Source organism: Pelosinus propionicus DSM 13327, from assembly GCF_900114615.1.
Lineage (GTDB): Bacteria > Bacillota > Negativicutes > DSM-13327 > DSM-13327 > Pelosinus > Pelosinus propionicus.
On sequence record NZ_FOTS01000020.1, the window covers coordinates 1 to 57,671 of the forward strand.

The 57,671-nt window shown below is 37.8% G+C and carries 55 protein-coding genes and 2 riboswitches (1 of these 57 running past the window's edge); of the genes, 8 read left to right on the forward strand and 47 right to left on the reverse strand.

Translation table 11 applies throughout. The features are described from left to right. Nucleotides 1-179: 179 nt before the first annotated feature. The 15 genes from hprK to BMZ99_RS12230 all read right to left on the reverse strand — a co-directional run bounded on the left by hprK (nt 180) and on the right by BMZ99_RS12230 (nt 13,658). Nucleotides 180-1,121, reverse strand: a complete 942-nt coding sequence (gene hprK / locus BMZ99_RS12160; RefSeq protein ID WP_090937394.1) for an HPr(Ser) kinase/phosphatase — start codon at nt 1,119-1,121, stop codon at nt 180-182. A 38-nt stretch (nt 1,122-1,159) separates the two neighbouring features. Further along, nucleotides 1,160-2,446 carry an adenylosuccinate synthase gene (locus tag BMZ99_RS12165; protein WP_090937397.1) on the reverse strand — a complete coding sequence of 429 codons (1,287 nt, stop codon included), beginning with the start codon at nt 2,444-2,446 and terminating at the stop codon, nt 1,160-1,162. Nucleotides 2,447-2,876: 430 nt separating this feature from the next. After that, a complete protein-coding gene (dnaB, locus tag BMZ99_RS12170; RefSeq protein ID WP_090937400.1) occupies nt 2,877-4,211 on the reverse strand; it encodes a replicative DNA helicase in 1,335 nt (444 codons plus the stop codon). Between the two features lie 24 nt (nt 4,212-4,235). After that, nucleotides 4,236-6,164, reverse strand: a complete 1,929-nt coding sequence (gene lonC, locus BMZ99_RS12175) for a Lon family ATP-dependent protease (protein ID WP_090937403.1) — start codon at nt 6,162-6,164, stop codon at nt 4,236-4,238. A gap of 62 nt (nt 6,165-6,226) precedes the next feature. Beyond that, nucleotides 6,227-6,673 carry a 50S ribosomal protein L9 gene (rplI, locus tag BMZ99_RS12180; RefSeq protein ID WP_090937406.1) on the reverse strand — a complete coding sequence of 149 codons (447 nt, stop codon included), beginning with the start codon at nt 6,671-6,673 and terminating at the stop codon, nt 6,227-6,229. After that, nucleotides 6,645-8,651: a DHH family phosphoesterase gene (locus BMZ99_RS12185; RefSeq protein WP_090937409.1), complete on the reverse strand. Its 2,007-nt coding sequence runs from the start codon at nt 8,649-8,651 to the stop codon at nt 6,645-6,647. The genes rplI and BMZ99_RS12185 overlap by 29 nt, the downstream gene beginning before the upstream one ends. Nucleotides 8,652-8,688: 37 nt before the next feature. Further along, nucleotides 8,689-9,651, reverse strand: coding sequence for a YybS family protein (locus tag BMZ99_RS12190; protein WP_090937412.1), 963 nt, complete (start codon nt 9,649-9,651; stop codon nt 8,689-8,691). A 4-nt stretch (nt 9,652-9,655) separates the two neighbouring features. Then, nucleotides 9,656-9,973: a MazG-like family protein gene (locus tag BMZ99_RS12195; protein ID WP_245754944.1), complete on the reverse strand. Its 318-nt coding sequence runs from the start codon at nt 9,971-9,973 to the stop codon at nt 9,656-9,658. A 149-nt stretch (nt 9,974-10,122) separates the two neighbouring features. Further along, nucleotides 10,123-10,353 carry a 30S ribosomal protein S18 gene (gene rpsR / locus BMZ99_RS12200; protein ID WP_007936039.1) on the reverse strand — a complete coding sequence of 77 codons (231 nt, stop codon included), beginning with the start codon at nt 10,351-10,353 and terminating at the stop codon, nt 10,123-10,125. Nucleotides 10,354-10,368: 15 nt separating this feature from the next. Continuing rightward, nucleotides 10,369-10,779 (reverse strand): single-stranded DNA-binding protein, encoded by a 411-nt coding sequence (locus BMZ99_RS12205; RefSeq protein ID WP_090937414.1) that lies wholly within the window; start codon nt 10,777-10,779, stop codon nt 10,369-10,371. A 19-nt stretch (nt 10,780-10,798) separates the two neighbouring features. Then, on the reverse strand, nt 10,799-11,083 hold the full coding sequence (gene rpsF / locus BMZ99_RS12210; protein ID WP_090937417.1) for a 30S ribosomal protein S6: 285 nt from the start codon (nt 11,081-11,083) through the stop codon (nt 10,799-10,801). Nucleotides 11,084-11,241: 158 nt separating this feature from the next. Continuing rightward, the gene (gene ychF, locus BMZ99_RS12215; protein WP_007936045.1) at nt 11,242-12,348 is read right to left on the reverse strand and encodes a redox-regulated ATPase YchF; all 1,107 of its coding nucleotides are present in this window, start codon (nt 12,346-12,348) and stop codon (nt 11,242-11,244) included. Nucleotides 12,349-12,429: 81 nt separating this feature from the next. Then, entirely contained in the window at nt 12,430-12,618 is a 189-nt protein-coding gene (locus tag BMZ99_RS12220) for a hypothetical protein (protein ID WP_090937420.1), read from the reverse strand. After that, the gene (locus BMZ99_RS12225) at nt 12,615-12,827 is read right to left on the reverse strand and encodes a DUF951 domain-containing protein (protein ID WP_090937423.1); all 213 of its coding nucleotides are present in this window, start codon (nt 12,825-12,827) and stop codon (nt 12,615-12,617) included. The genes BMZ99_RS12220 and BMZ99_RS12225 overlap by 4 nt, the downstream gene beginning before the upstream one ends. Before the next feature lie 12 nt (nt 12,828-12,839). Further along, entirely contained in the window at nt 12,840-13,658 is an 819-nt protein-coding gene (locus tag BMZ99_RS12230; RefSeq protein ID WP_090937425.1) for a mechanosensitive ion channel family protein, read from the reverse strand. 189 nt (nt 13,659-13,847) lie between these two features. On the opposite strand from BMZ99_RS12230, the gene BMZ99_RS12235 reads away from it, so the two are divergent. After that, a complete protein-coding gene (locus BMZ99_RS12235) occupies nt 13,848-14,591 on the forward strand; it encodes a hypothetical protein (RefSeq protein WP_090937428.1) in 744 nt (247 codons plus the stop codon). Nucleotides 14,592-14,624: 33 nt separating this feature from the next. On the opposite strand, the gene BMZ99_RS12240 is transcribed toward BMZ99_RS12235, so the two are convergent. From BMZ99_RS12240 to BMZ99_RS12305, 14 genes are all read right to left on the reverse strand, one after another. Continuing rightward, nucleotides 14,625-15,530, reverse strand: a complete 906-nt coding sequence (locus BMZ99_RS12240; protein ID WP_090937431.1) for a cation diffusion facilitator family transporter — start codon at nt 15,528-15,530, stop codon at nt 14,625-14,627. Between the two features lie 174 nt (nt 15,531-15,704). Then, nucleotides 15,705-15,786, reverse strand: a riboswitch (NiCo riboswitch). Between the two features lie 77 nt (nt 15,787-15,863). After that, complete coding sequence (locus tag BMZ99_RS12245) at nt 15,864-16,511, reverse strand: CBS domain-containing protein (RefSeq protein ID WP_090937435.1); 648 nt, start codon at nt 16,509-16,511, stop codon at nt 15,864-15,866. 140 nt (nt 16,512-16,651) lie between these two features. Further along, on the reverse strand, nt 16,652-17,356 hold the full coding sequence (locus BMZ99_RS12250; RefSeq protein WP_007936062.1) for an ABC transporter ATP-binding protein: 705 nt from the start codon (nt 17,354-17,356) through the stop codon (nt 16,652-16,654). Beyond that, entirely contained in the window at nt 17,356-18,123 is a 768-nt protein-coding gene (locus BMZ99_RS12255; protein ID WP_090937439.1) for an ABC transporter ATP-binding protein, read from the reverse strand. Before BMZ99_RS12255 ends, BMZ99_RS12250 begins: the two co-directional genes overlap by 1 nt. Next, nucleotides 18,101-19,060, reverse strand: coding sequence for a branched-chain amino acid ABC transporter permease (locus BMZ99_RS12260; protein WP_090937442.1), 960 nt, complete (start codon nt 19,058-19,060; stop codon nt 18,101-18,103). The genes BMZ99_RS12255 and BMZ99_RS12260 overlap by 23 nt, the downstream gene beginning before the upstream one ends. Before the next feature lie 14 nt (nt 19,061-19,074). Next, a complete protein-coding gene (locus BMZ99_RS12265) occupies nt 19,075-19,968 on the reverse strand; it encodes a branched-chain amino acid ABC transporter permease (protein ID WP_090937445.1) in 894 nt (297 codons plus the stop codon). Between the two features lie 847 nt (nt 19,969-20,815). After that, nucleotides 20,816-21,982: an ABC transporter substrate-binding protein gene (locus BMZ99_RS12270; protein WP_090937448.1), complete on the reverse strand. Its 1,167-nt coding sequence runs from the start codon at nt 21,980-21,982 to the stop codon at nt 20,816-20,818. A gap of 357 nt (nt 21,983-22,339) precedes the next feature. After that, complete coding sequence (locus BMZ99_RS12275; RefSeq protein WP_090937451.1) at nt 22,340-23,512, reverse strand: ABC transporter substrate-binding protein; 1,173 nt, start codon at nt 23,510-23,512, stop codon at nt 22,340-22,342. Nucleotides 23,513-23,873: 361 nt separating this feature from the next. Then, complete coding sequence (locus BMZ99_RS12280; RefSeq protein ID WP_090937453.1) at nt 23,874-25,046, reverse strand: ABC transporter substrate-binding protein; 1,173 nt, start codon at nt 25,044-25,046, stop codon at nt 23,874-23,876. Nucleotides 25,047-25,405: 359 nt separating this feature from the next. After that, a complete protein-coding gene (locus BMZ99_RS12285; RefSeq protein WP_245754945.1) occupies nt 25,406-26,269 on the reverse strand; it encodes a carbon-nitrogen hydrolase family protein in 864 nt (287 codons plus the stop codon). A gap of 45 nt (nt 26,270-26,314) precedes the next feature. After that, nucleotides 26,315-27,394, reverse strand: coding sequence for a GGDEF domain-containing protein (locus BMZ99_RS12290; protein WP_090937459.1), 1,080 nt, complete (start codon nt 27,392-27,394; stop codon nt 26,315-26,317). Nucleotides 27,395-27,793: 399 nt separating this feature from the next. Beyond that, nucleotides 27,794-30,100, reverse strand: coding sequence for an FAD-dependent oxidoreductase (locus BMZ99_RS12295; protein WP_090937462.1), 2,307 nt, complete (start codon nt 30,098-30,100; stop codon nt 27,794-27,796). A gap of 12 nt (nt 30,101-30,112) precedes the next feature. After that, the gene (locus BMZ99_RS12300; RefSeq protein WP_090937465.1) at nt 30,113-31,747 is read right to left on the reverse strand and encodes a glutamate synthase-related protein; all 1,635 of its coding nucleotides are present in this window, start codon (nt 31,745-31,747) and stop codon (nt 30,113-30,115) included. Next, nucleotides 31,735-32,841, reverse strand: a complete 1,107-nt coding sequence (locus tag BMZ99_RS12305) for a class II glutamine amidotransferase domain-containing protein (protein WP_090937467.1) — start codon at nt 32,839-32,841, stop codon at nt 31,735-31,737. The genes BMZ99_RS12300 and BMZ99_RS12305 overlap by 13 nt, the downstream gene beginning before the upstream one ends. A 761-nt stretch (nt 32,842-33,602) precedes the next feature. On the opposite strand from BMZ99_RS12305, the gene yyaC reads away from it, so the two are divergent. After that, nucleotides 33,603-34,178 (forward strand): spore protease YyaC, encoded by a 576-nt coding sequence (gene yyaC, locus BMZ99_RS12310; RefSeq protein WP_090937470.1) that lies wholly within the window; start codon nt 33,603-33,605, stop codon nt 34,176-34,178. A gap of 132 nt (nt 34,179-34,310) precedes the next feature. Here yyaC and BMZ99_RS12315 read toward each other — a convergent pair whose 3' ends face one another. From BMZ99_RS12315 to BMZ99_RS12355, 9 genes are all read right to left on the reverse strand, one after another. Beyond that, a complete protein-coding gene (locus BMZ99_RS12315; protein WP_090937473.1) occupies nt 34,311-34,541 on the reverse strand; it encodes a YkuS family protein in 231 nt (76 codons plus the stop codon). Between the two features lie 95 nt (nt 34,542-34,636). After that, the gene (locus tag BMZ99_RS12320; protein ID WP_090937476.1) at nt 34,637-35,284 is read right to left on the reverse strand and encodes an L-fuculose-phosphate aldolase; all 648 of its coding nucleotides are present in this window, start codon (nt 35,282-35,284) and stop codon (nt 34,637-34,639) included. A gap of 216 nt (nt 35,285-35,500) precedes the next feature. Continuing rightward, complete coding sequence (locus BMZ99_RS12325; RefSeq protein WP_090937479.1) at nt 35,501-35,899, reverse strand: bactofilin family protein; 399 nt, start codon at nt 35,897-35,899, stop codon at nt 35,501-35,503. Nucleotides 35,900-35,954: 55 nt separating this feature from the next. After that, complete coding sequence (locus BMZ99_RS12330; RefSeq protein WP_090937484.1) at nt 35,955-36,878, reverse strand: M23 family metallopeptidase; 924 nt, start codon at nt 36,876-36,878, stop codon at nt 35,955-35,957. Nucleotides 36,879-36,965: 87 nt separating this feature from the next. Continuing rightward, the gene (locus BMZ99_RS12335; RefSeq protein ID WP_090937487.1) at nt 36,966-37,478 is read right to left on the reverse strand and encodes a DUF4446 family protein; all 513 of its coding nucleotides are present in this window, start codon (nt 37,476-37,478) and stop codon (nt 36,966-36,968) included. A 41-nt stretch (nt 37,479-37,519) separates the two neighbouring features. Further along, on the reverse strand, nt 37,520-38,191 hold the full coding sequence (locus tag BMZ99_RS12340; protein WP_090937490.1) for a DUF554 domain-containing protein: 672 nt from the start codon (nt 38,189-38,191) through the stop codon (nt 37,520-37,522). Nucleotides 38,192-38,458: 267 nt separating this feature from the next. Continuing rightward, the gene (hydF, locus tag BMZ99_RS12345; protein WP_090937493.1) at nt 38,459-39,688 is read right to left on the reverse strand and encodes a [FeFe] hydrogenase H-cluster maturation GTPase HydF; all 1,230 of its coding nucleotides are present in this window, start codon (nt 39,686-39,688) and stop codon (nt 38,459-38,461) included. Between the two features lie 112 nt (nt 39,689-39,800). Further along, complete coding sequence (locus tag BMZ99_RS12350; RefSeq protein WP_090937496.1) at nt 39,801-40,712, reverse strand: ParB/RepB/Spo0J family partition protein; 912 nt, start codon at nt 40,710-40,712, stop codon at nt 39,801-39,803. Beyond that, nucleotides 40,702-41,472 (reverse strand): ParA family protein, encoded by a 771-nt coding sequence (locus BMZ99_RS12355; RefSeq protein WP_090937499.1) that lies wholly within the window; start codon nt 41,470-41,472, stop codon nt 40,702-40,704. Before BMZ99_RS12355 ends, BMZ99_RS12350 begins: the two co-directional genes overlap by 11 nt. A gap of 266 nt (nt 41,473-41,738) precedes the next feature. Beyond that, nucleotides 41,739-41,842: riboswitch (SAM riboswitch) on the forward strand. A gap of 107 nt (nt 41,843-41,949) precedes the next feature. Here BMZ99_RS12355 and metF point away from each other — a divergent pair. The 4 genes from metF (at nt 41,950) to BMZ99_RS12375 (ending at nt 47,386) form a co-directional block, all read left to right on the forward strand. After that, a complete protein-coding gene (metF, locus tag BMZ99_RS12360) occupies nt 41,950-42,816 on the forward strand; it encodes a methylenetetrahydrofolate reductase [NAD(P)H] (protein WP_090937501.1) in 867 nt (288 codons plus the stop codon). Nucleotides 42,817-42,859: 43 nt separating this feature from the next. Further along, complete coding sequence (locus BMZ99_RS12365; RefSeq protein WP_090937504.1) at nt 42,860-43,540, forward strand: methionine synthase; 681 nt, start codon at nt 42,860-42,862, stop codon at nt 43,538-43,540. A 4-nt stretch (nt 43,541-43,544) separates the two neighbouring features. Next, the gene (locus BMZ99_RS12370; RefSeq protein ID WP_090937507.1) at nt 43,545-45,932 is read left to right on the forward strand and encodes a homocysteine S-methyltransferase family protein; all 2,388 of its coding nucleotides are present in this window, start codon (nt 43,545-43,547) and stop codon (nt 45,930-45,932) included. A gap of 176 nt (nt 45,933-46,108) precedes the next feature. Next, nucleotides 46,109-47,386, forward strand: coding sequence for an ankyrin repeat domain-containing protein (locus BMZ99_RS12375; RefSeq protein WP_090937510.1), 1,278 nt, complete (start codon nt 46,109-46,111; stop codon nt 47,384-47,386). Between the two features lie 61 nt (nt 47,387-47,447). Here the strand turns inward: BMZ99_RS12375 and noc are convergent, their stop codons facing one another. From noc to rpmH, 9 genes are all read right to left on the reverse strand, one after another. Further along, the gene (gene noc / locus BMZ99_RS12380; protein WP_090937513.1) at nt 47,448-48,383 is read right to left on the reverse strand and encodes a nucleoid occlusion protein; all 936 of its coding nucleotides are present in this window, start codon (nt 48,381-48,383) and stop codon (nt 47,448-47,450) included. Between the two features lie 83 nt (nt 48,384-48,466). After that, nucleotides 48,467-49,183 (reverse strand): 16S rRNA (guanine(527)-N(7))-methyltransferase RsmG, encoded by a 717-nt coding sequence (rsmG, locus tag BMZ99_RS12385; RefSeq protein WP_090937515.1) that lies wholly within the window; start codon nt 49,181-49,183, stop codon nt 48,467-48,469. Continuing rightward, on the reverse strand, nt 49,170-51,059 hold the full coding sequence (mnmG, locus tag BMZ99_RS12390) for a tRNA uridine-5-carboxymethylaminomethyl(34) synthesis enzyme MnmG (protein WP_090937518.1): 1,890 nt from the start codon (nt 51,057-51,059) through the stop codon (nt 49,170-49,172). Before mnmG ends, rsmG begins: the two co-directional genes overlap by 14 nt. A 14-nt stretch (nt 51,060-51,073) precedes the next feature. After that, on the reverse strand, nt 51,074-52,459 hold the full coding sequence (gene mnmE, locus BMZ99_RS12395) for a tRNA uridine-5-carboxymethylaminomethyl(34) synthesis GTPase MnmE (RefSeq protein WP_090937521.1): 1,386 nt from the start codon (nt 52,457-52,459) through the stop codon (nt 51,074-51,076). Between the two features lie 203 nt (nt 52,460-52,662). Beyond that, nucleotides 52,663-53,286, reverse strand: a complete 624-nt coding sequence (gene jag / locus BMZ99_RS12400) for an RNA-binding cell elongation regulator Jag/EloR (protein ID WP_090937524.1) — start codon at nt 53,284-53,286, stop codon at nt 52,663-52,665. A gap of 17 nt (nt 53,287-53,303) precedes the next feature. Then, nucleotides 53,304-53,942, reverse strand: a complete 639-nt coding sequence (locus BMZ99_RS12405; protein WP_090937526.1) for a YidC/Oxa1 family membrane protein insertase — start codon at nt 53,940-53,942, stop codon at nt 53,304-53,306. Between the two features lie 47 nt (nt 53,943-53,989). Further along, a complete protein-coding gene (gene yidD, locus BMZ99_RS12410) occupies nt 53,990-54,196 on the reverse strand; it encodes a membrane protein insertion efficiency factor YidD (protein WP_090937529.1) in 207 nt (68 codons plus the stop codon). A 10-nt stretch (nt 54,197-54,206) separates the two neighbouring features. Beyond that, the gene (rnpA, locus tag BMZ99_RS12415; RefSeq protein WP_090937531.1) at nt 54,207-54,557 is read right to left on the reverse strand and encodes a ribonuclease P protein component; all 351 of its coding nucleotides are present in this window, start codon (nt 54,555-54,557) and stop codon (nt 54,207-54,209) included. 47 nt (nt 54,558-54,604) lie between these two features. Continuing rightward, the gene (rpmH, locus tag BMZ99_RS12420) at nt 54,605-54,739 is read right to left on the reverse strand and encodes a 50S ribosomal protein L34 (RefSeq protein WP_007936133.1); all 135 of its coding nucleotides are present in this window, start codon (nt 54,737-54,739) and stop codon (nt 54,605-54,607) included. Between the two features lie 642 nt (nt 54,740-55,381). Here rpmH and dnaA point away from each other — a divergent pair. Both dnaA and dnaN read left to right on the forward strand, forming a co-directional pair. Beyond that, nucleotides 55,382-56,878: a chromosomal replication initiator protein DnaA gene (gene dnaA / locus BMZ99_RS12425; RefSeq protein WP_090937534.1), complete on the forward strand. Its 1,497-nt coding sequence runs from the start codon at nt 55,382-55,384 to the stop codon at nt 56,876-56,878. A 319-nt stretch (nt 56,879-57,197) separates the two neighbouring features. Further along, nucleotides 57,198-57,671: the start of a DNA polymerase III subunit beta gene (dnaN, locus tag BMZ99_RS12430; RefSeq protein ID WP_090937537.1), read on the forward strand. 636 nt of this gene lie beyond the right edge of the window; 474 of the gene's 1,110 nt are visible here — the first part of the coding sequence; the start codon lies at nt 57,198-57,200; its stop codon lies beyond the right edge, outside the window.

Genomic DNA, 57,671 nt, shown 5'->3' on the forward strand with positions numbered 1-57,671 from the left:
CACCCGCGGCTCGAACGCGGGACACCCTGATTAAAAGTCAGGTGCTCTACCAACTGAGCTAGTGGATCATCTCGCTCTCACAAGATATGATTATATAGGAATATTGGATTACTGTCAACTTCTTTTTATTGTTAAATTCATCTATTACGTCAAATAGACTATATTTTCGACAAATCATATCATACTATTACGTCATCTGAAGTGTCTCCTAAACAAAACTTTCTCTGTTTTTCAATAAAATCTTCCACAGCATTATATCCAGATCGATTGAGTCGGTAATTCATTGCTGCTACTTCAATAATATTGGATAAATTCCGCCCAGGACGTACAGGAATAGTTTTACAAGGTAATCCTACGCCTAGAATATTATAATGTTCCTCATCAAGACCTAGACGATCATAGGCTTTAGTTTGATCCCATTCTTCTAACTGAATGACAAGATGAATTTTTTGATTCGGTCTAACAGCGCCAATACCAAACAGCGCCTTAACATTTAAAATTCCAAGTCCCCTAACTTCCATAACATGACGCAATACTTCTGGCGCGGTCCCCGTCAATACATTCTCTTCTGTACATGTAACTTCTACAGCATCATCTGCTACCAGACGGTGCCCTCTTTTAATCAGATCAAGGGCCGTTTCGCTTTTTCCAATTCCACTTTCTCCAATAATCAGCGTTCCTACACCGTGCACATCTACTAGAACTGCATGAAGAGTCGTACTTGGCGCGAGTTTATGCTCTAGATAATTAGTAAGCTGAGCAATAAAACGAGTCGTAGCTAAACGGGTGCGAAAAACTGGCAATTGACGGCTCGCCGCCAATTGCAGCCATCGTTCGGGCAGAACAATATTGCGTGTGATCACTAGACAGGGAAAATGCAAGGAGATAAATGACAGCCACCGCTCAGTTGCCAAATCTTCACTTAGAGTATTTAGAAATGCTGATTCTGCTGTTCCAATTACCTGAATGCGCTGTTCATCAAAATGCTGTAAATAACCAGCTAAAGCTAGTCCCGGACGATTAATATCAGATACTTCTACTGGAACGTCTAGATTACAATTTTCATCAACGACAGTAAGACAAAAAGAATCAACAATTTCTTTCAACAACAAGGCTGCCATTTATATATCACCTACACGTAAATTATTCTCTTGTCATATTATCCAAAAATCTCATGCATTACAATCGTCTGATCTCGACCAGGACCAACTGATACAATACCAAGCTTAATATCAGCGACCTCACTTAAGCGCTCTAAATAACGACGTGCATTCAAAGGCAGATCAGCATAATTACGGACACCAGTCGTATCACTTTGCCAGCCTGGCAGTTCCTCATAGATAGGTTCTACCTCAGCCAACACCTTTAAACTGGCAGGAAACTCTTCTAATAACTGACCTTTATATTTATAGCCAACACATAACTTCACTGCTTCTAGTTCATCTAGAATATCCAAACGAGTGATCGCCATATAATCAATTCCACTTAATCGACCAGCATATCCTACTACGCTAGCATCCAGCCAACCACAACGGCGAGGGCGACCAGTAACCGTCCCATACTCATGACCTCTGTCTCTAATATGATTGCCAACTTCATCAAATAATTCTGTAGGAAATGGCCCTTCCCCTACACGAGTCGTATAAGCTTTTACTACACCAATTACTTTATCAATTTTAGTAGGTCCAATACCTGCACCTACGCATACTCCACCAGCAATTGGATTGGATGAGGTAACATATGGATAGGTTCCATGATCCAAATCCAATAAAGTTGCCTGAGCACCTTCAAACAATACCTTTTGACCATTTTTTAATGCTTTATTTATAGCTGTCGATGTATCGCAGACATAAGCACGTAATTCATCTGCATAACCTAAATACTCTTTTTTCACGGTTTCATAGTCAAAGCCATCTAGACCATATACATCTTTTAACAAATGATTTTTAGCTTCTATGTTGCGTTTTAATTTATCTGAGAACTCTTCCTCATCCATTAAGTCTACAATACGAATTCCACATCTAGAGTTTTTATCCATATAGCATGGACCAATCCCTCTTTTTGTTGTTCCTATCTTATGATCACCACGATAAGTTTCTTCTGCTTCGTCTAATAAACGATGATATGGCATAATAACATGAGCTCTATTAGAAATCTTTAGGCCCGAAGTATCAATGCCCTGCTCCTGCATTCCTTTTATTTCCTTAAGTATGACGCCTGGATCAACCACTACACCATTACCAACCACACAAGTTTTGCCTTTATATAAAATTCCTGATGGCAATAGCTGCAACTTAAATTGTTTTCCCTCTACTACCACTGTATGACCTGCGTTATTGCCACCTTGATAACGAGCAACAACATCTGCTTTTTCTGCTAAATAATCTACAATCTTTCCTTTTCCTTCATCGCCCCACTGAGTTCCCATTACTACTACTGCTGGCATAACATTCACCCTTCCCATCTTTTTAGAATACTTTTCCCAAAGACTTTTATCTCTTCTTTAAACCTTTGGTACTATTTTACTTCAAAAATCTATTTCTATTTATAAACAAGCCAATGTAATTAACCAGTTATCAACAAACTGTGGATAACTTTGTTAATAAGTTGTTTATAATTAGGTATGCTTATTTTATCCCCAGACTGCAATATTCACTCGTACTTCGATACTTAGATATTTTCTTTATTTAAAGTCTAGATTTTTTCCCTCGTATAGCATAGCACTAAGTGCTAAAAGTGTCAATCCTTTTTCGAATGTTTTTTATTTTTATCCTTTCATTGTTCGGGTTTTGTTCAAAAAATACTCTTACTTCTTAGCAAAATGATACTTTTTCTATAAAATCTCATAAAAATAGAGGAGATAACATCTACCTCCTCTATCCTGGCAATTTTGATAAATCGCTAAACTTCGTAAATTGTTTGTGAAAAAATAATTGAACGGTATCTACCGGACCATTACGATGTTTGGCAATAATAACTTCCGTAATATTTTTCTGCTCACTATCAGGATTATAATAGTCATCCCGATAAAGAAAAGCAACAATATCGGCATCCTGCTCTAGGGAACCAGATTCCCTAAGATCGCTCAGCATCGGTTTTTTTACCTGTCTGGACTCTACGCTGCGACTTAACTGCGATAAAGCAATAACAGGTACATTAATCTCCCTGGCTAACGCCTTTAGAGAACGGGATATTTCAGAGATCTCCTGCTGGCGATTCTCACTCCCTTTGCCCTTGCCGCTGCCTTGCATAAGCTGTAGATAATCAATAATAATCAAACTCAAGTTATGTTCGATCTTTAGCCGTCTTGCCTTGGAGCGCATTTCCATTACGGTAATCCCTGCTGTATCATCGATAAAAATAGGGGCTGCAGACAATCGATCTGCACCACTGACAAGTTTCGTCCAATCTTTCGCTTCTAGCTCGCCAATTCGCAAACGCTGAGAATCAATGGCAGATTCTGCACATAGCATACGTTGAACTAATTGCTCTTTAGACATTTCAAGACTGAAAAAAGCCACTGCCTTTTTCTCAGCTATTCCGATATGCTGGGCAATATTTAGCACAAACGCTGTTTTCCCCATACTAGGACGAGCTGCAATTAAAATTAGATCAGAAGGCTGCAAACCTGAAGTCAGCTTATCTAAGTCTTTAAATCCAGTAGATAGACCGGTGATACTTCCTTTTGAAGCATATAACTGTTCGATCTTATTAAATGCATCAAAAATGATACTCTTAATGGGAGTAAACTCTCCTCCCATTTTTCGACTGGATACAGATAATATCGCTTTTTCAGCGCTATCTAAAATAGTGGATACTTCTTCGCTGCCTTCATACCCCATGCCGGCAATATTGGTAGCAGCATTAATCAATTGGCGCAGCAGCGCTTTTTCTTCTACAATCCTTGCATGATACAAAACATTAGCGGCAGTGGGCACGCTATTAGCCAGGGAGGTTACATAAGCAATCCCGCCCGCAGCTTCCAATTTATCTTCCTTACGCAGAAACTCGATCACAGTAACCATATCCACTGCATCATTTTTATTGAAAAGTTCCAGCATAGCATTATAGATCAGGCGATGAGCCTCGCGATAGCAATCTTCCGGCCGCAACAATTCAGCAACTTTGGAAATTGCCTCACGCTCGATCAGCATGGCCCCAAGTACTGCCTGCTCAGCTTCCATACTCTGTGGTGGTATTCTATCTAACAATCAACTTGCCTCCTCCCCATTTAGCTATGCACTTTTTTGCTCTGTATCACATAGTAGGATAGCTAACGCTTCTTCTACACTATCTACAGGACAAATTTCTAAGCCTAAATGCCCTTGGGGAATATCCTTTTCATTTTCTTTTGGAATAATCATAGTCGTAATACCTGCTTGTTTGGCACCATAGGCTTTCTCAAAGACACCACCAACAGCTTTTACTTTACCTTGAATGGAAATTTCACCTGTCACTGCAACATCCTGGCGAATGGCCCGCTGGGTAATAGCGGAAATTATAGCAGCTAAAATGCCTGTGCCAGCGGAAGGACCATCGATACGCCCTCCGCCAATAATATTAATGTGAATGTCATAGTTATTTAAATCTTCACCTGTTATCTTTCTAACTACAGCCGCAGCATTAAAAACCGAATCTTTAGCCATACTGCCCGCTGTATCGTTGAAACGTATACGCCCTTTACCTTTTTCTCCTGCTGCAAAGGATACAGCTTCAATCTCTAATACAGAACCAAGATAACCAGCAACACCTAGACCAAATACTTTTCCGACTTCACCAATGTTTGCTGCTTTAAGATTTACAAAAGGAGTGAGACGGCTAACCTGTACTACTTTATATACATCCTCATGAGTAATGACTACCTTTTCCTGATCATTGGAGCGATATAAAGCAATGCCAAAGGCATCAGATAAAATATTAACGGCCTTACGACCTTCAATAGTATATTCACTAATCAAAGCAGCTACATCTGATTCTAAAGCCACACCTAATTTCACTGCTGCATTATAAACAATTTCTTCTATATGTTTTGGGGTCAAAGGTTCAAAGTAAATTTCGGCACAACGTGACCGTATCGCAGGATTAATTTCAGAGGCCTCTCTTGTTGTCGCACCAATCAAAATAAAATCAGCAGGTGCACCATCTTCAAAAAGCTTTTTAATATACTTGGGAACATTCGGATCAGAAGGATCATAATAGGCAGATTCAAAAGATACCCGTTTGTCTTCTAGTACCTTTAGAAGCTTATTCTGCAGCATTGCATCCATTTCACCAATCTCATCAATAAATAAAATACCACCATGGGCATCTGTTGCTAAACCCGGTTTTGGCTCTGGTACACCTGTCTCAGCTAAATCTCGCCGCGCTCCTTGGTAAATCGGATCATGCACAGAACCCAACAAAGGATTCGTCATTCCTCGGGAATCCCACCGCAATGTGGTTCCATCCACTTCTATAAATGGAGCCTCTTGGGCAAAGGGGGTAAATTTAAGCGCCTTCGCCGCTTCTAGCACCAAACGAGCAGCAGTTGTTTTACCAACCCCTGGCGGACCATAGAGAATCAGATGCTGCGGATAAGGTGATGCCAATTTAGAACGAAGAGCTTCTACGGCCCTTTCTTGTCCTACAATTTCACTTAAGTTTCCTGGACGCGTAATCTCCATAGCTGACTTGGTCAGTTTTTTCTGCTCTAACACTTCCAGCATAGCATATTTCTTTAAAGTTTGAGGATTCTCAACATTATTTTCTTCTTCTTTAAGAACCTGCATCTTTATTTCTCTTACATATTCTTGATGGCGTTCTTCCATCTTTTCATTAATCTTCTTTTCTAACCGATCTTCCAGCGACCGACGAGCCATTAAACTAGCTATCTCTTCTTCAATCGTAACCAAGATATCCGGTACCTCTTCCAATGCAGGTACTTTTTCCATTGTTGGATCTTCAAATACCAGTTTTTGCAAAGCTAATACTCGTTCCCCTGCGTTTTCAGAATTCATTAAAGATAAGGCATCCAGTTTGACTGCTTTTAGCACCACTTTATCCGGGCCGAAAATACCTGCGTACATATCATATAAGGCAGTTATTTGATGCTTAAGCTGCTCATTAGCCCTTACACCTCTCGGCAACGGCCGTCTAGGAATAAATTTGTTAAAAAAGTTTTTCATATCATAGTCCTTTCTATATCCCAGCTAGGGGACGGCAAAAGCATACATCACCAATGCTTTTGCTATTTAGCAATAATGTGTACCTGTATCTTTGCACTAATTTCAGGGTGCAACTTTATGGATACAGGGTATGTACCTAATACTTTAATTGCATCTTTTAAATCAATCTTACGTTTATCCATTTCGATTTTATGTTGGGCTAGCAATGCATCAGCAATATCTTTACTAGCAACAGAACCGAACAATTTACCGCCTTCGCCCATCTTCACACCAATGGTGACTTCGACTTTTGACATTTGGGCCGCTAACAAATTTGCTTCATCCAGTGCTCTTTGCTGCTTACGTTCTTCTGATGCCTTTTGCTGGCTTGCTTGATTGACATTAGAAGCGGTTGCAGGAATCGCTAACTTCTGAGCCAATAAGTAATTGCGCGCGTATCCTTCTGAAACCTCTATAATATCGCCTTTTTTGCCTAATTTTTTAACCTCTTGCTGTAGAATTACCTTCATTTTCCGCACTCTCCTCTATGTATTTTGCGCTCAGTTCTATCACTTGGCGCTTTACTTCTTCCATTGTTCCTTTTTTAACCTGCGCACCAGCTACTGTCTGATGTCCGCCACCGCCCAATTCTTCCATAATGACTTGTACATTGAAAGCTCCATTGGAACGTGCGCTGACACCAATTCCGCCATCTTCTAGAAAAAATAAGACAAAGCTGATTTGTACTCCTTCAACTCCTAAAAGCATGTCAGCAACTTGCGCTGCTACAATTTGTGCATTTTTTATATTATCGGGACATCCTGCCACGACTACTCCACCTGGCAACATAATTGCCTGATTTAAGATTTCAGCCCGTGACTTCACCGTCTCAAAATCTAAGCGGAACATTTGACGAACCAAGGCCGGATCAGCTCCCGACCGCCTTAAATAAGCTGCAGCGTCAAAAGTACGCACTCCACTTTGTACCGAAAACTGTTTTGTATCCACAACGATACCAGCATACAAAGCCGTCGCATCCATTTTATTAAACTCTAAGTAATCGTCAAAGTACATTAAAAGCTCCGTAACTAATTCACAAGTAGAAGATGCCGATGGCTCAAGATATACTAACAGCGGATTTGCAATAAATTTCTCTGAGCGTCGATGATGATCAATAACAACCACTCGATCAACTCGATTTAATAATTCTGGCGCTGCGGATAATTCAGGATGGTGAACATCTACCACAAACAATAACGTTTGTGGAGTGATCAAAGGCACCGCCTGAGCTGACGTGATAAATAAATCCTGATATTCTTCATAGTCAACTAATAGCTCTTGCAATTTGCTTAATGAAACCCCTGGCTGGCTAACAACAATGTGCAATTTTTTCCCTAAATGGCGAGCCATAATTCCTACACCAATAGCAGCACCTAAGCTGTCAAAATCTTCATTGGTATGACCCATCACCAGAACCACATCGGCATCGTCGATAATTTCCCGTAATGCCTGGGCTACAATTCGCGCCTTTACTCTTGTATTTTTTTCTACAGCCTTGGCTTTACCTCCGTAAAACTGAAGTTTGCCCCCTACGTGAACTGCGACCTGATCACCGCCTCGACCTAATGCTAAGTCCAATCCGGCTTGAGCTCGTTCTCCTAATATAGCTACAGAATCTTCATCAGCTGCAACTCCCATACTGAGTGTTACAGGAATTTTATTGCCAATATGAATGGCACGTACGCGATCTAGTATGTCAAATTTTTCTTGTAGACATTTATTTAAGTTCTGACGATTAAATACCGCAAGATACATATCATCTGCATATTTCTTTAATACAGCCTCGTTCTCTGCCACCCACTCTGCTAGAAGCTTATTGACTTCTGCGACAACAGACGTTCGCTGTCCTTCACTTAGTCCTTGCAGCACATCATCATAATTATCAATCTGGATGTAAACCATAACTGGTACAGAGTTTACGCATTCAGCTCTTACTTTTTCACTGGCAGTAATGTCATTAAGATAAGCAATTGTTAATTCTTCATGTTCCATTGCATGGGTTACAGGTTCATGAATCACATCATAATATTTTTCCTCAGTAGAGAATACTTCCCGACCAGATTTCCCCCATACCTTATCCAAAGGAAATTCAGGACAAATATCCATAATCGACTGCCCAATCTCAACTTCATCACCAAACCAGTCAATAAGAACATCATTATGCCAATACAACTTCCCCTCTTTATCAATAATCATCATTACCAAAGGTAAGCTCTTTAACGCATAAGATGCTCCTTCTTCAATACAATTACTCATGGTATATAAATAGCTATCTAATGCTTTTTGCCGTTCTTTATGGCGTTCACGGCCATATAAATACAAAGAACACAGCAAAATTGCCCCTAATACGGCTACATAAGGATTATAAAAAACAATTACCACTAATAAAGCTGTGGCAACAGCAAGATAAATTCTGGTATCAAACCAAAAAGACGGACCTTGCGGCATAAACAACTCCTCCTTGAAGGCTAGTCTCAATCCTATTTTAATCTTTGAATTGAGCCCCTCGCAAACGTCGGTAATCCATAACCATATCAATTGCACCCGCAACTATCAAGATTTGCGCAAAGAAACCATTTGTCAATATCAAGAACAGTATAAGTCCTTTAACCATTTTTGACAAATTGTATTTATCGGCAAAGTAGTTAAATAACGCCAACCCTTGCACTAAAATAAGAGTACTCGTGATCACTTGCAGATTCATTCCAACCTGAGTCAACAACGTAATCTCCCTGCTATTGCCCCAGTAGATCATTACTAAAGATAATGCAAAAAGATATACGATATGGTACGGCAGGGACCATTCTTTAAATGCTGGGAAATTAGGAACCGTATGACCAAGCTTTCGCAATACTGTTTTAGCGATTAAAAAATTGATCCACGTATCAAGCACCGATGCCATTATAAAACCTGCTGGTAAAATAATCTTCATTAATTGAAGCATGGACTGCATAGATTCTGACATTTTCGCCAACTCTTGTTCTGCCATACCGAAATCCCTGTATACTTCAATCGCCTGGGCTATCGCATTACTCATTACATCAGTTTGCATAGCAAGAGGATTCACGCCAAGCACCACAGCACTAATTGCTAGTAACGCAGCTTTAGAAATCAAGGAAGCTGCCGTTCCCCACAACATCGTTTTACCAGCACTAAAATTCATACGAAAGGCATAACCTAATACAATGCCAATCAGGCCAAATCCAACAACTACACTAAGAGATTGCAGTGGATGCATGAGCATCGCGATTACGGCACCAGATACTACTGTTGCCATAATACTCCATTTATAACCATGACGAACACCTAACAAAATAATGGGCACTGGCCACATTAAATTTACAAAAGGTCCAATTAGAGGCAGATAAGCACTAATCAAGGCAAATAGTATGGCTATTCCCGACAATACTCCACCCTCTACCATAGGTCTGAGCCGATTCTGTCTCATTTATTCACCCCTTTTGGCGGAGATGACGCTGGAACTCACTAGAGTCACCAAACCATTTCTCCACTTCTCGCTCTTTTTTTATATCTTGTTCTACTTGCATTAAAACTGACTTATCTAATGATTCAAAACTAATACCTAGACGTCTTCCTAGCATGTAGCAAGAAACAACTACAGATGCTAGTCCTTCGCCGATGGCCTGTTCACTATTCTTTGCCATGGCCTGGTACAGTTGCCCAATATGGGTAATCAACTCCGCCTTTAGCCACTCTATCAAACGCATTTTGCGTAAAATATCCGATTCATTCGAAAACAAAACAGCCACTCCCCCCCTTTTTACTATATCTAATATAGTATTCGCAAATCAATAGTCTGTTTCCTGCTTTATCATAAAGTATATCCCAGATAAGAAGATACGATCATCCATTCTTAGCAGAATAAAACAAAAGAGAGGTACGTAACCTCTCTTTTGTTTTATTCTGCTGTGAATGGCAACAATGCAACAATACGTGCACGTTTAATCGCCAAAGTAACACTACGTTGATGTTTTGCGCAGTTACCAGAAATACGGCGAGGCAATATTTTGCCGCGTTCCGTAGTGTAACGACGGATTTTACCAACTTCTTTATAATCGATCGTTTCTACTTTATCCACGCAGAAACTACAAATCTTTTTCTTAGGTTTTCTTCCTCTTTCACGTTTCACCGATAATACCTCCCTTTAAAATGGAATCTCTTCTTCAGGGAAGACCTCTGTACCAAAGGAGCTGACATCATATCCGGATGATTTTGCAGGACTAGCAGCAGTGCTGCTACCGCTAACAGCTTGTTTTGTATCCAAAAACTCAATATTTTGGGCTACTACATCAGCCGCACGCCGTTTTTGTCCATCTTTCTCATAATCACGAATTTGCAAACGTCCTTCAACTAGTACACGACGACCCTTGGTAAGATTGTTGCCACAAACTTCGGCCAGCTTATCCCATACTACTACAGGAATAAAATCAGCTCGCTTATTCTCACCATAACCGGTATCAACTGCTACACTGAAAGATGCTACTGCCTTACCAGTCTGTGTATATCGAACTTCCGGATCACGAGTTAAACGACCGACTATTATAACCTTATTCATGGTATTAATTCCCCCTGGTCTATTCGTCTACTTTAATAATCATAAATTTCAAGATATCTTCAGTAATCTTCATTATACGATCAAGCTCAAGAATGGTCGCTGGTACAGCTGTAAAGCTAGTCAAGCAGTAAAAACCCTCAGTAAAGTCTTTTACTACATAAGCCAAACGCTTTTTGCCCCAACGGTCAATTTTTTCTACTTGACCACCGTTGTTATTAATCAGGTTTTCAAATTTGGTAATTACCGCATTTGTCGCTTCTTCATCCAACGGTTTAACAATAAACATGACTTCGTACTTTCTCACGAAATCACCTCCTCCTGTGGACTAATGGCTCCCTTAAGGGAGCAGGGAAGGTTTGTAAACATTTATAAACATTTTCTCAAACCTCTCTAGGCTACCCTAGACTGACATATTATATCACTAATAGTAATACAAATGCAACTTATATGTTGAAAGAAATATTATACATTAAACCTAAAGTACGTAACATCCCCATCTTGCATAATATATTCTTTTCCTTCCAATCGAACTAATCCTTTTTCGCGAGCTGCATTAGAGCTGCCTGTCAGCACAAGGTCATTGTAGGAAACAATTTCTGCACGTATAAAGCCACGCTCAATATCAGAATGGATTTTTCCTCCAGCCTGAGGTGCTTTGGTACCTTTCTTTATTGTCCAAGCACGTACTTCTTGCTCACCAGCCGTTAAGAACGTCACTAAACCTAAAAGTTTATAAGAGGCTTTAATAAGCTTATCCAATCCCGACTCTTTTAGGCCAAGCTCTGCTAAAAACTCCTTAGCATCCTCCGCTGGAAGTTCAGCAATCTCTGACTCAACCTTCGCCGACACTGCAATGACTTCTGCGCCTTCTTCTACTGCATATTTTTTCACAATTTTAACATACTCATTATCTTCTGCATTCGCTACTTCGTCTTCGCTAACATTGGCAATGAACAATACTGGTTTTAACGTCATCAAGTTTAGATCGCCAATGAGTCCAGCCTCATCCTCTGTCATATCAACGCGCCGCGCAGGCAACGCTTGCTCTAAAAGTTCTTTAATTTTTACCAGTACAGCCATTTCGTTTGGTGCTTTCTTATCACCAGTTTTGATTAGTTTCTGTACACGCTCCATACGCTTTTCCAATGTATCTAAATCAGCTAAGCATAGTTCTGTATTAATGATCTCAATATCACGCAAAGGATTTAATGCCCCCTCAACGTGAGTAATATTTTCATCTTCAAAACAGCGTACAACTTGAGCCACAGCATCTACTTGGCGAATGTGAGCTAAAAATTTATTGCCTAAGCCTTCTCCTTTAGATGCTCCTTTAACCAATCCAGCAATATCTACAAAACGCATAGCCGTCGGGATACAGCGTTTTGTTTTATACATTTCCACCAAATGAGGCAAACGCTCATCAGGAACATCCACTACACCCACATTTGGCTCTATGGTGCAAAAAGGATAATTAGCAGCCTCTGCGCCTGCTTTTGTAATTGCATTAAATAATGTACTTTTCCCTACATTAGGTAAACCAACAATACCCACTTCTAAATTTGTGCTCATTCATCTATTCCACCTTACTTACAATTTCTTTTTAGTATGTCTTATTGTAGATGATTCTTCCCTTATTTTCAAGCGTACACTTCACTCATCTCCGTGTTCACGACGATAAGCAATGGCATTTTTCAATCTGGCTGTACCTAATAACAACATGATAGAGCCCATGATAACACCAACTGTTAGATTAATATGATTACCGAAATCGGTTCCCATTGCAATGAGTACAATCCCCGTCACCAAGGTCATGCCTCCTACAATAAATTGGTATTTCACATTTCTCCCTCCTCTTGTGTACCTTTGCGTGTTACGATTTCTTTTACACCTTTTTCAAACTTTACGCGTGGCACTAGGACAAAACGCCCACATCCCTGGCATTTTAAACCAAAATCAATTCCAGTACGCGTAATTTCCCACAAAGCAACTCCACAAGGATGGTTCTTTTTCATTCTCACAATATCGCCAATCTGATAACGTACCATCATCTAACCACCTTCTTACCTTCTAAAGTTATCGACTACTGGATGAGGAATCTTTGCTTCATTAAATAAACGCTTTATTTCATAGCGAAGAGCATTCTCCACTTTTCCCTGCTGCAGGGGCACTGTCTTGGCCACAATACGTACCATTAGCATCTGAGCACCAAGATCTACTATACCTAACACCTTTGGTCCCTCTAAGACTTCTTCCAGCTCTTTTCCTATGGAAATGCAGGCCTGTTCCAACAATAGAAGTACCTCATCCAAATTAGCCTCATAAGCAACTGGTACATTGACAACAGCCTGCATATGCCCTCTGGTATGATTACTAATTCTAGATATTGCACCATGAGGAATAATGTGCAGCACACCATTGCCATCTCGTAACTTAGTCACCCGTAAACCAATATCCTCCACAGTGCCTGCCATATCACCACTAACAATATAATCCCCTACGGCAAACTGATTTTCCAATACAATAAAAAATCCAGTTACAAAATCACGAATTAAACTCTGAGAACCAACGCCAAGAGCCAGTCCTATAATGCCAGCTCCAGCTACAAGCGAGGTGGTGTCAATTTGAAACTCCTGCAATATCATAATAATCGTAATAAAATAAATAATGTATCGAATTATGCTTTGCAGTAGTCCTCCCAATGTCCTGGCACGCCCTTCATCAAAATGAAAGGCACTAATACCGACTTTAGGAATAAACATCTTGTTCACCATAATTGAAAATAATCGCAATATGAAGATCGATCCTAGCAAAATAGCTACAAGACGTACGATTTTATTACCCGCTAGCAATAAGAATTCCGGTGTAAGCAACATGGGCATCGTTCAGTTCCTTTCACAATCATACATTTTACTTTTTATGATCCTACTGTCTCCAGCTTTCTATAATTGCATATATATTATACGCTATTCTAAAAAAATCCTCCTAATTAAGTCTTTCTTGCTAAAGAATAGCAAATGCACAGCCTCCAGCATATGATGTTGCACCAATGCTAAAGTGAGGCGATTATCATGTCAGATACCACTCAAAATCCGCAGCCTATTATTGACCTGATATTGGCTGATATAAATGCCGTCATTCCTAATCTTTCTTCTTTAGTAGCCTCTTATCGCCTGCTAGTAGGTGCGTCTGAAGAAATTCACCGTACACCGGAAATTTGCCCTGAAGTTTTTGAGAGAGCCGTAAGACGTGCCGATAATGCCGGAATATTAATTGACATTTTTTTAGAATTACTTTGCTGCAAAGTAGCTTTTAGCAGTGATTTCCTAAAGATTTCTTGCGCTCCAGTTGACTTATTTCGATTATTAGCCAATAAGTCACCTACTACAGATATTCCTCTTAAGACAGCAGAGCAAGTCGTTGAAATGGAGGCCTTGAGGCGCCTCCTGGAATGCTGCCAGCACAAGGGTTCTTGCCTTCCAGACCAAAAGGTAGTCTGCCCTAAACCCCCAGCACCTCCTGGTTCACCACCCGCACCAAAGCCCCCAGTACAAAATTCTGATATACAAGAAGTAGAAGCCGTTGCTCTGCAGCAATTAATCAATACATTTAGTGCAAGAACTGACGAGGAAGTATTTCCAGAAACAACATCCTCTCCGGAAAATACCGATTCTTTAGAAATCCAAAATACTCCTAACAGCAATAATAATTCGGAGAATCTTGACAATGAAAGCCAAAGTCGTGTCCGATGTAAACACTTATATACATTTCATAATAAAAAAGGTAATTCTAAAGAAAAAGACAAAAAAAAATAGGCAAGAACCCCAAATGGCTCTTGCTTCTTTTTTCTATTCATCAAGAGGACATGACTCCAGTCCTTCAAGGTGATCACATGGTTCTAAATGAATGACAACATCACATGAACCTAGCATTTGTTTAATTTCAGCTTCAATTTGATCACAGATATCATGAGCCTTATTTAAATGCATATCTTTATATAAAATAAGATGCATGTCAATTAGTCGCCAGCTGCCGGAACGCCGAGTACGGAGTTGATGAAAAGAAATGACCTCTTTGTGACTCTTAATAATGTCAACAATCAGCTGCTCTTCATGCGCCGGTAAACTAATATCGGTTAGCTCATATAGACTCTTTTTGGTCATGCCATAACCAGCTTTAAACACAATACCAGCTACAATGATTGCAATCACAGGATCAAGCCATGCAAGACCAGTTACATGAATAACCACCAATCCAACCAACACACCAACAGAAGTCCAAATATCGGCCCTAAGATGTAAGCCGTCTGCTTCTAAGGCATGGGAACCAGTCTGTTTAGCTACCGTGAACAATCTTTCGGATACCCAGTAATTAATTGCAATCGAAATGATCATAAGAGCAATACCGTACTCCAAAAAACCTGGGACCGCAGCTGAATTCATTTTACTTCCAGCTTCATATACAATCCATATTGCTGCTCCGATAATCAATATCGCTTCAATCGCACCTGATAAATTTTCAAATTTACCATGCCCATAGGCATGATTTTCATCTGGAGGGGTATCTGCTTTACGTACCGCATAAAAAGCAATCACAGATGCAAGTAGATCAAAGCCAGAATGAGCAGCTTCCGAAATAATACTTACGGCCCCAGTATAAAATCCCACGATCAATTTCAATACAACCAAAACCGTATTAGAAATAACGGACAGCCTAGCAGTACGCTCTTTTACATTACTATCCACATATCCCAATCATACTACCTCCTACCTTTTGCTCAGCAGCTCTATTCTTTGTTATAACCTTCAATAGCCTACACTATTCACGTTCCTTGTAAAAGGTACCAAATTCTATCTTATTTAGAAATGAATCAGTCCATGTATTCATATAAAACTATGATGGCATAACAAAAAAGCCTGCAGTCCCTCTAAGGTCCCGCAGGCACATACATTCCTGCTGCTTTACGCCCGGCTGCGCCATACTGTGACCGCCTGTTCCTAGCTATTCTATAGTATCACACCCAGAATTTGCTTGTAAATATCCTTTAAATTTGATTTCTAAGAACAACATCACAATTACAGCATAAGTCATGATTTAATATGTACTACGTGACTAATAGGATACCCTTTGGCTGCAAGAGCTCTTTCTAATTCTTCCGTATCAATAATATCGGCTCGAATAATCATCTCAATCTTTCCATCAGGTAAAGCATAGCTAACCATACTAGTTATATTGATATTCATAGCCAAAAACACTTCCGAAATTTCATGAAGCAATCCAATTTTGTCTGTTACATCAAGGGTGATACGAGTTTTACCATCCACCAGCCCCATAATATCAACGAAACTTTTAAAAATATCCGTTTCTGTAATGATACCGACAACTGCCTCTTGTTCATCTACTACTACCAATCCGCCAATACGGTGGTTGTACATTAAAATGGCAGCTTCTTCAACTGTAGCTCCTGTAGTAATGCTAACCACTTCTTTTTGCATAATATCTTTAATTTTCATCTTCGCTAATAAGTAATTAAGTTCAAAAATAGAAAGAGCAGTTGCTGGCGATGCCGATACCGCTCGAAGATCTCTATCAGTTACAATGCCAACTAGCTTTCCACTTTCAACCACTGGCAGGCGGCGGAATTTATTATTGCGCATAATCTCCGATGCATCAGCAATTGTTGTAGTTGAACTGATAGTGATTGGATTTGCTGTCATCCTGCTTTCTACAAACATATTATCATCTCCATTGATTTTTTTATTAAAGAAAACACACTAAAGATTTTCCCATGTCAGAAATTATGAATAATACAATCCAGGAATTCACCTTTTGCTTTTCATAACAATCTGTCACTATCTTTAGTGCGTCTCATCGATTAACCGCCCAAATAGGCTTTTCGTATTTCTTCACTCGCGGCCAACTCTTTCGCATCGCCTGAAAGAGTGATGCGACCTGTTTCCAGTACATAGGCTCTATGAGCAATGGATAATGCCATATGAGCGTTTTGCTCTACAAGCAAAACAGTAGTGCCGCTAGCATTAATTTCTTTTATAATAGAAAAAATCTCTTTTACCAGCAATGGCGCAAGCCCCATCGAAGGCTCATCTAAGAGCAATAATCTTGGACGACTCATTAAGGCACGCCCCATAGCCAGCATCTGCTGCTCACCACCTGACAAGGTACCAGCTAATTGGCTGCGACGTTCTGACAAGCGAGGGAACTTTACAAAGACATTCTCCATATCTTCCTGAATCCCTTTTTTGTCATTACGGATATAAGCACCTAATTCTAGGTTTTCTAGAACAGACATATTCGCAAAAACCCTACGTCCTTCTGGTACTTGAGAAATCCCAAGCTTTACAATATCTTGAGCAACAACGCCAGCAATACTTTTTCCTTCAAAATTGATTTGACCTGCTTTTGGTTTTAACAGTCCCGAAATGGTACGTAAAATAGTACTTTTACCAGCACCATTTGCACCAATCAAGGTAACAATTTCTCCTTCATTGACCTCAGCGCTAATACCTTTTAAGGCATGTATCGCACCATAGTAAACATCAATATTTTCAATTTTTAACATCATTCAACCTCCTCTCCGAGGTAGGCCTCAATAACCCGTGGGTTATTCTTGATTTCCTCAGGTGTTCCTTGGGCAATTATACTGCCATATTCTAATACGTAAATACGTTCGCATACATTCATAACCAATTGCATGTCATGTTCTATTAATAAAATAGTTAAATCAAACTCTTTTTTTATCCATTTTATCATTTGCATTAACTGTTGAGTTTCCTGTGGATTCATACCAGCTGCAGGTTCATCTAACAAAAGTAATTTAGGCTGTGCTGCTAAAGCTCTGGCAATCTCCAAACGACGCTGCTCACCATAAGGCAAGTTTTTAGCAATTTCATCTTTTTTATCACTTAATTTAAAGATTTCTAATAGTTTGATCGCTCTTTCTTCAATTTCTTTTTCTTCTTGATGATATCTTCCCATACGTAAGACAGATTCCAAAATACCATATTTTACATGAAAATGATAAGCAATTTTAACATTATCTAGAACCGATAGTTCAGAAAAGAGACGAATATTTTGGAAGGTTCTAGCTACTCCTTTTTGGGTAATTTGAAAAGGTTTAAGACCAATAGTACTTTTACCATCAAAATCGATTTCACCAGATGTCGGTTGATACACACCAGTTAATAAGTTAAAAGCGGTTGTTTTCCCAGCTCCATTGGGACCAATTAATCCAATCAACTCACCTTTACCAAGCTCGATAGAAAAATCAGATACGGCCTTAAGTCCGCCAAAGACTTTGGAGAGTTTAGTTGCCTTGAGTATTGCCACGCTTATTACCTCCCATCAAACGGCCAAAGATTTTAAGACTGATTTCTTTATTGCCAAATAAGCCTTGAGGACGATATAACATTAATACAATCAACATCAAAGAGTAAATGATCATACGCCACTCAGGATAACTAGCCAGCGCTGCAGATACAAAAGTCAATAATATCGCTGCAGTGATCGATCCGCTAATACTACCTAAGCCACCTAATACTACAATCGTCAAAATATCAAAGGACTTCATAAAAGTAAAGGATGCAGGGTGAGCAATATAAAAGTAATGGGAAAATAATGTTCCTGCAATACCTGCAAATGCAGCTCCAATCGTAAAAGCCATCACTTTATATTTTGTTGTATCAATTCCCATTGCCTCAGCTGCAATTTGATTTTCTCGAATCGAAATACACGCCCGACCATGTGTAGAATTAATAAAATTTCTAATAAAAAATACGGTGAAAACTGTTGCTATAAATACCCACGTAAAATTACTATAGCGAGGTATTCCCATAAAACCAGATGCGCCGCCTACATAAGGAATATTCAGTATGGTAATTCTGATGATTTCTCCCAATCCTAAAGTAGCAATAGCTAGATAATCACCATCTAAACGCAAAGTAGGTAAGCCAATAATAAATCCTAAGAAGCCCGCAGCCGCTGCTCCGCCTAAAATAGCAACAATGAAGGGCAATTGCAGTTTAACGGTAAGCACAGCGCCAAGATAAGCCCCCACAGCCATAAATCCAGCATGACCGATAGAAAATTGACCTGTAAAGCCATTAATTAGGTTTAAGCTTACTGCCAAAATTACATTGATACAGATTAAAATCAAATTTAGTTCCCAAAACGGTCCAATAACATCTAACATAAGCAAGCCTTGAACAACCGCATAAAATGCTATACATGCCACAAACGCCAGTAATTCCTTTTTATTGTTTCCCATAATTATTTTGCCACCTACACTTTCTCACGAACGTTTTTACCCAATAAGCCTGAAGGCTTAAACAGTAAAATGATAATTAAAATGGCAAATGCTGCAGCATCACGGAACGTAGATGAAATAAAGCCACTTACCATCGCTTCGATGACGCCCATGATAATACCACCAAGCATCGCCCCTGGAATTACTCCAATTCCCCCCAGAACTGCAGCGACGAATGCTTTAAGTCCTGGCATAATACCCATTAAAGGATCAATGGAATTATAATATACACCAACTAACATGCCTGCGGCAGCTGCTAATGCAGAACCAATGGCAAATGTAATTGAAATAACACGGTCAACATCAATACCCATTAATCTCGCTGCATCGGTATCGAAAGATACAGCCCGCATTGCTTTACCAATTTTGGTACGCTGCACGACGAAGGTTAAAATAATCATTAAAACTACAGATATTGCAAGGATAATAACCTGTTGACTATTCACTACAATATTACCAAAGTTATAAACTTGAGATTCAAATAAGGCTGGAAATGTTCTCGGCTGTGGTGTAACAAGAAGCATTCCGCCATACTCTAATAATAAAGATACACCAATTGCCGTAATTAATATCGCGATTCTGGGCGCCTTTCGAAGTGGGCGATAAGCTAATCTTTCAATTGTCATCCCAACTATGGCTGCCACGACCATGGACACAACTAGTGCTGGCAAAAAAGAAAGTTTGAGGGTTGTCGTCGCAAAGAATGCTACATAAGCACCCACCATATAAATATCACCATGCGCAAAATTAATCAACTTAATAATTCCATACACCATTGTGTAACCTAAAGCAATGAGTGCATAAATACTGCCAAGAGATATACCATTTATTAATTGCTGTAAAAATTGCTGAGTAACTGAAAAATCCATGATTTCGCCTCCTACATTTTTTTATTTTTAAGGGTTAAAGCGATGCCTTTTCCCTATTTTTTTCAGGTTAGAAAGTAGAACTGGAATAAAGTCTAATAGAGTCTACTTCAAAATTCCCATTTACCATTATTGTCCCTGTGCGTTTTCACTAAACATACGTCTTTGTACGTCTCGTTCAAATGCTCGTAAGGACTAGCATCTGGATATTTTAAAACAGCCTCTCAACAGGTTATATGTGCTTTTTAGCTCTTATAAGGATTCCTCATAACTCCTCTTAAAATCTTTGTGTGGACATTTCCCTATAATATATACGTAATTATAGATACATTGTCTTCTACTGTCAATACTTTTATCTTTGATTTCCTCGGTTAATCTCTTCCATAAATACAATCAATTATTTGTAGAATACTTTTTTCGTTGTTTTGCAAGTTAGGATCGTATTGCTTTATACTTATGCAAGTATTATGCCATTTATGTTCTAGCATTAGCACTTATTCATTCCTTATGGTTCTGCAGCCTTTATATTATATGTTCTGACATGTGATCAGCCTTTTTTAAACGATGTTATGAAACGCTAACAATTTCTAATAGATTGATTATCCTGTACAGCTATATACGTCTGTAATTTGACATATTCGTCGGTGGATTGACAGTATCTATTATAACTACACTTTATGATCAGGTAATTTTTACCATTCATTTTCAAAAAACCACAAAAGCGCAATGCCACGCCAGTAGCATTGCGCTTTTGTGGTTTAAACTAAATCTTATGCTTTTTGCTTCAGAAAGAGTTTAGAGATACTCTTTCTTATGAATGTCAATATGTTGACACTTATCCTATTAATGATTAAGGATTTATTTTTTCTTTAAAAGTTTGCTTGCCATCTTTCATCTCAATAATTACAGCACTTTTTACAGCATCATGAGTTTCATTTAACGTAATTAATCCCGATACGGCATTATAATCTTTTGTCTTTGCCAATTCATCTTTGATCTTCACAGTATCAACACCATTGGCACGTTTAATAGACTCAATAACCATCATAGTGGCATCATAAGCTAATGCAGCAAAAGCATCCGGAGTCTCTTTATATTCTGCTTTATAAGCTTCAACAAAAGTCTTAATTGCTGGGCTATTATCATCCGGTGAATAATGATTTGCAAAGAATGTATTATTCAGCGCTTGAGCTCCAGCAATTTCTGGAAGTTTCGCAGAATCCCAGCCGTCACCACCGAGCAGCGGCATAGTTAAGCCAATTTCTCGAGCTTGTTTCGCAATCATGCCGACTTCTTGATAATACCCTGGAACAAATACGACATCCACATTTGCAGCTTTAATCTTTGTTAATGTTGCTTTAAAATCTGTATCTTTTGCTAGGTACGCTTCTTCCACTGCAATTGTACCACCATTTTTAATAAAGGTTTCTTTAAAGAACTGACCCAAACCTTTAGCATAGTCACTGGAATTATCAATGTATATTGCTGCAGTCTTAGCCTTTAAGGTTTTCGTAGCAAAATTCGCCATTACTGAGCCTTGGAAAGGATCAATAAATGCTGCTCGGAATAAATAATCTCGAACCTTATTAGTCGTAGGATCTACTGTCACTTTAGGGTTAGATGCAGTTGGGCTAATTGCTAAAACTTTATTATCTTGGTTGACTTGAGCTCCAGCAATTACACTAGAAGATGCAATTGGTGCAATAACAGCTACTACCTTATCCTGCGTAATTAATTTCTGCATTGCATTTGCAGCTTCTGCTGCTTCACTCTTATTATCTGCAACCACTAAACTCAGCTGTTTACCTAAAACACCACCATTAGCATTGATTTGCTTAATTGCTAAATTAGCACCATTGCTTGCAGATTTACCGAAAGTTGCATTCCCGCCTGTCATTTCTAAATTAGCACCAAGTTTAATAACGTTACTATCTTGTTTACCGCTGCATCCCGCTGCCATTAAACCTAACATGGCGATAACAATAAGAACACCGATCCACTTGTTTCTTTTTCTCATAAATGCTCATTCTCCTTCTAAATATGTATTTTCTTAACTTAAAAGTCCGTATCCACTGTTCGAAATGCGCCCAAGTCCTCCTCAGACGGATATTCGTACTTATCACAAGCTGTATTATAGACATATTGTTCTTCACTGTCAATACTCATACAAAGGACTTTCGACGAATTGTCCTCTCTCAATAGATATGTTCATTTTTTTCAAAAAAATCTTGCTATTTATTTGCAATACGAATGCTGTAAATAAAATCCATCTTTTTTTATTTTATCCAATAAAAAGAATTTGACTCATTAAAGAGATATAAACCAACTGATCCATAAATAAAAAAGAACTTGGCATAGCCAAGTTCTTTTTTATTTATGGATTAATTTTTTCTTTAAAGGTTTGTTTTCCATCTTTCATTTCGATAACAACACCACTCTTAACAGGGTCATGATTTGCATCCAGAGTGATTACTCCTGTTACGACTTGCAAGTCTTTTGTTTTTTCTAATGCATCTCTAATTTTATCAGGTTCCGTGCTATTTGCCCGTTTAATCGCGTCAATAACCATTAAGCCCGCATCATACCCCAATGCAGCTAAAGCATTTGGCTCTTGACCATACTCTTTCTTATATGCTTCTACAAATTTTACAATACGAGGATCTGTATCTTGTGAAGAATAGTGATTACTAAAGAATGTATTATTCATTGCCTCTGCCCCTGCAACTTCTACTACCTTAGGGTCATCCCAGCCATCTGTACCGATAAGAGGAATGGTAATGCCTAATTCTCGAGCTTGCTTTGCAATTTTGCCTACTTCTTCATAGTATGCAGGGATAAAAATAGTATCTGCATTCATTACTTTTATTTTCGTAAGCGTCGACTTAAAGTCCTGATCTTTTTGCAAGAAGGCCTCCTTACCTACAATCACGCCACCATTTTTAACAAACTGAGTCTCAAAAGATTCGGCCAGCCCTTTAGAATAATCAGAACTATTATCAATATAAATCACAGCTGTTTTTGCTTTTAATGATTTGCTTGCGAAGTTCGCCATAACAGTTCCTTGAAACGGATCTATAAAGCAGCTACGGAAGGCATACGGTCTTACTTTACCATTATCTACAGTAATCTTTGAATTCGTACCAGTGGCTGTAATGACTGGAATTTTATTATCTTGTGATACCTGCAAGGTCGCTAACACATTAGAACTAGCAACAGGTCCCATAACAAGAGGAACCTTATCTTGGGTAATCAATTTCGTGATTGCATTAGTGGCCTCAGATGGTTCTGATTTATTGTCCGCTAAAATTAACTTTATTTGCTTGCCAAGAACACCGCCTGAAGCATTAGCTTCTTTAAAAGCAAGCTGAATACCATTTGTTGTCATCTTGCCAAAATTAGCTACTCCACCAGTTAACTCAAAATTTCCACCGATTTTTATTTCTTTGGAATCACTCACAGCTGGAGTAGAGCTGCATCCCGCCAACATCAAACCGAACATGGCTACCGTAACGAATAAACCAATAAGTGAAAAGCCTTTCTTTGACATCATTACTCCTCCTCATATTTTAACATGTATTATAAAATCGATACTCCCTATTCCTACCGCTAAAACCTAAAAGCGTCTAAGTAACATTTGGTTTGATTTTTTCCTTCACACAAAATTGCGACTTTTACCTGCCCCCTTATGTTACACTTTACACTTTTATTAATACATTCTGTTTTCAAGTACTCCACCAGAATATATTTGTGTATGTATGCTATTATATTTACTCCTAACTTTACTGTCAATACTTTTTATTAAGACTTATGTTTTAAAATTGTCCTTATATATAACATCTTAACGAACCGTGACTTTCACCCATAAATAAAAAAAATGGACTCGGCTTAAGCCGAGTCCATTTTTTTATTTATGGGTTGATTTTTTCTTTAAATGTTTGCTTGCCATCTTTCATTTCGATTACTACACCGCTCTTAATTGGATCGTGATTTGCATCCAACGTAATTTTTCCTGTTACAACTTGTAAATCCTTAATCTTTTCCAAGGCTTCTCTTATTTTTTCAGGTTCAGCGCTATTGGCTCTTTTTATTGAATCAACAACCATTAGTGCTGCGTCATATCCTAAAGCTGCGAAAGCATTTGGCTCCTGCCCATATTCTTTTTTATAGGCCTCAACAAATTTCACAATATTAGGATCTGTATCTTGAGAAGAATAATGATTACTAAAGAATGTATTATTTAGTGCGGCAGCACCAGCAACTTCTGCTATTTTAGGATCATCCCATCCGTCTGTACCAATAAAAGGTACGGTAATTCCCATCTCGCGAGCTTGCTTTGCAATTTTACCTACTTCCTCATAATATGCAGGAATGAAGATAGTCTCAGGATTTAGTGCTTTTATTTTGGTCAAAGTGGATTTAAAATCTTGGTCTTTCTGTAAAAATGCTTCTTTTCCTATAACAGTTCCACCATTTTTAACAAACTGAGCTTCAAAGGATTCCGCCAAATTCTTGGAATAATCTGAGCTATTATCAATATAAATAACTGCAGTTTTGGCCTTTAGTGTTGTCGCAGCAAAATTAGCCATTACAATACCTTGAAACGGATCAATAAAACAGCTGCGGAAAACATAGGGTCTTACTTTACCATTATCTACAGTAATTTTAGCATTTGTACCTGTTGGAGTAATAACAGGAATTTTATTATCTTGTGCCACCTGTAATGCAGCTATTGCATTGGAGCTTGTAATCGGTCCCATGATAAGAGAGACCTTATCTTGTGTGATTAGCTTCGTCATCGCATTAGTAGCTTCCGATGCTTCTGACTTATTATCTGCTTGAATAATTTTAATCTGCTTGCCCAGAACGCCCCCAGCGGCGTTAACCTCTTTAAATGCCAATTGGATGCCATTAAAAGCGGATTTACCATAATTGGCAACACTACCTGTCATTTCAATATTTGCACCTATTTTTATTTCTTTCGAATCGGAAGCTGATGGAGTTGAGCTACATCCTGCCACCATCATTCCTAACATAGACAGTGCCGCTATTAAACCTGTGTACAATAATCTTCTTTTTCCCATGATAATTCCTCCATTCTTAATGATATTGGGCGTCCTAATCAAGAAAACGCCTTTCTTAAAAATATAGCAGTTACTTTTCTAAGTTTTCATCCTATTTTATTACATGTTTACATCTTTTAAAAAGACATTTGTTAGGAAAGTACACAACTGCAACATATTTGTATCTGTAGGCTATTATATTTACTTCGTTACCTACTGTCAAGGCTTTTGTTAGTTTTTTTTATTACTTTATAAACGTATGTCTTCTGTTAATGAACATCTATTTTTTTATAAAAAAGAAAAGATCCGTATAAAGCAACGTCAATCCTAGACTTTTGCCTTTTACGAATCTCCTCATTTTTGTAACCTAACCGAATTTATTATACGAAAGTAGTTTCCCCTTTTTTCTGACAAAGCTCATATACATCTGCTCTGCGGTGCTGTAATAATGGCAACTCCCGACGAACCGTATTTAGGATTTCAAGATCAATTTCTACGATAAGCAGTTCTTCTTTATCGCCAGCTGCTGATACGATTTGTCCCCATGGATTAACTACCATGGAATGCCCATATACTTGATATGATGATTCTCGAAAATTAGCCGGTGCTGCTCCTGCTACAAAAACTTGATTGTCAACAGCCCTAGCTCGCATTAATAACTCCCAATGGGCTGGGCCTGTTGTCATGCCAAAAACACCTGGAAATATAAGTAGCTTAGCGCCAGCAAGAGTCATTAAACGTGATAACTCTGGAAATCGTATATCATAACAAATACCAATTCCCAACATCAATCCTGCGGCCTTGACTACTGTTATATCTTGCCCCGCTGATAAGATGCTTGATTCCTTAAATACAGTACCACCTGCTATTTCCACATCAAATAAGTGTACTTTTCTGTGCCGTTCTAGTAAATCTCCCCGTTCATCAAAGATAAAACTGGTATTAAAGATATTACCGTATTCATCTCTTTCAGGTACAGATCCGCCTACTACTACCATATGCTCTTGTGCTGCTGTTTGAGACAACATGGTAAAGGTCTCACCCTTGGGATAGGATTCGGCATACTCTGAGAAAAATTTTGCATCATAAGGGCAATTGAACATTTCAGGTAATATAGCAATCTTGCATTTTTTTTCAGCTGCTGCTTTTAACATCTTTTCCGCATTGCGTATGTTTAATGATTTATCTGATGTAACAGGTAATTGACAAATTCCTAAGGTGATAGAATTGGATTTCACTTTCATTCCCTCCTTGACTATATACAAAAATAGCGTCGTCTACACCCTGCATTACATTACTCTTAGCAATGAAGTTAAATCCGAAGTACAGATTTCACCATTGGGACAGCCAATTAAATTTCTGCCGCTATCTTTCGCATTATATAAAGCTTCATCTGCGATTTTAAAGAGTTCTTCTGCTGTTTTGATTTTTTCATTGCCAATTCCGTAACCAATACTAACCGTAACATGTAGTTCAGTTTCTTCTCCAAACTGAAAGGCATGCTGCTCTATATTATTGGAAATCCTCAAAGCAGCTGCTTGTATTTCCTGTTCATTATTGCACTGCAATATAACTGCGAACTCTTCACCGCCATAACGAAAAACCATATCCCTTTCCCTCAAACTATTTTTCAGCACAATGGCAATATCTCGCAATACAGCATCACCACATAAATGCCCATAAGAGTCATTAAATACCTTAAAATAATCTACGTCAAGAAGTAGTATTGCTATATTACTTGGCTGCATTTCGTTGAGCCTTTTCCGAAAAGATCGATAATTATATAAAGTTGTCAACTCATCTTTTTCTGCTAGACTGCTAACCATTTTATAAGAAGATTCCATCTGATTTAACAATTGATTGACCTTTTCATTTTGAGAAATAGCACGCCCCTCTAGTTGAGATAAGTGTAGAACCAATACATTCATGTTAACAATAAGCAACGAATGCATGTATATAGATAACCTATTTTCTACAATTCCATCCGCTTGACTCAAGCTAACTGCAGCATACACACAAGAGATAAGCATGGATCCGATTAACGAATATCTAGGACTATACTGTAGTGCAATCTGTACTGCATAGAAATAAAATAATATCATTGCCATAGAATCGGGCGTATACCAATATAAGTATCCCAATGCAGCATTTGTAACAATAAAAGAAAAAATCTGATAATACAGGTTTCGTCTGCCGATTGATAAGGTAATTAGCACACCATATACTATTATTACCATGCTGTAGAGAGGAAGCTGCTCATTGGACTCATCCGGTGCTTTTGCAAGGACTAAAGCCAAACAAAAAGCTAATGCAATAACATTTGCAATAAATACAATCCGTACCTTTCTATACGTTTTTTCTTCAAACATGCCAAACCCTCTTTTATACTTATTAACTGATAAAGAGCGACTTAATCTAAGTCGCTTTTTAACTTTATTTTGCTTTTATCATCCTCCTAAGAAAATGATAAAAGACCAGCTTAAATAAAACTATCTTTTTTAGCATTGTGAAATCAAATTTATCTCTATTGCTGGGTTCTCCACTTTTTTCCAAATTCCTGCCTAAAATTTGATCTTTATTATATTTAAAAACGCATTTTTGAGACCAATATTAATTGGTCTCAAAAATGCGCTTAATTTAATTATCCGATGACTTATCCCGTTTTATAAACTCTTTTTAAATAATCAACAGTAAGAGGGCCGAACTTTCCAAACTATAGCTAAGATTCAGACGGCGTCGAACTACCGTCTGAATCTTAGCTTCTTTATCTAGGCATGAATCGGTTGCTTATTCGCATGCATTGACCAAATACCACAAGGGCAAATTCCTGCACAAATACCGCAGCCTATACATTTATTAGCATTAGAAGCATATTCAAAATTTCCATCTGATCCCAATGTACGAGTAATTGCGTTTTCTGGACATGACCTTTCGCACATGTGACAATCACGGCATGTGCCACAGCTAATACAACGTAAATGATCATCATCTGCCTTAGGAACATCACAGGAATGACATTTTTTAAAATATGCCGTACTTAATCTATTTTTATCGATTTTAGTTTTTGGCTGCATTTGATAGGCAGTTCCTGTCAGATAAGCATCCACCGCTGCCGCTGCATGACGTGCCGCACAGATGGCATCTACCATACGTCCCGGCTTTATAGCATCGCCGGCCGTATACACCCCTTCTGCAATACGACAATCTCCAGTAACCTTCAAATGTCCTTTTTCAATTATAATTTCTTCTGGTAAGAACTCAAGTTCAGGCACTTCTCCAATTGCAATTATAATGGTATCCCCTTTAATAAATTCATTATCTTGCGTAATAATGCCTTCAGCTGTAACCTCTTTTGTGATAACCGGCCACATTAAAGTCGCTCCTAGATCTTCTACATGGGCAATTTCTTTCGCATCAGCAGCTGGTCTTTGTACATCAATACAGGTAACATATTCTGCTCCCATTTCATAAGCACCGACCGCTGCATCCATTCCGGAATTACCACAACCAATTACAATTACATGTTTACCGACTTTGGGAGATTTTCCTTTATTGATTCCTTTTAGAAAATCAATTCCTTTAATAATACGTTCATGCCCTGGCCACGGAATGACTCTGCCTTTGTGACCGCCGGTAGCTACCACCACTGCATCATGATTTGCTCTTATTTCAGAAAACTTTTCTTTATCTACCTTCGTATTATTTTTAAATATCACACCCATGTCTTCAATACGTTTTAATTCTGCTGACAGCGTTTGCTGAGGCAGCCGTGAACGAGGTATAACCTGCTCTAGCTTCCCTCCCATTTTTGAATCGCTTTCAAAAACTGTTACATCATAACCTTGGCGAATTAACTGCCATGCTACAGTCAAACCTGCAGCACCACCTCCAATAATAGCTACACTCTTTCCTTTAGGTACGGCTGCTTTATCTAACGTAACATCTTTGGAATAGGTACCAAGCTCACCAATTTGTACAGAAATATCAAGATTTTTACGTGTACAGTCTTCCATACAAACGTTAGGGCACACTGCTCCACAAACAGAGCCAGGAAACGGGGTATACTCCAATACCAATTTATAAGCTTCTTCCACTTTTCCTTCTCGCAACAAATTATAGCGGCGTTGAGATGGAATTGAAGCCGTACAATTAAATTCACATGGAGATGCATAATACGCATTTTCCCAAACTGGAACGCGTTGCCGATATACACCTGTCGTAACTAAACCAATTACAGAAAAATCATCCTTTAAAACATCACTAAAAATACCATTTGGAACCCACTCTTCTGTACGAAAAGGAAGGATTTTCGTTTGAGATGTTTTGCTGCGTTCCTCATATCGTAATGGTACTACTTTATACCATTCGGACCAATTACTTAATTCATCCCTTATTTCCGAACGCGCAATGGATGTCACAAAATCATCCATTTTGCCATCCAAATAGGCAATATCCTCTTGATCAAGAGGCTTAATTTTGACATCTTTCTTGGAAATTCCTGAAGCATTTCCCCGGAAATATAAAGTTCCCCCTACCATTCCTACACAAGAACGATCGCCTAACACAGACTCAAACTTTTCACTGTCATATCCGCAAACTACAGCAATACCACCGGACATAAATTCAAAGGAAAAACTGCCGCAATTTTTTAAAACCCAAAATTCGGGTGGTGCATATAAAGGATCATGTTTCATCAAGGAACCTGAACGAGTACCCGCCCTACCGCCAATATAAATATTGCCTGATGCTGCGCAGTGAGCAGCCGTATCACCCGCATCACCACGAACTACAATTTTACCACCAGCATTCAGCCAACCTACATCAGCAGAAGCAGAGCCTTCTACAATAATTTCTGTACCTTCCAAACACATAGATCCTACACGTTGACCAGGGTTTTTTACTAAAAATTTGAGGTCTTTTCCTTCCGGATGCCATAAAGGTCCTCCAATATCATGTTGGCCAGAGGCTTCAATATGAAATTCCGTCTCCCCTGCTGCCACTGCTTCATTAATTACTTGCAGCAAATCCTGAGTGGACATCCGCTGACTTCCGTCAAGACTTTTTAACTTAAACATATTGGTTTCCTCCTAACACACATACTGAATTGCCAATTTCTCAGCAATGGCTTGATCTGTTGTTACTAAAGCATCCGAGCGCCCCACCGGCAAAGAACTATTGCCTATTGGTGCCATTAATTTTCTTAATTCACTGTCAAGGGCCAGCATATATTCCACAATATTTTGTGCCCCTTTATCAATATCTAATCGCTCAACAAGACGAGGATCTTGTGTACAAATACCTGCTGGGCACTTGCCTGTATTGCAGGCGTTGCATCTGCCATGTTCATTCCCTACACAGCCTAACAGCTGAATCAATATTTTGCCTAGAAATACCCCATTGGCACCTAAACAAATAACCTTAAACGCATCAGCTGCTGCATTTCCAGTAAGTCCGATACCGCCGCCAGCCCATAAAGGTATCTGTCCTTGTCGCCCTTGTTTTACTGCAGACAAATAACATTCTCGTGTTTTAGAAACTACTGGGTGTCCTGTATGATCAAGAGAGATTTCATTAGCGGCCCCTGTACCACCTTGAATACCGTCTATGAAAAATCCACCGCAGATTCGATAAGGATCACGCAACAAATTATTATATACAGACACAGATGTTGCAGAAGCAGCACATTTAATCGCTACTGGAACCCTAAATTTAAACGCTGCATTCATTGATAAAAACATTTTCTGTACAGATTCTTCTATTGAATACAAACCTTGGTGATTCGGTGGCGACATCAAGTCGGCTTTTGGTACACCACGAATCGCTTGCACATGATCAGCGACTTTAGCTGCAGGTAAAAGCCCTCCATCACCAGGCTTTGCTCCTTGACCTATTTTTATTAATATTCCAGCTGGATCTACTTTCATTTTAGGTATTGCTTTCACGATTCGGTTCCAGCCAAAATGTCCTGATGCAATTTGCAATATCATATATTTAAGCTGTTCTGATTCTAGAAGTTTAACAGGCATTCCGCCTTCACCGGAGGACATACGCACAGGCATGTTATGCTTTTCATTCAAATAGGCTGTAGCCATAGCGATAGCTTCCCATGCTCTAGTAGACAAAGCCCCAATTGACATATCACTAAAAATAATAGGATAAATCCAGTTTACAGGCGGTAATTTAGCTGTCAAATTCAATGTACCATTTACCGAACTCAAAGGTAGTTCGTGAGGCATTAGTACCCTTCCAAAAGGCGCTAAGATATCAAATGTATGACGCTCTGAATCCAAAGCAGGGTCAGTCATCTGTGATATACGCCCTACAATAATATTATCCAATGTGCGTCCACTATTTAAGCTGGTACGCCCTCCCCGCTTAATTGGCGATCCACCCTTTCTTGCTAATAGACTAAAACGAGAGTCAGGATTTCGGACTGGTTTAATAGCTTGGTTGGGACATATCTTCTCACACATTCCACAACCCGTACAGGCATTTTCTATGCTATTTTGTTGTTTAATCATAAGTACCGCGCTATGTCTTTGGCTTGGTTCTGGACGATGACCAGTAGAGACTGTAACAGAACGTCGCTCTACTGCAGGCATGATTGCCTGAAAGGTACAAGCTGCAACACAGCTACCGCACATAGTACAGCGGTCAGTCTTATATTCAATTTTCCAAGGTAAATCATTTACTGTGATATCCTGAGTATTTACTGTTTCCATCTCTCTACCTCCAATGCGTCATTAATAATAACCACTTCACGTTCATTTGGATATACATCTAGTTCTTGATTGCGATGAGGCAAAATAGCATTTAAACCACATACTTCGGAAGCAATAGCTACCATTGTATCATCCCCGCCTACAACTACGGGTCGTAATTTCTTAGAATCGCAACAGGTCATAATACTACCATTAGGCAACATACCAATCACTGTATTCGGTCCATTAATTTCTAAAGAGCCTAATGATTGTCTGATTGCCCTCAGTTCAGCACCATCGGAACGAGAACTAAGCTCATTAAATGGAAGAGGAGTAATCACGTGTTTATAATATTTAATAGGCCATTTTAATTCTTGTAGTACATAGTGCAAGGTATACAGAAAGTTCTGGGAATCAGACTCAAAACCAATATACCCACGATGTAAGGATTTTTGATATTCTTTATTCTTGGTATAAAAAGTGTTTTCTCCATTAGCACACAAAGTATAACCTTGCAAGAAAAAAGGATGAGCCGCATAACGCACAATATCATAATTTGTGTTTTGCCTGCATTGGACAACTACATTTTTTGCCATCAAGTCACCATTATTGTCCCACAGCTTAAAGTAGGTAGCAATGTCCCAAGGATCACCAATTTCTTTTAAAGTCAAAACATCTGGCCAAAAAGAATAAACATAGCCTTGATCTTGCTTTTCCAACAATTCACGCAGCGCCAGTCTAGTATCTAGCAATAACTCGCCTTTTGCCTCTTCTGAAGCATCACGATAATATTCAGGGTAATCATAATTGCGAAAAATATAATAAGGCATAGCCTTAATATCAAGTTTTACGTTTTTAACTCCACGAGGAATCCATTCTGCCAATTGGCGAAAATCATTGGCCTCCATATAGTCTTCAACCAGCTTTGCTCCCTTTTGCGTACAGGCCAATGATAATAAAGGCTTATCCTTATGTTTTGAAAAAACTCCTGCCAGGTCCTGCATAACCATCGCAAAACCTGAATTATCATGTCCCTCTTGCTGCGGTAACATTAAATGCAACGCTGCTGATGGATGGAAAAACTCTTTACTTTTAATGGCGCCAATTCTACACATATCTTCCCCCACTCCTTCATACCAAGCTAAATTTTAAATTTATACAACTATCTTTTCTTAGACCAGGGCAGCACTCTCAATGAGCGATCGTGAAAAAAGCAACTTATATCATTGCAACAGAAAAGACCCGGGAAACCACTGGATAGTGAAGTTGGTTCTAAGTAGAAAATGCCTACCAGCAAACCTTACTTATCCAGGACTTTCCGCAGGGCCTTTTTTACCCACGGTGTTGTGCGATCTGCACCTGTACCGCTTGGACCAGACCACTAAATAGCGCGGAACCCTAGGTACACTCCTAAAAACCTTTTGTCTTATTACAGGAAACGTTTTTGTTTCACTTACTACATTATAAAAACGAAAGCTTTCACTGTCAATATGTATAAAAAATAATACATTATACACTTTATATACATGAAAAATATTATTTTTTTCTGAAAAATCCTACAGTTATTACTGATAATCACTCTCTTTCAGGTATCGATTTTGTATAATTATTCACATATTTCTTTTCTATTTCAGCCTATATTTCTATTCGCACATTCATTGTTCCTTTACATTCCTACTCTTTGCGAAATTGACAAAATATTAATAGCTCATTATGTATTGCATTGTTTTTCAGTATACAAAATAATTCCGTTATCAAATCAAAATACGTAAGCTTTAACCCTGTGTATAATTTAGTAAATATTTACATATACTACTTCTATCTTATATTAATTTAACAAAGCCCATAAACTATTTTGCTAGATAGGAGCTATCAAATGTTAAAAAACCTTTTTAGTTTCCCCAAACTAAACTCTGAGCTAAAATTAAATATTAACCAACCGACTGCAATGTATGACATTGCCAGCCATTTACGCACGATTATGCAAGAAGCAACTGCAACAAATGTTTCTCTTGTTATCTTGTGTATTGGGACAGATCGCTCCACAGGTGATTCTCTTGGTCCTCTTACAGGTACTAAGCTGCGCTCATTTAATCCGTATCCACATATTTATGGCACCCTTGACGAACCAATTCATGCCTCAAACTTAAAAGATAGTATCTGCTCCATCCAGTCAAACATCTCTAATCCTTTTATTATAGCTGTAGATGCTTGCCTTGGACGTTTAGAAAACGTAGGTTGTGTGTCTCTTGGTAAAGGATCTCTAAAACCAGGTGCTGCAGTACATAAAGATCTCCCTTCCGTAGGTGATGCCTATATTACTGGCATTGTAAATGTAAGTGGTTTTATGGAGCATCTTGTATTACAAAGCACAAGATTAAACTTAGTTATGAAAATGTCTGATACCATAGCTCATGCCATCTCTTACGGTTTGCGAACCTATGCAAAATAAACAAAAGTTGGAATTAAAACAGCAAGAAAGCTAGAGGCATAATCTCTAGCTTTCTTTTTGGCGTAAACAATTTTCAATTAAAATGATCCTAACAAGAGGGAATCAACTGCCACTTGAATCCACTCCTTAGGATTACACACGTCCTAATTCTTCAATAATTTCATTAAATGTTTTATCAGCAGCATTAATAACAGGAACATCTGCAAGTGAGTCTGACATTGCATTTACGTCTGTTCCACCTACGATAATAGCATCGACTCCGCTAAGATTGCTTTCACTTAAATCTACGATCTCATATCCTTTTGTTTCTAACATATCCGCTAAAATAGTCAACGATTTCTCTACTGCAATAATGCCTTGCATTGCATCCACCTCCGGCTATAGGGTTAGCAAAAGATCCGGAGATTATTCCACTTTTTTAAATTTATTCTATTTTTTATCATCATTATATGTTCTGTTTATACATTTTTTTTACCATAAGGCTTAAATTTTCTTAAAAATTCATCCATTTCATCAGAGGATAATAAAATAGGATCTCCTACGCACCTTGCTTTATAATAAATTTGCGCAACAAATTCAATTTCTTCTGCTGTGTCAAATGCATACTCAATGGTTTCGCCAATGGTCAATAATCCATGATTTGCAAGTAATACTGCATATCGATCCCGTATGTATTCAAAAGCTACCTGGGACAATTCCTCGCTGCCAAATAATTTATAAGGTGCACATCGTACATCTTTTCCAGCATATCCAATTAAATAATGTACTGGCTCAATCTTCCAATGAAGAGCTGCTAAAATACTACAGTAAATTGAATGAGCATGCAAAACTGCACCAACTTCCTCCCTTTTCTGATAAAAAATACGATGCATAGAATATTCACTAGAAGGATTGCGATCTCCATCTATCTTGTTCCCATGGAGATCTAAAACCACAATATCTTTCGGTGTCGTTTTAAAATAATCCAACCCACTAGGGCTGATCGCCATAAGCCCTTCTGCTTTATTAAAAAGACTAATATTGCCTCCTGTTCCTTTTGTTAAGCCATGAGTAATAAGCCTTTGTCCATATTCCACAATAAGCTCTCTTTCTTTTTCTAAAATCATAATTTTTCCTCCCATAATAATAATTTTATGACTTTCAAAAAAACACCTCTATAGTATACTCAGGCAAAGGATCAATTGTATGCGCATGTTAAGTAAAAAGCTGTATACCGCTCCTTGCCGTCTTAAATGAGACTTGCTTGAGACCGCATGTCAATCTATTAATGAAGTTCTTATAAAAATGGAGCGCCACAATGATTTTGTATGGCACTCCATTTTCTACTGTTTTTTCACTATATTCTTCTTATTGGCAGGATCTTCCGCTCCAGCATGCATTTCACATGCTCCTTTAAAAATTGCCCCTTCGCCAACACTTAATATTCCTGCTTTAATATCTCCATAAATTTGCGAAGTCGGTAGTAGCTCTAACTTTTCGCTAATATCAATATTACCATATACAACACCAGCAATAGTAGCATTCATACCTTTGCATTGAGCTGTTACCTTTGCATTTTCTCCTATAACGATGCTGCCTGTGGTATTAATATCGCCTTCAAATTGTCCATCAATACGCAATGCCCCTTTACCGGTGATCGTTCCCTTCATCATCGTGTCCTTACCAATAATGGTTTCAATCTCACCTGCAAAGCTAGCTACTTTTTTATTACTGCCAAACATATTGCACGCTCCTGTAAAATAGTATCTACTTCATTTTTAAATACCATTATTAAATTTAATTTAAGAAAGTAGTAGGATTAACAGCAGTACCATTGACCCTGACTTCATAATGGCAATGAGGCCCTGTACTTGCTCCTGTATTACCTAGATAAGCGATGACTTCGCCTTTCTTTACCGTTTGTCCAACACGTACTAATAATCTGGAGTTATGCCCATACACAGTTGAAATTCCATTTCCATGGCTAATCTGCACCATATTACCATATCCACCATACCATTCACTCTGCACAACTTCACCGTCAGCAGTTGCAACAATGGGTGTTCCTACACTATTCGCAATATCAATTCCAGGATGAAAATCGCTCCCTCCTCCAAACGGAGAATTACGCCAGCCAAAACGAGATGTAACTTCGCCACCTGTAGGCCAAATAGAGGGAGTAATCGCTATTCTGGACTGCTTGTCCAGCAAAGCCTGCTTTAATTCAGTTAAGCTTTGCTCTCTAACGGAAATAGCTGCCTGCAAATCATTCACAGTACTCTTTATGGTATCAATATCAGGCTGTATTGGTCCTCCTTGTCCAGTATAAGTGGCTGAAGGACGCACCAAACCGGCACGGGATGTAGCTGCTGTATCTTCATTGTTAACAATCCGCCTTATTTCAGCATCCAAAGAATTTAGTCTTTCCATATCTGATTTTAAACTGGCAGTAGTCTTGGCCAGCTCTTCAATTTCCTTACTTTGTAATCCATTATCTTGACGTAACGTCTCTAGCTCCGCTTTCTCCACATTAGCTGTATGAATTGTATAACGATAATTGATAAAACTTCCTATCGCAAAAACAATAAGCAAACTTAAAAAAGAAACAGCATATTTTATTGCTACAATAGGTATCCTGATCCTACGTACTGCTTGTCCCTGATGAGGTACAATCATTAAAGTATACTCTCTTCTATCTGGCTTACGTTCTTTTTTAATCAAAAATCTTGGCTCCTTTTCTGGAAAATATTACTATATATTTTAAACATATTTTATATTCGCCTTTAATCTAAGAAGTCCTGCCTATTTTTAATTTTTAATTTTGATAGCTTGAGCTAAAGCTTGTTTTTCTTCTTCAGTAAGTAAATAGGAAGAAACGCCTGAAACAATTGGTTTGGAATATGTACGAAATTCATTACGCCCATAAATGCTGGAAATTACAATACCATTGTTATATGAATCTAAAAGTGCAATAGCAAAACTCAGGTCGCTGCCTACATCTTCAAATGCATTAAATCGAACAAGGGCGACCTTTTGTACACAATCCTTTGCGATTCTTTCTAATCGCTTGCAGTCTTCAGAAAGAATATCCACTTTCCCTACAACTTGCTTGACTTCTTCAATATGTGAAATTAGCAGCTTTTCTAAATTTTCTCCATCCACGCCCTGCATCATCTTACGATATTTTTTATTCATTTTACCAAGTCTTATATTAATACTTATAAAAACAACTAGCGCTAATAAAATCATTGCGGTCATACCTAGTAACACATACTGTAAATTATTCATTACCATATTTGATATTTGCGTTGCATAATCCATTTCATCATACCTTTCAACTTACACTTAATTTTTTATACTGGTCATAAAAATGCAAGAATTGCAGCAACCGGAATTGCAGGCAATAAATTAGCTACTTTTATCACCTTTATTTCTAACATTAGTAAACTAATGCCCATGATAAGTAAACCACCCACTGCTGACATTTCAACAATCATCGTATCAGCTATCATACCACTAAGGCTACTTGCTAATAAAGTAATTGATCCTTGGTACAGTAAAATAGAAATGCTGGATAATGCTACACCTACTCCTAGTCCTGATGCGAATACAGCCGAAGAAACAGCATCTAACATGGACTTTGCATATAAAGTACTAGCATCTCCCGTTAGCCCTTCTTGTATTGATCCAACAATTGCCATTGCTCCCACACAAAAAACCAGACTCCCTGTAATAAAACCTTCTCCAACACTGCCATGTTTTGTCCCTGCTTTTAATGTCAACCATTCACCAAACTTAGACAACCATTTATCAATGTTTAAAAACTCACCAAGTAATCCTCCAATCACTATACTCAATATAACAACAAGTAAATTTTGCGTTTTTAAAGCCATTTGTAAACCAATTAAGCCTACAGCTAAGCCTAGCCCCTGCATTAATGTATGTTGAAAGCGCTGAGAGAGTTTTTGCTTTAACGCTAAACCAATAATTGCCCCACCAAGTACAGCTGCGGCATTCACTAAGGTTCCCTTCATTTTCCTTTTCCCTCCCTTCCAGTATCTTTACTGTTAATTATTCACCAAGAATTAAAAAGCACGACATGTCTTTTAAAAGCAATTTCTATATTTTTCTAACTTTTGTGTTTAATCATTCCTGTACCATACACGTTCCAATCTGTAAAAAAAGAGCGAAGGACGCAAAAGATACGCAAGGTAATAATCCTTAAGCGTTCCCTTTGCGCCATTTTATTATTATTTGCTATTACTTTAATACAAAATGCAATTCATATTTTAACATATTATTTAACTTAATTCATTCAAAATTCTTTGTATTTGAGGAAATGGCTCTAAAGCTTGTTCTAAAATTCCAGTTATATAAGCAATTAAAATTCCATAATTGACTACAGGAACTTCTTTGTTTGAAACTTCTGAAAGGCGATGAAGCATTTCCTTACGGTTAAGCATGCAAGCGCCACAATGTACAATCAAGTCATATCTACTTAGATCTTCCGGAAAATGACTACCTGTTGACCACTCAAATTCCAATTCTCCACCCACTTTTTTCTGCAGCCAACGAGGAATTTTAACGGTTCCAATATCATCAGCCTGCTGATGATGGGTACACGCTTCCGCAATCAACACTTTATCTCCTGGTTTTAACTTTTCGATGCTTTTCACACCCGATACTAACGTTTCTAAATCACCTTTATGTCTTGCAAATAGTATAGAAAAAGATGTTAACATAACTCCCTGTGGTGTTTCGTTCGAAACTCTTTCAAAAGCCTGTGAATCTGTAACGATTAGGCGAGGAAGTTGACGTAAATTTTCAATTGCTTGCTTTAGTTCTGTTTCTTTAACTACAATTGCAACACCATCATGATCAAGAATATCACGGATAGTTTGAACTTGCGGTAAAATGAGCCGTCCTTTCGGTGCTGCGGAATCGATAGGAGTCACTAAGATAATTGTATCTTTTGCTTTAATAAGATCTCCAATTACTGGTGGTCCCTGCCATTCTGACGGAGCATAGGTAATTATTAATTGCTTAAGTTCTTCGATTCCCTGACCGTTCTTTACACTGGTTGGCAGCAAGGGAATATTAAATTCCTTACTCCACTTTAGTACTAATTCTGAATCTACCATAATTTTATCAGTTTTGTTTATGACTCCAACAATAGGTATTTTCTTTACCTTAATACCTTCTATTAAAGCCTTTTCATACTGGGTTATACCGCTTTCAGCTTCCAATACAATTATGACTAAATCCGCCTTATTTAATACGCTCATGGTGCGTTCTACACGTAATGTGCCTAAGCAACCGCTATCATCGATACCAGCAGTATCAATAATCATAACTGGACCAATTGGTAAAATCTCCATTGCCTTATATACAGGATCCGTCGTTGTCCCTGGAACATCTGAGACTAAAGCGACTTTTTGGTTGGTCAGTGCATTAATTAAACTAGATTTTCCTGCATTACGTCGTCCTAATATTGCAATATGCAGACGCGATGCCTTTGGTGTTTCCTGCATGTTAATTCTCCTTTATTCACAATATGTGACTAATCTATATTGCTCATATTTATGTTCTACAAAAAGTGTCAAATTATGTTTCACGTGAAACATAATTTGACACTTTTTATTCTTACACTGCAAAGGTGCCTCGAGACTTATTGGAAACCGGTGTTTCATCTCCACTTAAAACTTCAAGAATACGTTCTAGATCTTCAGAAGAAGAAAATTCAATTTCTATTTTACTCTTGAATTTTCCTTCTTTAATTTTGACTTGTGTACCTAATATCATTTTGAGACGATCCTCAGCTTCTGTTACAAAAAAATTTTTTTCTTCAATAGTCCTCGGCTGTTGTTTACCAGGTCCTCCTTTATCGGATAATCGTTTGACTAATTCTTCCGCATCTCTAGCAGACAAATCATTATCAATAATTATCTCGGCTGCTTCTACTTGACTTTCAGGAGCTTCTAAAGCTAATAGAGGTCTAGATTGCCCCATAGATAATGTTCCACGTGAAACATACTCTTGAACCTTTGGATGTAAATTCAGTAAACGTACCATATTTGCGATTACTGAGCGACTACGACCAATTCTTTTTGCAACTTCTTCTTGTGTTAATCTAAATTCATCCATTAAACGACGATATGCAAGAGCTTCCTCAATTGCGTTTAAATCTTCTCTTTGTATATTTTCAATTAAGGAGATTTCCATCATTTCTCTATCTGTATACTCTTTGATAATAACAGGAATCTCTTTTAAACCTGCTTGCTGAGAAGCACGCAATCGGCGCTCGCCTGCTACCAATTCATAAATATCATTATTTTTGCGCACGACGAGGGGTTGCAATACGCCATATTGACTAATGGAAGATACTAATTCCTGTAAAACCTCTTCATCAAAGATGCGACGAGGCTGAAATTTATTAGGAATAATTTTGGAGATCAAAACACTCCTTATAAGAGGTTCTTCATCTCCCCCTTTTGTACTAGAAAACAATGCATCCAATCCTCTTCCTAGCCCTCTCTGAGAATTACTATTCATCATCTATCACCTCTTTAGCTAAATCAAGATAAACTTCTGCCCCTTTAGATTTAGGATCATAGCGTGTAATAGGCTGTCCATGACTAGGTGCTTCACTAAGACGAACATTCCGGGGAATAATGGTCTGGTACACCTTATGGCGAAAATGATTCTTCACCTCATCTACCACTTGAATCGATAAGTTGGTTCGAGCATCAAACATGGTCAAAACTACGCCTTCCAATGACAACGCCGGATTCAAATTCTTTTGAACAAGAGTAATTGTATTCATGAGCTGTGATAACCCTTCCAATGCATAAAATTCGCATTGAATAGGTACTAATACTGAATTAGCTGCGGTTAATGAGTTAATCGTCAATAATCCTAATGAAGGGGGGCAATCAATAATTACATAATCATAACTATACTTCACTTTATCCAAAACTCGTTTCAGTTTAGTCTCCCTCGACATGATAGATACCAATTCAATTTCCGCTCCTGCCAGCTGAATTGTTGCTGGCAATAACATCAGATTTTCAACTTTAGTATGTAAAATAACACCTTCAACGGGTACATCGTTAACTAATACATCATAAACCGACTGCTTTATCTTCGTTTTGTCGAAGCCAAAACCACTAGTAGAATTCCCTTGTGGGTCAAGATCGACTAATAATACCTTCTTCCCTAAATCAGCCAGACAAGCACTTAAATTAACAGAAGTTGTTGTCTTTCCAACGCCTCCTTTTTGGTTGGCAATTGCAATTACCTTCACCAAGTAGTTCACCCCATATCCTCATTCATATTTTAAGAAAGACTAAGGCAGATGCCAGGTCTTTAGAATCCAGGGCAAGCCTTAGCCTTCTACTTACGAACTTTCCTCTCGATTCTAATTTCTATAAGCTAATTCATTCCACACTGTAGAGACTATCTCCTGCCAGAAATCCAGCCAGCCTTCGTAAATATACCATTATTTAACCAATTATATATTAATATAAAACATATTGACAATCAGGTGGTTTTATATTATCATAAATTCCAATTTAATAAATACTCTTATCTAGAGTGGTCGAGGGACTGGCCCTATGACACCCAGCAACCGGCAGCAATGCAAATGGTGCTAAATCCAGCAGAATTCAGGTTCTGAAAGATAAGAGGAAAGAACGGATGATAAAACAGCCTCTTTCCTCAAGGAAAGAGGCTGTTTTATTCATTAATTTTTAGTGCCGAATGAACGAATAAATTATAATAATGTGAGGTTATCATGAAACTTTCTGATCTATTTATTAAAGGAAAAACCCTTGTCTCTTTTGAGATTTTTCCTCCAAAACAATCTGTCACCTTAGAATCTATTTTTAAAACAACAGAAGGCTTACAAACCCTGAATCCTGATTTTACTAGTATTACCTATGGCGCTGGAGGGAGTGCCTCAGACCGTACTATTGAAACGGCAGATAAAATTAAAAATACGTACGGTGTCGAGGCCTTAGCTCATTTAACGTGTATCAACTCTCACAAAGATGATATTGATCTAATGCTAAATCAGCTGCAAGCTCATAATATAGAAAATATATTAGCCATGCGTGGCGATTATCCTATAAATAAAAACAATAATAAAGGAACAGAAAATACCTATCAATATGCAAAAGATTTAATAGCCCATATTAAATCCAATCATGATTTTTGTATTGCTGCTGCCGCTTATCCAGAAGGACATCCAGAGTGCCCTGATTTGAATACAGATCTTTTTCACTTAAAAGAGAAAGTAAATAGCGGCACAGATTTTCTAATTACGCAAATGTTCTTTGATAATGCGATCCTATATGATTTTCTTGACCGCATTAAACAAGTTAATATCACAATTCCTGTAAGTGCTGGTATTATGCCATTGCTAAATACCAAGCAGGTTGGCAGAATAAAAGGATTATGTGGTGCTACGATCCCTAAACCCCTACAAAATATCATTGAAAAATATGAACATTCCCCTTTAGATTTTGAAAAAGCAGGGATTGAATATGCTTGCAGCCAAATTACAGATTTGGTAGCAAATCAGGTAGATGGTATACATCTATATACAATGAACAAACTAGAACAATCCAAAACCATTATTCAACAAACAAATTTACGTTAAAGCTTATACATTAAATTTCTCGAGAAATTAAAGGAGGGATACTGTGCCAATTTACAATCCAACAATCCAAAGGCTAGATATGAGCGAATTAAAACGTTATTCAGGCCTTACGAAATGTACTGAATTTCCCCAGCGCTTGCTTGATCAAGCTTGTACAGAAGCACAGATCATATCCCAACCAAAAGCAAGCTGGCAGATCTATGACTATGATGCAAGTACTTCTACTATTTTAAGCCCCGATCCTTTATCACTTCCTCCGACGGTAATTAGTAAACACCTCGCCAACTCATTAAAAGTTGCCGTCATTGCAGTTACCATAGGAGATAATTTAGAAGAACTCGTAAGTGAGTATTTCATTAAAGATGAATATACCTTAGGCTTGCTATTAGATGCAGCAGGCACAACGGCCGTAGAGCTGGCTGCCGATCAAGCATGTGAGCTTATTAAGCAGGAGGCAAATAAACAAGGTTATACCACCCTATTCCGTTTCAGCCCTGGCTATGGACAATGGGATATTAGAGTTCAACCGCAAATCTTAGCTTTAGCACATGGCCATGAAATTAACATAACAGCCACTTCAACATGTATGCTTCTCCCCCGTAAATCAATTACAGCCGTAATTGGATTAACACCAACGGTATCAAGCCTCCCCGATAAAGAAGCGGTTGAAAGGTCTAAATGTGAACAATGTCAGCAAATAAATTGTTTATCTAGAAAGGATTGAAATTATGATTTATATTTTTGACGGTGCTATGGGAACGATGTTACAAAATGCAGGATTACCACCAGGCTATTGTCCTGAATTATGGAATCAAGAACAGCCAGCTGTGATTACGGCTATACATAAAAGTTATATCGATAGCGGATCCGACATTATTGAAACAAATACCTTTGGAGCAAATCGAATAAAATTAACTCATTATGGCTTAGAAAAAAAAGTCGCTCTGCTTAATACTGCTGCTGTTCAGGCTGCCCGGGCTGCTTGCGGTCCTAATACAAAAATAGCAGGTTCTGTAGGCCCTACTGGTAAGTTAATAGTTCCTTTAGGAGATTTATCTTTTGATGACGCTTACGACGTTTTCTTTGAGCAAATTTCTGCCTTAGATCAAGCTGGCGTAGATATGATTTTAATTGAAACAATTATTGATATTCAAGAAATGCGTGCTGCTTTGCTTGCCGCAAAAGCTGCTTCTAAAAAACCTGTTATTTGCCAAATGTCATTTGGTGCAGATGAAAGAACTGTAACTGGTACTGATCCAGTTACAGCAACGATCATTTTAGAAGCAATGGGTGCTGATATCATTGGTGTGAATTGTTCCTTAGGCCCTGCACAATTACTGCCAATTGTAGAAAAAATAGCACAAACTACAAATTGTCCAATCAGTGTTCAAGCCAACGCAGGAATGCCTAGCCTAATTAATAAACAAACTGTTTTTCCTATGCAGCCAGAAGAAATGGGACTTTGGGCTAAAAAATTAGTTACTGCAGGTGCTCGTTATATTGGTGGCTGCTGTGGTACTACTCCTAAGCATATTAAATCGATCTACCAAGCAGTAAAGAATCTCAATATCTCCGCTTTACCTGCTGTTCAATTAGCCAAAAAGTCTACCGCCTTAACTAGCCGCAGCAAAACCATTTACCTTGGCGCTGATCATCCCACTGTCATTATTGGCGAACGGATCAATCCTACAGGCCGTAAACAGTTAGCAGCTGATATTGCCTCTGGACAGTTTATTTCCGTAAAAAAAGAAGCCCTATCACAAGTTCGTGCAGGAGCACAACTTTTAGATGTAAATATGGGTGTCCCAGGAATTGATCAGGCCAAAGCCATGCAATATGTAATTCAAGAATTATCGATGCTGGTAGATACTCCTCTAGTAATTGATACAACAGATGTAAATGCATTAGAAGCAGGATTGAAGGCGTATCCTGGCAGGGCACTGATTAACTCAGTAAGTGCAGAATCAGAAAGATTAGATTCTTTTTTACCTTTGGCGAAAAAATATGGCGCTGCAATTCTTTGTTTACCTATTAGTCCAACTGGAGTGCCTAAAACGGCTCAAGACCGTTTACTTGTAACACAAAGTATTATTCATAGAGCATTTGATATTGGTCTTAAACCCGGAGACTTTGTACTAGATGCCCTAATACTAACAGCAGCAGCAGATGCTAGTGCAGGCCTCGAAGCGCTTGCGACATTGAAGCTGTATCGTCAGCACCTTGGTTACCCAACTACAATGGGTCTTAGCAATATTTCATTTGGACTGCCTAGAAGAGATCTCATCAATGCAACCTTTTGTGCAATGGCATTAAACGCAGGACTTGATGCACCTATTTTAAATCCATATGATCCTCTAATGCAACAGACTTTAGCAGCTTCTGCATTACTTTTGGGTCACGACCCCAGCGGCAGATCCTACAGTGTGAATTATGCCCCTACTAATCAGTCCGAAGAAAGAGCTGCCCCTCTTACGCCTAAAAACATTATCGAAGAAATCCATCTTGCCATTGTCTCTGGAGAAAAAGAAGCTGTTGTTCCTCTAGTTGAACAGGCATTAAAAGAAGGACATAGCTCTATTGAGATTAGTGAACAAGCATTGACAACAGCTATGAATAAAGTCGGTATCGCGTTTGGAAGTGGTCAATGTTTTCTCCCTCAAGTATTATTGGCTGCTGAAAGCATGCGCGCAGCTTTCCTTACTATAAAAAAAGAATTGCCAGCTCATACAACAACCAGCTTGGGTACTGTTATCTTAGCAACTGTCAAAGGTGATATTCACGATTTGGGGAAAAATATCGTAGCTGCATTACTAGAAAATAACGGCTTTACGGTAATTGACTTAGGAAAAGATATTTCACCTGAAAAAATTGTGGAAAAAACCATAGAACATCAAGCTGATATTGTGGGTCTATGTGCCCTTATGACAACAACAATGCCACAGATTGATCAAACAATTGCAGCATTAAAAGCTGCAGGATGCTCTGCTCAAACGATCGTCGGCGGAGCTGTCCTAACCCAAGAATATGCAAATCAAGCAAACGCCGATTCTTATGCTGCAAATGGTGTGGATGCAGTAACAATTGCCAAAGGCTTTATGGCTGATAAAGTACATTAATATCCATTGCCTATTCATTTTTTTAAAAATAGGCTTGCATGAAACTGCAATTCGTTGCTAATTTTATACAAGCTTATTTTTTTTATCAAAAATGCAGGATTTATGACAAATTATATGGAATTTTATATAAATATGTCAAATTTTATTTAGATTATTAAAGATGGGTGATAAAAGCAATGGATGAAGAGGGAGTAATGAATGAGGCAGCGATTGATGAGTTATTAGCTGTTGCAAATAAAGAATTATTCGCTCCAGAATCAACTTCTGCTAACAACGAAAAAATTGATCCGTTATCAACAATTGAAGATAATTTGGTTAAAGAAATACCGCCCACACAAAAGTTACCTTTTTTATCACAGCTATTACAAGATGCTCAAATAAAAAAAAGATTCATTACTATTCTTCTGCTATTATGCACCTGCATTTTGACTGGTGGATTTTGGGGTTATCAAGCAGCGCAGCAAACAGTAGAGGATACACTTTCCCTTGATAAAATGATCCAGCAAGGAATTACTTTTGAAGGGAAAAATCTCATTACGTATGCCGGGCGTGGCAATAAACCTATTGTAGTGGCTTTTCTCGATGCAGGTATGGACATTAATGCAACACGAAACACTGATGGCTGGACAGCTTTGACAGCAGCCTCTTTTTATAAACAACCCGAAATAGTTAAGCTGCTACTGGAAAAGCAGGCACTTGTTAACACACAAGACCGATCTGGCAGGACTCCTTTAATGTATGCTGCTGCAGTGGGAACAGAAGAAATTACAACCATGTTGCTAGAGGCTGGAGCAAACCCTAATATGCAAGACAAAAATGGGCGAACTGCTCTTATGGAAGCTTACTCTAAGAAAGAAGTAACAATAGCCGAAATCCTCAAAAATTCTGGTGCCGATCCTTCTTTTTCTACTATCATAGAAAAAGAAGCTGCTTCAGATACTTTAACTTCTTCAACAAAGAAATCTTCACCAACCTCTTCCTCTATTCCTAATGAAATCCGAATGACTGCTCACAAGGTGGGACTGATATCAATTGGCATGCCTTTGGAAGATATTAAGAAAATATATCCGACTCTTACTCTTAATGAAAAATATATTGACGGCAATAAAAAAACGATTGCAGCTATATATTTTGAAAATAACAGTGCTCCGTCCTTAATACTAGAACTTTCAAAAGGAAAATCGCAATTAGTTTCAATCATAAACGTCTATGATCCCAAATTCAAAACGGATAGGAATATTACACTTGATTCAACAGTTGGCGATATACGAAATCAATACTCGATAAGTGAGGTCCAAGTCATTGACCATTCCTTGTATCTTCTTGTTAGAAGTACGAAAATGCTATTTGAACTTGATATCAACGATCCTATGATACCAATTAACTGGACAGAGAACGGCAGCCCAAATTCAATTCCTTCTGATACAAAAATAAAAAGAGTTATAATGTATTAAAAAAGCTAACAATAAATTGTTAGCTTTTTTAATACATTATAACTCTATATATCATATTGCCTTATTTTTTCTTTGGAATACGCAAATTAATATGAATAAATTCCTCATCTTGCTCTTGTTTTACTTTAATTTTAAGACCTGTTTTTTTCATTTCCCCCACTACATTATTAATGGTATTAATAAATATTCGCACATCGCGAATCACTTTTACAACATTGCGTTTAGGAGTATTTTTAGCCTCTACTTGCTTGGCGATATCTTCTAAAAATTCTTCAATAAGCTCTTCTGTCTCACGCACATTTAACTTCTTCTCACTGATCATTTCCAAGACTTCTAATTGTAGTCTAGAATCTTCTAACTTTAGCAAAGAACGGGCATGTCGCTCTGTTAGCTTCTCCTTTGCAATTACCCCGCGAACTTCAGGTATCAGTTTTAGTAATCGCAACTTATTAGCAATAGTAGATTGATTCTTCCCCATACGTTTAGCAAGTTCCTCTTGAGTGAAAGCAAAACTTGTAATTAATTGCTGAAATCCCTCTGCCTCTTCTAAGAAATGTAAATCTTCTCGCTGTAAATTTTCAATCATAGCTAGTTCAGCCATTTCTTTATCAGTGAACTCTTTTATAATTACAGGAACCTGACTTAAACCTACTAACTTTGAAGCACGTAGGCGACGCTCTCCTGCTACTAATTCAAAACCATCAGGGATAAGACGTACAATTAGGGGTTGTATAATGCCATATTCCTCAATGGATGATGCCAATTCCTGTAACGATTCTTCACTAAATATTTTTCTTGGCTGAAATGGATTGGGAACAATTTCTGTAATTTGTACATACTGTATATTTCCTTCACTCATCCCGCTTTCCACAATACTTAAGCTACTATCATCCTGCTTATTATCTATATTCTTAGCAATATTGGTTTGATCTTTAGCCTCTTTAGCATTTTCCGGACTTTCTGAAGTCAGGCCTAATAATCTGGCTAAATTTTTCATCTATACACCGCCTTACCTATAATAGCCTTGTCAATAAGGTAATATTCGGCATTTCCACACAAGTTCCTTTTAACATGACTGTATTATAATGGATTTTTTTCTGGAATACCTGGACGTCTAGGATATGTTGATAATGTTTTTTTTATTTTACGAATATAAACAATTGCTCTTATATCATCAAGACCTGGCAGCTTAATATTTTCAATTTTATCGATTTCGCCGCCAAGGGCTTTAATAGCCCTTGTAGACTCTTTTATCTCTTGACTGTACTGTGACCCCTTAAGGGCAATAAAAAAACCTCCTACGGCCACAAATGGCAGGCATAATTCAGAGAGTATACTCAATCTTGCCACTGCCCGGGACACGGCAATATCATATACCTCACGAAATTTCCTATTTTTCCCACCTTCTTCAGCTCGACTGTGAACAAATTCAATATCTGGTATTTCTAATTTTTCCGCTACTTCTTTTAAAAATAAAATTCTTTTATTTAAAGAATCAAATAACGTCAGTTTTAAATCAGGACGAAAAATCTTAAGAGGCAATCCAGGAAAACCCGCTCCAGTACCTACATCAATTATTTTTGCTCCATTTTTAAAAATAGCCTCATCGTAACAAGATAAGGAATCAATCATATGTTTGACAGCCACTTCTTTTGGATCTGTAATCGCTGTCAAATTGATCTTTTGATTCCAGTCAATCAATATTTCAAAATAATGGGAAAATCTTACTATCTGTTCTTCAGTTAAGGATAAAGAATATTCCTCCGCTGATTTTATTAACATTTCACGAAAGATCAATTGCTTCATCCCTCCTACGCCTTTGTTCCATATAAATTAGTAATATGGATATATCCGCTGGAGAAACACCGGAAATTCTTCCTGCTTGTCCTATGGATAACGGGCGAATTTCATTCAGTTTCTCTCTTGCTTCCACTGCTAAGCCGCTTAGCAGCATATAATCAATATCCTCAGGCAATAATTTTTCATCTAATCTGGCCGCTCGTTCCACTTGTTCTAGTTGTTTGTTAATATAACCTTCATATTTAGCAGATATTTCTACTTGCTGCTGTACCGCTGAATCCAAAATAGGAACATCAAAATGTTCTGAAATCATACTGTAATTAATTTCAGTTCTCCGCAGTAAATCATATAGCATAATACCTGTACGCAGTTCTACTGTTCCCATAGCCTGCATCTTTGCCTGTATTTCAGGCGTGGGGGTAATCATTACACTGCGCAGCAGTTTTAAACTCTCTTCAATGGAATCACGCTTGCAAACAAATTTATCATATCGTTCATCAGTGACTAAGCCAATTTTTCGTCCAATTTCCGTCAAGCGCAAGTCGGCGTTATCCTGACGCAAAATAAGGCGGAATTCAGCTCGAGAAGTCATAATGCGATAAGGCTCATTGGTTCCCTTTGTAACTAAATCATCAATCAATACTCCGATATATCCATCAGAACGAGACAAAATCAGGGGTTCTTGACCTTTAACCAATAGAGCCGCATTAATGCCAGCTACTAAACCTTGAGCTGCTGCTTCCTCATAGCCAGATGTACCATTTATCTGACCTGCTGAGAATAATCCTTGAACCATTTTAAATTCTAAAGTTGGCTTAAGCTGAGTAGAATCAATACAATCGTAATCGATTGCATAACCCGGACGCATAATTTTTACATTCTCCATGCCAGCAATGGTTCGTAAGAATTCATATTGTACATCAATTGGCAGGCTTGTAGACATGCCTTGCACATACATTTCATTTGTATGATATCCTTCTGGCTCTATAAATAATTGATGTGCATTTTTATCAGCAAATCTTACAATTTTTGATTCAATCGATGGACAATAGCGCGGTCCGACTCCCTCTACAACTCCTGTATACATAGGAGCACGATGTAGATTATTTCGTATGATTTCATGAGTCTTTTCATTCGTATATGTCAGCCAGCAGGGCAATTGTTTTCTATTCGTAATCTCACTTAAAAAAGAAAAATTATGAACCTCTTCATCACCTGGCTGCTCAATCATCTTAGAAAAATCCAAAGAACGTTTATCTACCCTTGCCGGAGTGCCTGTCTTAAATCGCATGATACGAATATTTAACTCTTTTAAAGAAGATGTTAAATTTTCAGCAGCTCGCTGGCCATTAGGTCCGCCCTTATATGCGAGCTCTCCAATGATAATTTTTCCGCCTAAATAAGTCCCAGTTGCTAGTATTATACTTTTTGTATAATAAATTTCTCCAGTTTCTACTTCAATTCCATATACCTTCTGATCCTTCGATAAAATTCTTTCGACCAACACCTGTTTCACATCTAAATTAGGCTGATTTTCAACTGTCTCTTTCATTGTGATATGGTATAAATCTTTATCCGCCTGCGCTCTTAATGCATGTACAGCTGGTCCTTTTCCCGTATTTAACATTCTCATTTGAAGGCTGGTTTTATCTGCATTAAGCCCCATTTGCCCGCCTAATGCATCTAGCTCTCTTACCAAATGTCCCTTAGCCGGACCACCAACAGAAGGATTACATGGCATAAAGGCAATATTATCTAAATTAATAGTTGTTAACAACGTCTGGCAGCCCATACGCGCAGCAGCTAATGCCGCTTCGCATCCAGAATGACCAGACCCAATCACAATTACATCATACTCGCCTGCAATAAACACAATTTGACACTCCCCTATTTCCCAATACAAAATTGAGTGAATATCTGATCAATAATATCTTCCCCCAATGTATCTCCAGTTATCTCACCAAGCTTGTCCCAACTCTCTTTTAAATCAATCACAATGCAATCTGACGGCATTCCTTCATCAATTGTTGCAATCGTGGCTTCTAAATGATGTCTTGCCTGCTCTAATAAATTAGCTTGACGCAAATTAGTAATAAATGCTCCCTCTTTCTGAGCAACTCCACCATCGTATACCATGTTCACAATCATCTGCTCTAGTTCTGCTAAGCCAATACCTTCCATCACCGATATTTTTAATACTTTTGTATCTGCAATATAGGTGTATACCTCATCTAAATTTAAAAGCACTGGCAAATCGGTTTTATTAACTAAGATAATTGCCTTTTTACCTGAAAGCATCTTCAATACTTCTCTATCTTCAGATGATAATGGCAGGGAAGCATCTAATAATAACAAGATTAGATCCGCTGTTACAACAAATTCTTTTGCCTTTTCCACACCCATTTGCTCGATAATATCAGAAGTTTCCCTTATACCAGCAGTATCTACAACTTTTAATGGAACACCTGATATATTTACGAATTCTTCAATTATATCACGAGTTGTTCCTGGAATATCCGTTACAATTGCTCTTTTTTCTTTCAATAAAGCATTTAGCAAACTGGACTTACCCACATTGGGCTTACCAAGAATTACAGTTTCTAATCCTTCACGCAGTATACGGCCTGTTTCTTTTGTCGATAATAAATGATTTATATCTACCAATAAAAGATCTACTGCCGCCCTAACGTCCTGAGCAGCTAAAACCTCGATATCTTCTTCTGGAAAATCAATAGTCGCTTCTAAATTAGCAATCATTCTTAATATTTCATATCTCATTTTGCGTATCTGATCTGATAAAGCTCCTGAAAGATGTCCTACAGCCATGCGAAGAGAAGCATCGGTCTTCGCTCTAATAATATCCATAACGGCTTCTGCTTGGGATAAATCCAGTCTTCCATTTAAAAATGCCCGCTTTGTAAATTCACCAGGTTCAGATAATCGCGCACCATACTCTAGTGTCAGTGCCAGAATTTTTTTTATAGGCACAGGTCCGCCATGGCAATGAATTTCCACGACATCTTCACGCGTATAAGATTTAGGCCCATACATAATAAGCAACAAAACCTCATCAACAACTTGGCCGTTGTTCGGATCGATAATATGCCCATAGGCTACTTGCTGCGATGCGATTTGTTCTATATTCTTCCCCTTTATCCCCCGGAATAATGTTTCTGCTATCTTGATTGCCAAGGAGCCACTTATTCGTATAATTCCAATTGCCCCTTCACCTGGAGCAGTGGCAATTGTACTAATCGTATCCTCTACAAACACCTTTATTCCCCCTTATTCTGAATACCAGTACACTTTAAAAGTACTAAAAAAATGACTTTTTAAGAAACTCACTATTCACTAGCTATTTTACCCATTCTCCAGAGAATATTTATTATGCTGAAATAATAATACCCATGACTATCCTTTAGTAGTAGAACCCAGTAATAATTAATTATTACTGGGTTCCTAAATATGTAAACTATCTATCTTTTTAAGGCAATGACAATTTTGCGATAAGGTTCTTCCCCTTCACTGTAAGTAATAATTCGTTGATCATCTTGAAGAGCCATATGAATAATTTTTCGTTCGTTAGGACTCATCGGTTCCAGCACAACTTTTTCCCCACGCCGTTTAACAGAATCAGCTAGGCGAGCAGCTAAACGATTTAATGTATCCGTGCGGCGCTGGCGATAATCTTCAACATCAAGAACAATACGCACCTTGCCATCAATATCACGATTCGCTGTCAAATTAGTTAAATACTGTAATGCATCTAACGTTTGACCATGCTTCCCAATCAATATTCCTAAATCATTACCCCTAATATTAAAATTAATAGAATCTTCTTTTCCTACTTTTTCAATCTGTACCTCTAAATTCATTAAGTCAAAAACAGTTTTTAAAAAATCATGAGCCACTTGTACCGGATCAATTGGCTTAATAGTCACTCTCACTCTAGCAGGCTTACTGCCAATAAAGCCAAATAAACCTTTACTGGGCGCTTCTAACACTTCATACTCGATGCGGTCTTCTCCAACTTGAAGTTCATTTAAAGCCAGCCGTACGGCTTCTTCAACAGTTTTACCAGTCATATCCACAGAAGTCATCGTGTTAATTAGCCTCCTTATTTTTGAGCTTCACCACGGTACATCCACCACTGTTGAGCAATTTGGAATGCATTGCTCATTACCCAGTATAATACAAGTCCAGCAGGAAAAGTAATACTAATATAACCTATAAATAATGGCATAAAAGTCATCATCATTTTTGCCTGTTGATTCATATCACTGCTTGTCTGTTTTTGTTGAATATAAGTAGTCAGTGCTGACAATACTGGTAAAATATACAAAGGATCAGGATGAGATAAATTAGCGATCCATAAAAAACTAGGTATTTGTGCATACTGATAATCACGAATAGCAAAGAAGATCCCCATAAGTATAGGCATCTGAACCAATAGAGGCAAACAACCTGATAACGGATTAACTCCTGACTCTTTATATAAAAGAGCCATTTCTTTATTTAATTTTTCAGGATTCCCTTTGTATTTTTCTTGCAAATCTTTCATTTTAGGCTGCAAATCCTGCATAGCCTTCATACCTTTAACTTGTTTTACAGTTAAAGGATATAATAGCAACTTTATAATCAAAGTTACCAAAATAATAGCTATACCATAATTAGGTATGCCGATGCTAGCAGTCATATCATAGAAAAAAGTTAATATATGCTGCAATAATGCAATTGCCGAATCAAACAAAGCCAATATCTCACGTCCTCAATATTAATTTGTAACAAATCAATCCTTATATCTCAAACAGGATCATAGCCGCCAGGATGAAAAGGATGACAGCGCAATATACGCCGCATAGCCATGATACCCCCACGGAAAATCCCATATTTCTCAATTGCCTGTAATGCATACTCTGAACAAGTCGGCACAAAACGGCAAGTAGGCGGTTTGAGCGGTGAAATAAATAAACGATAACCTTTAATTAGCATTATAGCTATTTTTTTCATTATCAACTACCTACTTAGCCAAAATTTTTGCCATTTCACACAAATGAATAAACGCTTTACCCACTGCTATAGAATTTGAACTTACTGCTGCTTGTCTGCCAACTAATAGTAAATCAATTCCATTAATTAACTTATGCTGGTTTAACCGATAGGAATCTCGTAAAAGACGTTTTACTCGATTGCGTACTACCGCACCACCCAACCTTTTGCCTGCAGCAAATCCTACACGGCGAACAATGCTATTAGTAGACAGTACATAAAGTACTATCATACGATTTGCAAATGATCTGCCAGATTTATATACAGTTTGAAAATTTTTATTTTTGTGTAAAATCCCTTGCTTAGATAACTTATATATCACAGTTTATCATCCCGCCATATGGAAAATAGGCCTGTTCTGGCGCCCTATTATGCAGATAATTTCTTTCTGCTTCTAGCACGTCTTCTTTTTAGGACTAATTGACCACCTCTGGTTTTCATACGTTCACGGAAACCATGAGTTCTTTTTTTCCATAAATTATTTGGTTGATAAGTACGTTTCATTTATTTACACCTCCTTGCTAAAGTACCAAAAATATCACGTTAAAATGCCTATATTTTAACACTAAAGATTATAGACTAGTCAAGGCCTCAGTGTCAAGAAATATACTTGTTGATAGTTTCTGAGTATTGTGGATAAATTTGTAGATAAAAGGTCCTGTTTGATAAAAATCTGTTGATAACTTATATAGTTTTTGATAATATAAAACATGACAAGATATCCACATATTCTTTCTAATCTCTTTTTTATCTACATAAAGTAAAAGTTATTCACAAAAACATAGCTTTATGCACACTTTTATCCACACTACTTAATAACTCTATTATACTTGATAAATACAAGACTGCGAAATACTTTTTATTTTGCTGTTGTATTTTTTTTTCGTTAAAACTCTATTTTTATAAATAAGTTATTCACATCTGTTAATAAGTTTGTGGATAACTTGTTAGACTGTTAATTAAATCTGTTGATAGAGCATTTATTATTAAACGAATTCCCTTATTCATAGCCTTTATTTTATATTTGATAAAACATTTTCATTATTTATCACCCTTATTCCTTTAAGTAGTGTTTTATCTTTTTATATATTCCACATCATATTTTAATTTTTATATTATTTGTATAGCACAGAAAGGATTGAATGTATGGACGATACCCTGCAAGCAACAATCGTATGGGAACAGGTATTAAAAAAATTAGAACAAGAACTATCGAAGCTAATGATTGATACTTGGCTAAAACCCACCATCCCACTAAAACTAACTGATACCACATTAGAAATTGGAACTCCTAAGCAAATCATTAAAGAATGGCTTGAATCCCGCTATCTTCCTATCATTTCATCTACAGTCCAATATATTACGAATAAACCCTTAACGATAATTTTTATCAATTTAGATATAGATGATGAAACCGCTTCGCTTCCTGCATCACAAGAAATTACTCCGCCAATCGCTCCATCCCAGCTACTACTAGACACAGAAATCGATAAAAACGATAAAAAAGCTGACTTCGTGCAGACAAGTATGTCTACAGCCAAACAACCTCATATCTACAAACCCTCTTCTGAATCTGATCAAAGCTTTTCTTTAAATCAAAATCCAGCAGAAGAATCAATGGCAATACTAAACCCTAAATACATTTTTGAAACTTTTGTTATCGGTAATTCTAACCGTTTAGCTCATGCTGCATCCTTAGCTGTTGCCGAGGCACCAGCCAATGCATACAATCCTTTTTTTGTTTATGGCGGTGTTGGACTTGGAAAGACTCATCTTATGCACGCTATTGGCCACCGTATTTTAAAAAATCACCCACATTTAAAATTACTCTACATTTCTAGTGAAAAATTCACCAATGAGCTAATCAATTCTATTCGAGATGGTAATCCTGAAAGTTTTCGCCAAAAATATCGTAATATTGACGTCCTCTTAGTTGACGATATTCAATTTCTAGCAAAAAAAGAACATACACAGGAAGAATTTTTCCATACTTTTAATACATTACATGAGGCAAATAAACAAATTATCATGTCTAGCGATCGACCGCCCCGTGAGATTCAAACCTTAGAAGATCGACTGCGATCGCGTTTTGAAATGGGTCTTATTACTGATATTCAACCACCAGATCTAGAAACACGTATTGCCATTTTGCGTAAAAAAGCAATTATGGAACATTTAAATGTATCTAATGATGTTATGGTATATATCGCAAGCCGTATTGACAACAATATTAGGGAACTGGAAGGTGCATTAATTAGAGTGATGGCCTATGCTTCTTTAACAAACCAGAATATTGATATCGACCTGGCAACAGAAGCATTAAAAGACATTTTTCCTCATGGAAAACCTAAGCAAATTACGGTAGAACTGATTCAAGAAACCATCGCTTCTTACTTCAAACTAAAAATTGATGAGTTGCTTGCCAAAAAAAGGACCCGTAATGTAGCATATCCTAGACAGATTGCTATGTATTTATCCAGAGAGCTAACAGAGACTTCACTTCCGAGACTTGGAGAAATGTTTGGCGGACGTGATCACACAACAGTTATTCACGCTTATGACAAAATCAGCCGTGAACGTAACGCAGATATTAAGTTAAGCAATACAATTAAGGAATTAATTAAACGAATTGAAAATAATTAATATCTTTATTCGCTTCTATGTCACCAAAAGTGCCATTTTACTCACATTATTCACTCTTTATTTGACGATACGTGTATAACTCTGTTAGTAACAGTAGGACTAGCCTGTATATTATTTGTTGATAATTTATACACAGTAAAAATCTGTGGATTTGTGGATAACCTCTATAGTACTTACTGACACGTTATTAACAAGTGTTTTTTACTGTGTATAAGGCAAATTTAGAGTTATTAACATATCTACACCCCCTACTACTATTACGACTATTTTATTAATATATATATTATTTAGTATTAATATACCGAATGGAGGACTAAAAATGAAAATCTCCTGCACAAAGGAGCAATTAAACCATGCTGTACAAACAGTACAAAAGGCTCTTGCCACTAAAACCCCAATGCCTATCCTGACAGGGATCTATTTATCTGCCTTTGAAGATAAATTGGAATTACAAGCAACAAATTATGAAATTGGCATTAGCTGCATTATTGAAGCTACAATTAACGAACCAGGTACGGTAGTAATCTCTGGACGGTATTTCCAAGAGTTAGTTCGAAAATTACCAGGAGAGACTATTGAAATTTCTTCGAGTGCAGAAGACCGAACGATTCAAATTACTTCGAATCAAGCTCAATTTAATTTATTAAGCTTACCGGCAGAAGAATTCCCTGTACTAAAAAAGCCAACAAGTGATACAGTTATAACTGTTAAAGATAATATTTTAAGAGAACTAATCAAAAAAACTGTTTTTGCATGTTCTACTGATGAATCTCGTCCTATCTTTACCGGCGGT

What these genes read in the sequence shown, in the direction of transcription:
- hprK (WP_090937394.1), bottom strand. Translation starts at nt 1,121, where the DNA reads ATGGCAGCCTTGTTGTTGAAAGAAATTGTTGATTCTTTTTGTCTTACT.
- BMZ99_RS12165 (WP_090937397.1), bottom strand. Translation starts at nt 2,446, where the DNA reads ATGCCAGCAGTAGTAGTAATGGGAACTCAGTGGGGCGATGAAGGAAAA.
- lonC (WP_090937403.1), bottom strand. Translation starts at nt 6,164, where the DNA reads ATGAAAAACTTTTTTAACAAATTTATTCCTAGACGGCCGTTGCCGAGA.
- rplI (WP_090937406.1), bottom strand. Translation starts at nt 6,673, where the DNA reads ATGAAGGTAATTCTACAGCAAGAGGTTAAAAAATTAGGCAAAAAAGGC.
- BMZ99_RS12185 (WP_090937409.1), bottom strand. Translation starts at nt 8,651, where the DNA reads ATGCCGCAAGGTCCGTCTTTTTGGTTTGATACCAGAATTTATCTTGCT.
- BMZ99_RS12190 (WP_090937412.1), bottom strand. Translation starts at nt 9,651, where the DNA reads ATGAGACAGAATCGGCTCAGACCTATGGTAGAGGGTGGAGTATTGTCG.
- BMZ99_RS12205 (WP_090937414.1), bottom strand. Translation starts at nt 10,779, where the DNA reads ATGAATAAGGTTATAATAGTCGGTCGTTTAACTCGTGATCCGGAAGTT.
- ychF (WP_007936045.1), bottom strand. Translation starts at nt 12,348, where the DNA reads ATGAGCACAAATTTAGAAGTGGGTATTGTTGGTTTACCTAATGTAGGG.
- BMZ99_RS12225 (WP_090937423.1), bottom strand. Translation starts at nt 12,827, where the DNA reads ATGATGGTACGTTATCAGATTGGCGATATTGTGAGAATGAAAAAGAAC.
- BMZ99_RS12230 (WP_090937425.1), bottom strand. Translation starts at nt 13,658, where the DNA reads ATGCCCATGTTGCTTACACCGGAATTCTTATTGCTAGCGGGTAATAAA.
- BMZ99_RS12235 (WP_090937428.1), top strand. Translation starts at nt 13,848, where the DNA reads ATGTCAGATACCACTCAAAATCCGCAGCCTATTATTGACCTGATATTG.
- BMZ99_RS12245 (WP_090937435.1), bottom strand. Translation starts at nt 16,511, where the DNA reads ATGTTTGTAGAAAGCAGGATGACAGCAAATCCAATCACTATCAGTTCA.
- BMZ99_RS12250 (WP_007936062.1), bottom strand. Translation starts at nt 17,356, where the DNA reads ATGTTAAAAATTGAAAATATTGATGTTTACTATGGTGCGATACATGCC.
- BMZ99_RS12260 (WP_090937442.1), bottom strand. Translation starts at nt 19,060, where the DNA reads ATGGGAAACAATAAAAAGGAATTACTGGCGTTTGTGGCATGTATAGCA.
- BMZ99_RS12265 (WP_090937445.1), bottom strand. Translation starts at nt 19,968, where the DNA reads ATGGATTTTTCAGTTACTCAGCAATTTTTACAGCAATTAATAAATGGT.
- BMZ99_RS12270 (WP_090937448.1), bottom strand. Translation starts at nt 21,982, where the DNA reads ATGAGAAAAAGAAACAAGTGGATCGGTGTTCTTATTGTTATCGCCATG.
- BMZ99_RS12275 (WP_090937451.1), bottom strand. Translation starts at nt 23,512, where the DNA reads ATGTCAAAGAAAGGCTTTTCACTTATTGGTTTATTCGTTACGGTAGCC.
- BMZ99_RS12280 (WP_090937453.1), bottom strand. Translation starts at nt 25,046, where the DNA reads ATGGGAAAAAGAAGATTATTGTACACAGGTTTAATAGCGGCACTGTCT.
- BMZ99_RS12285 (WP_245754945.1), bottom strand. Translation starts at nt 26,269, where the DNA reads ATGAAAGTGAAATCCAATTCTATCACCTTAGGAATTTGTCAATTACCT.
- BMZ99_RS12290 (WP_090937459.1), bottom strand. Translation starts at nt 27,394, where the DNA reads ATGTTTGAAGAAAAAACGTATAGAAAGGTACGGATTGTATTTATTGCA.
- BMZ99_RS12295 (WP_090937462.1), bottom strand. Translation starts at nt 30,100, where the DNA reads ATGTTTAAGTTAAAAAGTCTTGACGGAAGTCAGCGGATGTCCACTCAG.
- BMZ99_RS12300 (WP_090937465.1), bottom strand. Translation starts at nt 31,747, where the DNA reads ATGGAAACAGTAAATACTCAGGATATCACAGTAAATGATTTACCTTGG.
- BMZ99_RS12305 (WP_090937467.1), bottom strand. Translation starts at nt 32,841, where the DNA reads ATGTGTAGAATTGGCGCCATTAAAAGTAAAGAGTTTTTCCATCCATCA.
- yyaC (WP_090937470.1), top strand. Translation starts at nt 33,603, where the DNA reads ATGTTAAAAAACCTTTTTAGTTTCCCCAAACTAAACTCTGAGCTAAAA.
- BMZ99_RS12315 (WP_090937473.1), bottom strand. Translation starts at nt 34,541, where the DNA reads ATGCAAGGCATTATTGCAGTAGAGAAATCGTTGACTATTTTAGCGGAT.
- BMZ99_RS12320 (WP_090937476.1), bottom strand. Translation starts at nt 35,284, where the DNA reads ATGATTTTAGAAAAAGAAAGAGAGCTTATTGTGGAATATGGACAAAGG.
- BMZ99_RS12325 (WP_090937479.1), bottom strand. Translation starts at nt 35,899, where the DNA reads ATGTTTGGCAGTAATAAAAAAGTAGCTAGCTTTGCAGGTGAGATTGAA.
- BMZ99_RS12335 (WP_090937487.1), bottom strand. Translation starts at nt 37,478, where the DNA reads ATGGATTATGCAACGCAAATATCAAATATGGTAATGAATAATTTACAG.
- BMZ99_RS12340 (WP_090937490.1), bottom strand. Translation starts at nt 38,191, where the DNA reads ATGAAGGGAACCTTAGTGAATGCCGCAGCTGTACTTGGTGGGGCAATT.
- hydF (WP_090937493.1), bottom strand. Translation starts at nt 39,688, where the DNA reads ATGCAGGAAACACCAAAGGCATCGCGTCTGCATATTGCAATATTAGGA.
- BMZ99_RS12350 (WP_090937496.1), bottom strand. Translation starts at nt 40,712, where the DNA reads ATGATGAATAGTAATTCTCAGAGAGGGCTAGGAAGAGGATTGGATGCA.
- metF (WP_090937501.1), top strand. Translation starts at nt 41,950, where the DNA reads ATGAAACTTTCTGATCTATTTATTAAAGGAAAAACCCTTGTCTCTTTT.
- BMZ99_RS12370 (WP_090937507.1), top strand. Translation starts at nt 43,545, where the DNA reads ATGATTTATATTTTTGACGGTGCTATGGGAACGATGTTACAAAATGCA.
- BMZ99_RS12375 (WP_090937510.1), top strand. Translation starts at nt 46,109, where the DNA reads ATGGATGAAGAGGGAGTAATGAATGAGGCAGCGATTGATGAGTTATTA.
- noc (WP_090937513.1), bottom strand. Translation starts at nt 48,383, where the DNA reads ATGAAAAATTTAGCCAGATTATTAGGCCTGACTTCAGAAAGTCCGGAA.
- jag (WP_090937524.1), bottom strand. Translation starts at nt 53,286, where the DNA reads ATGACTTCTGTGGATATGACTGGTAAAACTGTTGAAGAAGCCGTACGG.
- yidD (WP_090937529.1), bottom strand. Translation starts at nt 54,196, where the DNA reads ATGAAAAAAATAGCTATAATGCTAATTAAAGGTTATCGTTTATTTATT.
- rpmH (WP_007936133.1), bottom strand. Translation starts at nt 54,739, where the DNA reads ATGAAACGTACTTATCAACCAAATAATTTATGGAAAAAAAGAACTCAT.
- dnaA (WP_090937534.1), top strand. Translation starts at nt 55,382, where the DNA reads ATGGACGATACCCTGCAAGCAACAATCGTATGGGAACAGGTATTAAAA.